Raw genomic sequence first — 54185 nt, forward strand, 5'->3', positions numbered from 1 at the left:
AAGTGGATTTTTTGTATTATAAATTTTATATTTTACTGATGTTGTTGTGCATCAATTACAGCAATGGTAACCATATTCACAATTTCGCGAACAGTACTATCCAATTGTAACAAATGAATTGGTTTTTTCATTCCGATCAAAATTGGTCCAACCGCTTCTATATTTCCTAATTCTTGTAATAATTTATACGAAATATTCGCTGATTCAAGATTTGGAAAAACTAATGTATTCGCATGCGTTCCTGCTAATTTAGAAAATGGAAAATTACTTTGTAATTTCTCTCTGTTTACTGCAAAATTTGCCTGAATATCGCCATCAACTAAAACATCTGGATGATTTTGATGTAGATAATTCACTGCATTCTGAACTTTAGAAACCGTTTCTCCTTTATTTGATCCGAAGTTTGAATAAGATAATAATGCAATCTTTGGTTCAATTTTAAATTTCTTAATTGTTTCGTTAAATTGCAATGTAATGTTAACTAAATCCTCTGAAGTTGGATCTAAATTAACCGTTGTATCACCTAAGAAAACTGGTCCTTTTTCTGTCAACATCATATACATACTCGCAACTTTTTGACCTTGTTCCGCTCCAATTAATTCTAAAGCTGGACGAATCGCTTGCGAATAATTTTTCGTCATTCCCGAAATCATTGCATCTGCATAACCAAACTCAACCATACATGATCCAAAATAATTACGATCTCTCAATAATTTTTTCGCATCAGATTTTGAGATTCCTTTTCGTTGACGTTTCGAATAAATAAAATCAACGAATTGATTGTATCTATCCGAATCTTCTTCAGCATTTGTATCAACAATTTCAACATCTTCCAAATCCAACATATAATCTTTAATCATTTGTTGAATTTTATTTTTCTTTCCTAAAATAATTGGAATAGCGATTTTTTCTTCCTTTACAATTTGCGCTGCACGAAGAATTTCGAAACGATCTCCTTCAGCAAAAACAACACGTTTTGGATTTGATTTTGCCGTTTGTGTCAAATTACGCATAATCGTACTTTCTTTTCCGATTCGCTTAATCAAAGACAATTTATATGCTTCGAAATCTGTAATGATATTTTTAGCAACACCAGTTTCGATCGCCGCTTTTGCAACCGCAGCCGAAACTTCTGGTAACAAACGGGGATCATTAGGTTTTGGAATTATATAATCTTTTCCAAATTTGATCGAATGATTATTGTATGCTTGCGTCACAACTTCAGGAACTGGTTCTTTTGCTAATTCTGCAATTGCTCGAACAGCAGCAATTTTCATTTCCTCATTAATTGTCGTCGAACGAACATCTAACGCTCCTCTAAAAATATACGGAAACCCCAGTACATTATTCACCTGGTTTGGATAATCAGAACGCCCAGTTCCCATAATAATATCTTGACGCGTCGCAACTGCTAAATCGTATGCAATCTCTGGATTTGGATTTGCCATTGCTAACACAATTGGGTTTTCTGCCATTGTATTCAACATATCTGCTGATAAAACATCTGCAGCCGATAAACCGATAAAAACATCTGCATCTTTAACAGCATCTGCCAATGTCGAAATATCACGATCTGTTGCCCATTCAGACTTAGAAGGATCAAGATTATCACGGTCAGAACGGATTACGCCTTTACTGTCTAACATCACGATATTTTCTTTCGTTGCACCAACAGAAATATACATTCCTGTACACGAAATTGCCGCAGCACCAGCTCCGTTTACTACAATTTTAACTTTAGAAATATTTTTTCCTTGTAATTCACATGCATTAATCAACGCTGCACCAGAAATAATAGCTGTTCCGTGTTGATCGTCGTGCATAACTGGGATATTCATTTCAGCTTTCAAACGTTTCTCAATTTCGAAACACTCAGGCGCTTTAATATCCTCTAAATTAATTCCTCCAAAAGTAGGCTCTAAAGCTTTTACCGTATTGATAAATTCATCAACATTTTTTGTATCCAATTCGATATCGAAAACATCAATATCAGCAAAAATTTTGAATAGAAGACCTTTACCTTCCATCACCGGTTTTGAAGCTACCGCACCAATATCTCCCAAGCCTAAAACGGCTGTACCGTTACTAATAACTGCAACCAGATTTCCTTTTGCTGTGTACTTATAAGCATTTTCTGGATCTTTTTCAATCTCTAAACAAGGCTCCGCAACACCTGGTGAATAAGCAAGCGATAAATCACGTTGTGTATTCGTAGGTTTTGTAGGCACTACTGCAATCTTTCCTGGTTGACCCATTGAATGGTAATTCAATGCATCTTTCTTACGATTGTCATTCATTTCTCTGTGGTTTATATTTTTTCAAAATAAATTTAGGTAAAATATATTCAACCCACTTATGACAGATGTTAGATTTTGATATTTTATTAAAATAAATTATCGAGTTATACAATTTTGAAGTTAATAATTATGAGGTTGATAAATTAAAAATTAAATCGAGTGGTAAACATAACTTGAGTTGGTCTCAACTTATAGATAAATCGTTGTTCATAATTGGAAGAAAAACTGTTTTGAGAAAAATATTTTTCATTAAAAAGATTATAAGCAGACAATTCAAAATCTATTTTCTTCTTTTTTAATGAATAACGATACATTAAATCTCCGAAAGTTGAATTTGGATTTAATCTTGAATCATCATTAACATACAAATCAAAATTAAGTTTTATATAATGCTGATCTACAGGAAAAAAATGTAATCCTATTTGGTGGATTTGATTGGTGATTGAACGTGATTCAGATTCCTTTGAAAACTTATTTTTATAATTTGTTAAACCGTATTTATATTCAAAAGTCATCCAACTTAATAATCTGAAAGATGCATCAAAATTAGAAGTTAAAATGGTATTGTGAATTTCGATTAAATCATCATTTAATAATTGATCGTAGGTTGTAAAATTATAACCTCCAGCTAAATTAAATGTTGTCTTAATTTTAGAAAAATATTGACTTATTTTAGCATTAACAGAATGTGTTTTTTGATGATTTTTTAAGTTCAAAGCTTCTAAAACTGTACTTGCATCCGCATTATAGCTGTAATTGTAGATTAAGTTATTTTCTGACCAATTGTACGAATATCCAAAATTGATAAACCTAGATTTTATCGGATTTTTATACTCGAAACGTAAAGAAGAAATCCATTTTTTTACTTCGTTAAAATTTCCGTCATTTTGTTGAATAGAATTGTATCGATACAATATAAATCCTTCGTGCAAACGTGTTAAACTCCCCAAATCATTAGAGAAATTATGCGAGGTTGATACTTTCCAGAATTTTGAAAATTCTAAACCTATATTAAATTTTGGTTCGATGTAAAAACGATTGTATGAAGTTTTATTTCCGAAAGAATTATTCTCTAAATTATACCACTGAAAAGGAATTCCAAAAGAAAAATTAAGTCGATTCTTTCTGTACGAAAAGTTATTTTCTACATACGGATTTAAAGTTGACCAGCGTGTATTGTTAGTAAAAGTAGAATTTATTGGTTGATTATCTGCTAACAAATCACTTTTCATTGTATGATTGGTGTACTTAATTCCAATTTTTGATTGTAGCGTTAAAGCTTTTATTCCTTTTGAAAATTCAGCGAAATTATTTGTCGAAAATTTCTCAAAATTAATTTGTTGAAACACATTTTGATAATCATTTCCGTTGTTTATAAAATCAGTAAAAACTCCAGGAGAAACACTTAAATTCTCGTTATAATTTCTGTATGCAATAACAGAACGCAACGTAATTAATTGTTTACCAACTTTCTTGATTGTATTAAACTGATTGGTAAACTGCCGATTTGGTTGTGTTAATCGTTGTGTAATAAAATTATTATTTTGATTGAGATCTCCTCTCGAACTGTTCCAGTCTCCTTTAAATTCCAAGACATTTTCAAGATAATTTTTAGAACTATTTTGAGATAATGTTGCTTTTAGATTAAGACTTTCTATTTGCAAATAATTTTTTTTGATTTCGTTGAGAAATATATCACCTGTTGGTAAAAAATATTGTGTGTTTGTTTCTCCGAATCGCTTTTGAAAATCGTTGTGATAAGACAAGTTAATTCGTAAATCTAGCTCTTTTTTTAATTTAAAAAGATGATTCCAAGAACCAATATTTATTGCATTATCTAACCAACGTTCGCCATCAAAATTGGGAGTTTGTACACCTGCAATTGATAACCAACTTTCGTTCGAAAATTTTTCAGAGTCATTTAAAAAATCTTCAAGACTTAAGGTTTTTAATTGACGAGAAACATCATTTCCACGATTATTTCCTTGATAAGAACCTATCATTTGTTGCTTTTTTGTGAACAACATTGGTGTAATATTCGCCTGATACAACAATGGTGAAGCGCCAAGACCAACTTCTGCTTTACCAGAATAGGTAATTTTGCTTTTTAATTTGATATTTAATGCGGCTTTAGAGCTATAAACCAAACTGTCTAAAATCTTGATCGGTTGATGATTCTCTAAAATTTGTACTTTATCCACAGCGTCTGCAGAAAGATTTTCGTTTGCTAATGCATATTTTCCGCCCAACAAATCCATTCCTTCGATGTAGTATTTATTGATTGGTTTGCCTTGATACAAGATTCTACCAGAATTTTCGATTTCTATTCCAGGCATTTTTTTGATCACATCTGCTATAGAACGGTCTTTTATATCTTTAAAATTACTGACATCATAGGCAATTGTGTCGCCTTTTTTGCGAATTGGAGATTCTTTTAATTTAACTTCTTTTAACTCGATAGCTTTTTCTTGTAAAGTGAAATCAAAGTTTGTAGACGATTCATTTACCAAATCTGAAGTAAAAGCATAATTCATCGCACGAACCTTAATTTCATAGGTTTCGTGCGATGGATTATCTATTTTGATAGAATATTTACCATCAGATTTTGTAATAAAGTATGCCAACGTTTCGTCCGAAGTACTTGGTGAAATGGTAACATTAGCACCAGAAATAGGTTTTCCTTCTTCATTTTTAACAACACCAGAAATAGTAAGTTGTGCAAAAATAAAGTGTGAGATTAGAGTAAATAATAGTGTTAATTGATATCTCAAATTGATAATGATATTTTATAGGTATAGCATTAAATCTTTAATTATAAATCTATATTTTTGATTTTTTAAAAACTCTCTTATTTTTGTTTTTTTATCTTCGGAAACTTGTATTCCAGCGCTTTCAATTGAAATAGTTGGGTCCATGAAGTCCTGATTTATGATATTATTAAATTCTTTATTTGAAAGTTTAATTGCTTTTTTAATTCTTTTAGCTAAAATTTCTTTGTTTTGATTATTAACATCGTATTTATATTGGGATAAAGTCCAGTTGTAATTATTTTCTACATCATATAATTCTACAATTAGTCCTGGTAAATTTTTGAAAATAAATGGACCATCGTTAATGGGAATATTATCATTATACCAAGCAATCCACTGACGCCCTAAGTAAGTAGTAGTAGCTTTTTTTAATTCAATATTATTTTTATGCTTTTCATCTTTTAAATTCCATATGATATCAGGAAAACTTAATTCTGTTTCATAATTGATTGTTCCTAATTTAGAATTAAGAATCATTGTATTTGAAGCTTTCTCGTAGATGATAGTGGTTAGTTTAGAATTAGGAATTTGACCTAATTTACTCCAAGTTGTTTGAGGATTCTCGTTATTGAGATTAGCTAAATACTCAATTTCATTAATGTTGTAAGTATTTTTAGAAACATAATATCTATCGATATCGTTTCTTAAAACAAATATATCTTCTTCAATTATATTATTAGGATGTAAACTGTCATATTTATATGTGTAATTATATACAAATTCATATGATTGACATAAAGAGATAATTGGTATTAATAATAATATATATAATAGCTTTTTCATGGTATCGATAAATGTAGATAACTAAATAATATTTATTTAATTATCTACATAATTTATTAGATTATTTTTGCAGGTGGAATAGATTCTATTAATTTTTCCATTTCACATAGCTTTTTATCTGCTTCATTTATTGCTGCTAAATCCCAAGTTGCGTCTTTATCTTTGCAAGCCATTATATAACCTCCACATTCTGTACTTGATTTAAATAAATCACATTCTTTTTCTACAACTGTAGTAGTGTTAGTTTCATTTGCCATTGCAAAAGTTCCGATAAGTGCAAAAGCACTTGTTAATAACATTTTTTTCATTTTTTAAGTAATTTAGTTTTTTAATAATCAATCATAGTTTGCAACCTACAATTGCCTCATTAACGTTAATTACATCAATAATAATAATAATAAATGAATAAAACAAATCGTTTTGTAAGTTAAGTAATTAAAAACAAATAGAATATGTTAAATTCTTACTCCAATTCAATAGGGTTATAAGGCATTCCACCCAAATTGGTTATAGGTTTCTTATTTTCGTCAAGAGCATATCCTTTTAACCTTTCAGCTGCATTTTCATGATAATCTTTTTCGGCTTTATAGAATTCTGTTTTTTTAACCTCTATAGGTGTTTTTTCACCTTGTGCTAAATAGATTTGTTTAGGTTTTTGGTTGATAGCGTTTGCTGTAAAATGATAATGTTCTTTATCATCATAAATTTCTAAAATAAGACCAGGCAAACCATAAAATTTATACGGACCAGCATTCATTGGGATTTCGTCTGTGTACCAAGCCGTCCATTTTCTACCACCGTAGTTTACAGTCGCTTTTTTTGCAGTATAATTCAATATTTGTTTGATGTCATTCAGTAGTTTCCAATCCAATTTTGGTAACGTTTCTTTATAAAAAAATGAATCGTGATAAATTTTATCTGCAAAAGTCAATTGATCTTTTTCTTTATCGATAATAATTTGATATCTAAAGGCAGATTTGAAACGTTGAGCCATACTAATATTAATATCATTTGCATTAACTGTTCCCAAATGACTATGTTTTTCGTCTATAGAATCTGATCCAATTCTATTGTAATCGACGAATTTATTGTAACGTTTACCAATTTGTAGAAGTGCTAAACCAGCTTTCGCTTTTTCCGGGTTTTTTATATTACGAACAACTTTGTAATCGTAAGTTATATTGTAATCAGATAACTCGAAATTTGTTTGGGAGTAATTAGAAGAATTGAATGTCGCGTCAGTTTTTATTTGTGGCTGTGCATATACAATGCAACCAATAAAAATGATAAAATAGTATAGTAATTTCATTATAAGGTTGTTAATTATGATGAAATTACTATAAATATTTTTATTCTACAAATATAGTATTAATTTATTTTTAAATTATTTACCACGTCAACCAACTTTTTAGTTAAGTTTTTACGGTTGAATTGTTGAACTTCGTCTTCGTTTGTTTCAAATTTTTGAAGAGGATTTCTTAACCATTGGTTATAAATAGAAAGGATGAAAGATTTTATTTCAGTAACATCTTGATGGCTAAAATAATCGCCAGCTTTCGTTTTATGCAGTATTTTTTGAACATCAGCCTCAGCTGGTCCAATTGCTAAAATAGGATTTCCAGTCGCCATATATTCAAATAACTTTCCAGGAATAATTCCTTTAGATGCAACATTATCAAAGTTGGTCAAAATCAAAACATTTGCTGTATTAATAGCGTTCAATGACTCTTGATGTGAAACGTAACCATGTGCAACCAAGTTTTTCTCTAAACCTGCATCAATCACTGTTTGTTTGACGTCATCAGCTAAAGAACCATAAAAATTAAGTTTTAAATCTTCTTTGAATGATTGATTTTCGGAAGTTAATTCAGCTAAAGCTTTCCACAATGCAACAGGATTTCGAAGCATTTCCAAACCTCCAGAATACGTCAAATGAAAGTGATTTTGATCTTTTTCTGTTTGTTGTTTTACTTCTTCAAAACCATTTGTAATTACTTCTACATGTTTTGCACCAATCTTCTTGAAATTTTCTCCATCAGCATAACTTGTTGCTAAAACAACATCTGCTTTTTGCATTACTTCACGCTCTAAATCTTCGTGTTTTTTTGCAGCCCAAAAAGTTAATTTCAATTCTTTGTGATAACTAATTTGAGTCCATGGATCACGAAAATCTGCCAACCATTTGAGATTTGGTAATTGTTTTTTCAATTTCAAACCGATTAAATGTAAGCTATGAGGCGGACCAGAAGTTACAATCGTATCTATATTTTCTTTCTGTAAAAAGTCTTTTAAATATTCTGCAGAAGGATTTACCCAAAACTTGCGCGCATCTGGAATAAAGAAATTTCCACGCACAAAAACTGACAATCTCGACATGAAAGATTGATTTTCTTTCTTTTCGAAATGTCCACCTTTATAAGCTTTATTCTTTGGATTCAGTTTTTCTGCTAACTGATAAGGTTCCCAAATTTTATTCTTGATGATTTTAACTTTTGGATTAATGTCCTTGGCTAAAGTTTCATCGAGAATTGGATAAGAAGGATTTTCTGGAATATAAACATAGGTTTCATATCCAAATTCAGGAAGATATTTTGTGAATTTCAACCATCTTTGAACACCAGGACCTCCCGCAGGAGGCCAGTAATAGGTGATGATTAATATTTTTTTCATTCCAAAATTAAGCCTTTTCAGCGACTAAGTTTAAATTCTCTTTTATAGAACATTTTTTATATCCCAAATAAATACCTCCAGCCACAACGATTAAAAGTAAAATATTCGAAACTATCACAATCATATTTCCAGTAGAAATAACTTGTGGTTTAAATTCCATCACGATTGTATGATTTCCTTTTTGTACAGGAACTGCACGCAAAACATAATTCGCTTTTTCGATCGGAACTTCTTTTCCATCAACCGTTGCAATCCAACCGTGCGGATAATAAACTTCTGAGAAAACAGCAATTTGATCTGTATTAGAAGAAGATTTATACGTCATCTTCATTAGTGAATAATCAACCAATTCAATTTTCGCATTAGTATCTGCCGAAACATTCATGTTTTTATTCTCAACCAAATCTTTACGTAAAATTACCGTGTTATTAATTGGAGTAGAATTTATCGCTAAAATTTCATCATTTGCATTTTCTGTCCATTTGATATTTGAGGCTAACCAAACACTTCCCAAAGCTGTAGGATTTTGCTGTACTTGCGGCTCCGTTGGACTTCCATGAATAATGTATTTCGTATTCATCATATTCAATACATTAATCAAACCTGTTTCATCTTTGATTCCATATTTTTTCAATTGCGGATCTTGAGAAAAATAGATATCCACAACATCTTGGTATTTTCCTAATTTCGCCGCATGATAACCACCAATTGAAGGAACAAAATATGAAGTTCCAGCTTCATTAAATGTACTCAAAACCGTATTGTACACACGGAAATGTGATTTATCTTGTTTTGAAATATTTAATAATAAATTATTCAATGGAACTTTGTAAGCAATTTGCGCTACATTATTGTTGTTCTCTGCTTCAGTTTGTAAACGAGGCGACATTTCAGTTGGGAAAGGATTATCAACAATGTATTTAGATACAAAATTATCTTCGTTCAAATATCTTTTATTCACCGTAAATCCGTCAATAAAAGCCAATGCACCAATCGCTAAAATGACGATAATTGGTTTTTTGATAAACTTGAATAAATAAGCCAACAACAAAGCCATTGTGAACAAAACAAAAATCAATGTGCGAACTGTATCCGCTTTAAACATAGAAATTCTATCTTGAATTAATGCTTCATCTAATCGTTTTATTAATCCATCCCAAAGTCCGATTGCATTTGGATTTGCTTGCTGAATTTGTCCGATTAATTGTTCAGTCATTAATTTTTCATTCTCTGATGTAAATGGAAAAATCATTCCACCGAATAAGAAGAAAATAATTAGAATTCCGACTGTAGAACCACCAGCTATATAAAGTACTTTCTTTTTGAATTCATCTGATTCGTCAGAATTAAAGAAATAATATAAAGTCAAAATTGCTAAGAAAGGCATTGTAAATTCGGCAATTACCAAGATTGATGATACAGCGCGGAACTTATCATACATCGGGAAATAATCAATGAATAAGTTGGTAACGAATGGTAAATTTTTACCCCAAGCCAAAATGAAACTTAGAATCGTTGCTCCAACTAACCATTTTTTATAGGTCGCGTATTTTCCACGTACCATAAACATTCCGATAATAAACAAGAAAACGACTACAGCTCCCTGATATGCAGGTCCGGAAGTTCCTGGCTGATCTCCCCAATATGCACTTCTCGGTTGACTTGCCACAGCTTGAAAAACTTGCTGATTGAACTCGTCTTCACCAAGGCTATATTGAGTATTTTGTAATTCTGATGTATAATTCTTTAAATCTTCTGGATTCGTTTGCGAACCACCACCCATCAAATTTGGAATAAAAAGATTTAATGTTTCTAATTTTCCATAACTCCATTGTGTGATATAATCGTGATCTAATCCGTTCGAATTCTTTTTCAACAAGGTCATCTCAGATTTTCCACGAGTTGTTTCTTTACTGTATTCGTAAGTTGACAATAATCGATTTGCATTCAATCCTGCTGCAATAATTAAAGCGACAACTACTAATGCAGATGATTTTAAGAAATCTGGTAATTCTTTTTTCTTTAAACTATCAATAAATTGAACAATTGCAAAAACCAACATCGCTAAAAACAAATAGAACGTCATTTGAATGTGATTGGCTTGTAATTGCAATCCCATAAACAAGGTTGTAAGTACAAAACCTGCAATGTATTTTTTACGATACAATAAAAGAATTCCGGCAACAAAAGGCGCGAAATAACCAATTGTATGGAGCTTTCCGTTATGCCCTGCTGCAATCAGCTCAAAATAATACGAACTAAAAGCAAAGAAAATTGCACCAACTAAAGCATATTGCCATTTTTTGAAAAGCGTTAAGCCAAGAATAAAAAATCCTGTAAATAACAAGAAAATATAATCTGCTGGACGTGGTAAAAATCTGAAAACACCATCTATCGTTTTGATAATATCAAAATCATATTTTGCTCCAGTTTGATAGGTTGGCATTCCACCAAACATCGCATCAGACCAATAGACATTTTCTCCTGTTTTGTCTTGATACGTCAACATTTCTTGCGCACTACCCCTGTAGTTGATAATATCAGGTTGAATAACAGATTTTCCCGATAAAACTGGTGAACAATACACCAATGCAATCACTGCAAAAAGCAGCAATGAGATAAGAACGTAGAGTAAATTCTTTTTATTTTTCATCCTTTTTTTCTTCGATTATTTCGTAATCCACCGTTTCGGCGTCTATATTATATTTCGGTTTGTCGAAAGATGTGTTTGGTTTCGATTCGTTGTACGAATCATTTGAGTTTTGGTTCTGATTATAAGCATTTCTTTGCTGATTAATTGCTTCTTGAAAAACTTTTTTCACTGCAAATACTTTTCTTAAAAATCTAAAAATAGTTAAGAAAATAATACTTAAAATTATAATCCAAATAATTGTTTTCATTTTAGTTAACTGTTGTGACAGTTGTAACCGACTCAGTCATCGTTTGTTTTTGACCTTGCGCTTCTACTGTACGTTTTAATGTTTCCTTTTTCGTTAAATTAACTTTGTTGATCCAACCAGATTTAGTGTCCAACAAAATTTTTCCATCTACATTCGCACTACTATTCGCAGACATTGTAACACCTTGTTGCGACTCATTACCTTTCAAACTTTGCGTTCCATTTACAGTAATTGTCGTATTTGCAGGCTCAACACTTGCTAAAGTTCTTTTCATCGAAATATTTCCTTTCATTGGACCTTGATCAATTTTTTGACTATCGCTCCAAGATTCTTTAAGCGCTAAAGTTTTGTTAGGGAAAATATTCATCGTTTCTTCAAATTGAGAAGAAATTGCTTGTTTGTTTAATGAATTGTCGATAATCTGTGTAAAGAATTTAAACTCTTCTGCTGAAACTTGTTTCTTCACAGAGTTAAGAATTGAAGTTTTGATTCCTTCTAATCCATCAACGCTTACAACTTTTCCTTTCTGATCAACTTTCATTGTATACGTTTTTCCTGTCATAGCTTTGTAAATCGACCAAGAAACCGCAATATCTTTGTTCGCTGGTTTTGCAGCATTTGTGTCATACGAAATTGATTTTCCCGAAGGATCTGTCATTTTCTCGCTATATTGTTTAGATTTCACTTCTAATGTATACACACCATCTTTGAAATCTTTTACCGTATAATCAATTTGTTTTTTACTTTCACTTGACATTTTTTGAGATTGTTTCCCGTCCGAAGCCGTGTGAGTTGTTTTAATTCCCAACGTCATTGGATAAGTCTTTCCTATCTCCAAATTGTATTTGTATGCATATTTGTCATCTGCACCTTTTGTTATTGCAACAACTTCTGTTTCAGCAGGCGTTTCAGCGATTTTCAAAGAATCTGTTGTTTCTATTTTGGCAACTGTATCACCTTTTTCGTTCACAATTAATTCTTTTCCATCTTTATCTTTTCCTACGACTTTATCATCTTTTTTACATGAAACAACTGCCATTGCGACAGCCATCATGAATAGTAATTTTTTCATATCAATTTTATGTTTGATAATTGGTTTATTGCCAAAATCAATCCAAAAATAAGGATTTTAGTTGATTTTTTAACATTAAGATTTTAAAACAATCATATCTAGAAAATTAGATGATTGAAAAGAATTTATTGTCAATCTAGAAAATTATAAAGTATTACAAATTGTCATAATTAATAAATACAAAAAAAGCCTCCCAATTTGGGAGGCTTTTTACTATATAATCGAATAGATTATGCTTCTTCTGTACTTTCAGTTTCAGCAGCTGGTGCAGCTTCTTCTGTTTTAGTACTTTTTTTACTACGACGTGTAGTTGCTTTTTTCTCTACTTTCGCGTTAGTGTAGATATCATTGAAATCTACTAACTCGATCATTGCAGTATCAGCACCGTCACCTAAACGGAATCCAGTTTTGATGATACGAGTGTATCCTCCTGGGCGATTTGCAATTTTAGGAGCTACAGTTCTGAATAATTCAGTTACAGCTTCTTTATCTTGTAAGTATGAAAATACAACGCGACGGTTGTTAGTATCGTCTGTTTTAGACTTTGTCAATAAAGGCTCAACATATGTTTGTAATGCTTTAGCCTTTGCTACTGTTGTGTTAATTCTCTTGTGAGTAATCAACGCTATAGCTAAATTAGATAATAAAGCTCTTCTATGAGAGGCAGTTCTACCTAAATGGTTAAATTTTTTTCCGTGTCTCATTTTTTAATAAAATTATTCTACGTCTAACTTATATTTTACGATGTCCATTCCAAAGTTAAGACCTTTGCTGTCCACCAATTCTTCTAACTCTGTAAGAGATTTCTTACCAAAGTTTCTGAATTTCATTAAGTCAGACTTAGCGAAAGAAACTAATTCGCCTAATGTTTCAACTTCAGCTGCTTTTAAACAATTTAATGCTCTTACTGATAAATCCATATCTACCAATTTTGTTTTCAATAATTGGCGCATATGTAATGCTTCTTCATCATAAGTTTCACCAGATGCAACTTCTTCCGCTTCTAATGTTATTCTCTCATCTGAGAATAACATAAAGTGGTGAATTAAGATTTTAGCTGCTTCAGTTAAAGCATCTTGAGGTGTTATAGAACCATCTGTTGTAATTTCAAAAACTAATTTTTCGTAGTCAGTTTTTTGTTCTACACGATAGTTTTCAATTGCGTATTTTACATTCTTAATTGGAGTGTAAATTGAGTCAATTGCTATAGTACCGATTGGCGCAGAAGCCTTTTTATTCTCATCAGCTGGTACGTATCCTCTACCTTTTTCGATTGTAAATGTAATTGTTACGTTTACTTTAGCGTCTAAGTTAGCGATAACTAATTCAGGGTTTAAAACTTGGAATCCAGAAATAAATTTCCCTAAATCACCTGCTGTTAATTGATCTTGCCCTGAGATAGTAGCAGTTACAGTTTCAGCATCTGATTCATCAATTTGTTTCTTAAAACGAACCTTTTTCAGATTTAAAATGATCTCTGTAACATCTTCCACTACTCCTGGAATAGTTGAAAATTCGTGCTCAACTCCTTCAATTTTGATTGAAGTGATCGCATATCCTTCTAATGAAGAAAGTAACACTCTACGTAGAGCATTTCCAACTGTAATCCCGTATCCTGGCTCTAATGGACGGAACTCAAATTGTCCGAATTTAGAGTCAGACTCTACTAAGATTACTTTGTCAGGTTTGATGAAATTTAAAATAGTCATTTTATTAGTCTGATTTTAAGGTTTATTTAGAATATAACTCGACGATTAATTGCTCTTTAATATCTTCTGGAATTTGAACTCTTTCTGGAGCTTTTGTGAAAGTTCCTGATTTTTGTTCGTCGTTCCAAATTAACCAATCGTACTCGCTACGTGCGTGTAAAGAGTTTGTGATTGCAGCTAAAGATTTAGATTTTTCTCTAACAGCGATTACATCACCAGCTTTTAATTGGTAAGAAGGGATGTTCACGATTTCTCCGTTTACAGTTACGTGTTTGTGAGATACTAATTGACGTGCAGCACTACGTGAGTTTGCGATACCTAAACGGTAAACTACGTTATCTAAACGAGATTCACATAATTGTAATAATACTTCACCTGTAATTCCTTTAGAAGCATTTGCTTTTTTGTATAAGTTAGCAAATTGACGCTCTAAAATACCGTAAGTATATTTTGCTTTTTGTTTTTCAGTTAACTGAATAGCGTATTCTGATTTTTTAGCTCTTCTTTTGTTAGGTCCGTGTTGCCCTGGAGGATATTTCTTTTTCTCAAAAGATTTATCGTCACCGAAAATTGGTTGTCCAAATTTTCTTGCAATTTTAGTTTTTGGTCCTGTATATCTTGCCATGATTTGTTACTATTAAATATATTAAATAATTAAATTGAGAAAAATGATTATACTCTTCTCTTTTTAGGTGGACGACATCCATTGTGTGGTAATGGAGTAACATCAACGATTTCAGAAACCTCGATACCACCGTTATGAATTGTTCTAATAGCAGATTCACGACCTTGACCTGGTCCTTTCACGAATACTTTTACTCTTCTTAATCCTGCTTCGTATGCAACTGTTGTTGCATCTTGAGCAGCTACTTGAGCAGCGTAAGGAGTGTTCTTTTTAGATCCACGGAATCCCATTTTACCTGCTGAAGACCAAGAGATAACTTCACCGTTTTTGTTTGTTAAAGTAACGATAACATTGTTAAACGATGCTTGAATATGAGCTTGTCCAGTAGCTTCAATAACTACTTTTCTTTTCTTTACTACTTTCTGATTTTTTGCCATGATCCTATTTATTATTTAGTGGCTTTTTTCTTGTTAGCAACTGTTTTCTTTTTACCTTTTCTTGTACGTGAGTTATTTTTTGTTCTTTGACCACGTAATGGTAAACCTAATCTGTGACGAATACCTCTTTGACATCCGATATCCATTAAACGTTTAATGTTTAATTGGATTTCTGATCTTAATTCACCTTCTACTTTGAAAGTTTCATTGATCGATGCACGGATTGCGTTGATTTCTTCATCAGTCCATTCGCTAACTTTTGTATCTTCTGAAATATTATTTTCAGCTAAGATTTTAGAAGCACTGCTTCTTCCGATCCCGTAAATGTATGTAAGTCCGATTACCCCTCTTTTGTTTTTAGGTAAATCTACACCTGAAATTCTTGCCATAATTCTAAATAATTAACCTTGTCTTTGTTTAAACTTAGGATTCTTTTTGTTGATCACATACAAACGTCCTTTACGACGCACAATTTTACAGTCAGCACTTCTCTTTTTAATGGATGCTCTAATTTTCATCTTTGTAAATTTATTTATAATCCGATAGAGTTAACGTATCTACATTAACTCTATCACCAGTCGTTATTATTTCTTTTAGTATCTGTAAGATATTCTACCTTTCGTTAAATCGTAAGGAGACATCTCTATTTTAACTCTATCACCTGGTAATAATTTGATATAGTGCATACGCATTTTACCAGATATGTTACATGTTACAACATGTCCATTTTCTAATTCGACACGGAACATTGCATTTGATAATGCTTCTGTAATCGTACCGTCTTGTTCAATATGTTTTTGTTTAGCCATAAATCTTTTTAATAAAATCTTATTAGATATCTCTTGAAGTTCTACCTGAAGACATTAAACCATCGTAACGGTGATTTAATAAATATGTATTAATTTGTTGTACAGTATCTAAGATAACTCCCACCATAATTAACATTGATGTACCTCCAAAGAACATTGCTAAGCTCTGTTCTACACCTAATAATTTTACAATCGCTGGCAAAACAGCAAGCAAAGTTAGTAAAATTGCTCCAGGTAACGTAATTTTTGATAAAATTTCGTCTAAAAAATTTGCAGTTTCTTTTCCAGGACGGATTCCAGGGATGATTCCTCCGTTACGTTTAAGATCTTCTGCCATTTGGTTTACTGGGATTGTGATTGCAGTATAGAAATATGTGAAGATAATAATTAGTAATCCGAAGATCAAATTGTATTCCCACGTAAATGGATCTGCCATTTTCGCGAAGAATGCTTTTACTGGACTTCCTTCGTCTAAGAAATAGTTTGCCAATGTTCCTGGTAAAAACATAATTGCTTGTGCGAAGATAATAGGCATTACACCTGCTGCATTTACTTTAAGTGGAATATATGAACGTACAGAGTCTGTAACTGATCTCATATATGAACTACTTGAAGTTTGCGCTCTTCTTACATATTGTACTGGTACTTTACGCACCGCTGCAACAATCATAATACACATTGCAATAACTAGGATTAACCCTAACATTTCTATCAAGAAGAAAATACCGTTTGAAGGGTCAACTTCAAATGCATTAAATATTGCTTTTGGTAAGTCGGCTAGGATACCAACCATAATTAAGATTGAAATACCGTTACCTATACCTTTGTCAGTAATTTTTTCTCCCATCCACATGGCAAAGATTGTCCCTGTAATCAAAATGATTGTTGAAGGGAACCAGAACCAAAAGTTGGTTGGAGGAATTACATAGATAGCATATGATGAAGTTGGATCGTAAGGTAAAATTTGAGAAGTTACTAATGTAAGGTATGCTGGTGCTTGCACCAAACAAATCCCGATTGTTAACCATCTCGTAATTTGGTTTACTTTGTTACGTCCGCTTTCTCCTTCTTTTTGTAGTTTTTGGATGTAAGGTACTGCTAATCCCATCAATTGTATAACAATCGAAGCAGAGATATAAGGCATAATTCCTAACGCAAATACGGAAGCTCTCTTAAAAGAACCTCCGGTAAAAGAGTTTAATAATCCTAAAATTCCTGAATTTGCATTTTCTTGGTCTGCAACAAAACGATTAACCTCGTTAATATCGACACCTGGAAGTGGAATATGAGAACCGAATCTATAAACCAACAATAGAAGGATAGTTACAAGTAACTTATCCTTCAATTCTTTTATGCTCCAGATATTTTTTATGGTCTGTATAAACCCTTTCATCTATAAAATATATTCTTAAGCGTTAACTAATTCTACTTTACCTCCTGCATTCACAATAGCTTCTTGAGCTGTTTGAGTGAATTTATCAGCAGTAACATTAACAGTTGCTTTTAACTCTCCACGACCTAAAATTTTCACTAAGTCATTTTTGTGAGCTAATCCTAACTGAACTAATGTTTCTTTATTTAAAGTATCTGTAATTTTGTTGTTATCAACTAATTGTTGAATTGTATCTAAATTGATTCCTGTGTACTCAACTCTGTTGATGTTTTTGAAACCAAATTTAGGTAAACGTCTTTGTAAAGGCATTTGTCCACCTTCGAAACCGATTTTTCTTGAATAACCAGAACGAGATTTAGCACCTTTGTGTCCACGACCTGCTGTCAAACCGTTTCCACTACCTTCACCTCTACCTTTACGGAATTTATTTTGTACTGAACCAGCAGCTGGTTTTAAATTACTTAAATTCATTTTTAATAATTTTTAAAAGGTTAAAAGCGATTAAGCTCTTTCTACTACTACTAAGTGTGAGATTTTACGGATCATTCCTTCAATTTGAGGAGTTGATTCGTGCTCAACAACTTGATTCAACTTTTTTAAACCTAAAGCAACTAATGTAGCTTTTTGAGATTTATCACGGTTGATTGCACTACGTGTTTGTTTTACTCTTACTTTGCTCATTTTACTTTTTTTTAACCGTTGAATACTTTAGTTACAGAAATACCTCTTTGACGAGCAATAGTCTCTACAGAACGTAAGCTTAATAAAGCGCGGAATGTAGCTTTTACTGCGTTATGAGGGTTAGAAGAACCTTTTGATTTTGATAATACATCATGTACACCAACTGATTCTAATACCGCACGTACTGTACCACCTGCAATTACCCCTGTACCTTTAGATGCTGGACGGATGAATACTTGCGCACCACCGAAACGAGCTTCTTGTTCGTGAGGAATTGTGTTGTTAAATAACGGGATACGTACTAAGTTTTTCTTAGCGTCTTCGATAGCTTTAGCGATTGCAGAAGCTACGTCTTTAGATTTCCCTAATCCGTAACCTACTACTCCGTTTCCGTCACCTACTACTACGATTGCAGAGAAACCAAATGCTCTACCTCCTTTTGTTACTTTAGTAACACGTTGTACTCCAACTAAACGATCTTTTAAATCTAAACCTGTTGGTTTTACTCTTTCTACGTTTTTAAATCCTAACATAATTTCTTTCTCTTTTTTAGAATTTTAATCCACCTTCTCTAGCACCATCTGCTAAAGCTTTGATTCTACCATGATATACGAAACCGTTACGATCAAAAACTACAGTTTCAATTCCTTTTGCAATAGCTTTAGCAGCTAATGCTTTACCAACTGATACAGAAACTTCAGATTTTGTACCTTCTACAGCAACACCTTTTTCACGAGATGATGCAGAAGCTAAAGTTACTCCATTGTTATCGTCAATAATTTGAGCGTAAATTTCTTTGTTAGAACGGTAAACTGATAAACGAGGTTTAGTTTCTGTTCCAAAAATATTTCGACGCACGCGTCTTTTTATTTTTTGTCTTTTTTCTACTTTAGATAATGCCATTTTTCAATGATTTTTATGCAGATTTACCTGCTTTTCTTCTAATAATTTCTCCTACGAATTTAATTCCTTTTCCTTTGTAAGGCTCTGGCTTACGGTAAGAACGAATTTTCGCTACAATCATTCCTAATAATTGATTATCATGAGATGATAATGTAATAATAGGATTTTTACCTTTTTCTGTTAAAGTTTCAACTTTAATTTCAACAGGTAATTCAATAACGATATTGTGAGAGAAACCTAATGACAAATCTAATTTTTGTCCGTTGTTAGATGCTCTATAACCAACACCAACTAATTCTAATTGTTTTTTAAAACCTTCTGTTACACCAGTAATCATGTTATTGATTAATGAACGGTATAAACCATGTAAAGCTTTGTTATCTTTAGAATCGTTTGGACGAACTACAGTTAAAACTCCGTCTTCGATTGTTAAATCAAATCCTTCTTTTAACTCTCTTGTCATTGTAATGTTGTTACCTTTTACAGTAACTACGTTATCTTTAAATTCAACAGTTGCTGCTGCAGGGATGTTGATATGTGCGTGTCCTATTCTTGACATAATTTCTTAATTTTTTAAAAGATTAATAAACAAAACATAAAACTTCACCACCTACATTCTCTTGACGAGCTTGTTTATCTGTCATCACACCTTTAGAAGTTGAGATGATAGCAACACCTAAACCGTTTAATACACGAGGTAATTCTTTAGATCCTGCGTATTGACGTAAACCTGGAGTTGAAGCTCTTTTGATTTTACGGATAGCTGGCTCTTTAGTAACTTTGTCGTACTTTAAAGCGATTTTAATTGTTCCTTGAGGTTGATCTTGTCCTTCGAATTTGTAGTTCAAGATGTAACCTTGTTCAAATAAGATCTTAGTGATCTCTTTTTTAATTTTAGATGCAGGAATTTCCACTACTTTGTGTCCTGCCATCATTGCATTTCTAACGCGAGTTAGAAAATCTGAAATTGGATCTGTATACATAAATAATTCTATAGTATAGCGCGTAAGCACTACTTTTAAAATTAAACTTTTACCAAAATGCACTATGCATTTGGGTTGCAAATATATTGCATATTTTTTAATTACAAACTATTAATCTAAATAATTTATTTTTAATCGTTTTATAACTAGGGATTAAGACAAAACATGAAACTCAATCTTTATATTTATTTATCTTTTTAATCGATCTCAACAATTAATTCTTGATGTAATCTTCTATTTTTATTCTTAAAAAATAGCTGAAAGTCAAAACAATTTATATAAATTTGATTTGGCTTTAGGGGTATTCTGAAAAGAATTGAGAGAGTCCCTTTGAACCTGATACGGTTAACACCGACGTAGGGAAAAGCAATATCTATGCAATTATTTAATATTTGCAACGCTTTATTTTCAAAGAAAATCCTCTTTAGCCATTAATTGTTTCATCTAAAAAATTATCAATTAATGGAAAATCTAATTATTCAAAATTTACATGCTGTCCGGACAAAAAATCCGCTTGTTCACAACATCACCAATTTTGTGGTGATGAACAATACTGCAAATGCTCTTTTGGCAATTGGAGCATCGCCTGTTATGATACATGCACACAAAGAAGTGGAAAATATCGTCAAAATCTCAAATGCATTAGTCATCAATATCGGAACTCTTGATGATTATTGGGCAGAAAGCATGCTAATTGCAGCAAAAAAAGCAGATCAACTGAATAAACCTTGGGTATTAGACCCTGTTGGAGCTGGAATTTCAACTTTCAGAAATGAACTTATAAAAGAACTGCTTCGCTATCATCCTACTGTCATAAGAGGAAATGCTTCAGAAATTTTAGCTTTAGATACCTTCAAAGCTGTTCAGGGAAAAGGAGTCGACAGTACACATCAAAGTAATCAAGCGATAAAAGCAGCACACAATTTAAACCAGAAAATTGGATCTGTTGTTTGCATTTCAGGTGCTTCAGATTTTATTGTATCCAACAATCCGATAATTGAAATTAAAAATGGTCATGAATTGATGACTAAAGTTACTGGTTTAGGTTGTTCAGCAACAGCTAGCATCGGTGCTTTTATTGGCCTTAATAAAAATCCTTTCCTCGAAACGGTTAGCGGCATGGCCATATTTAGTTTAGCAGGTGAATTGGCACAGAAAAAAAGTAATGGCCCAGGAACCTTACAAATGAATTTGTATGACACGTTATACCATATATCTGCAGAAGAAATTCAAACAAATTTGAAAATCTCAGTTTATGAAGATTAATCCAACTTTTCCTTATCCTTTGTATTTAGTCATTTCTGAAAAAGATTGTACGCATCTTCATTGGTTAGATGTTGCAGAGCAAGCAATTATAGGTGGGGTTGATATCATTCAGCTTCGGGAAAAAAATTGCACTGTCAGCGAGTATATTTCAAAAGCTACAATATTAAAAAAAATTACGGACCACTACAATATCCCTTTGATTATTAACGATTCATTAGAAGTCGCAACCGCTGTTAATCCTTGGGGAATACATGTCGGGCAGTCAGATATATTACCTTCTGAAATTCACAAAAATGCACAAGCTCTAAAAAATATTGGTTGGTCTTTAGAAATTATCAAACAGTTGAATGATGATGAAATGAAATATGTACATCATTTAGGGGTAAGTCCAATATTTTCGACTCCAACAAAAACCAATACGATTACTGAATGGGGTTTTGAAGGATTAAAATTTTTGAAAACTAAAACATCAAAACCATTGATTGCAATTGGCGGAATTAATGAAAGTAATATTGCTAAAATCATACAAGCCGGTGCAGATAGTGTTGCAATTGTTTCTGCAATTTGCGGAAGCAAAAATCCAAAAAAATCTGCCCAAATTTTAAAACAAATTATTAACGAAAATGAATACCATCCAAAAAGCATATAGTGTCTTAACAATTGCCGGATTTGACGGAAGCGGTGGCGCTGGCATACAAGCTGATACCAAAACAATTTCCGCTCATGGCTGTTATGCAACAAATGTATTGACAGCCTTGCCTGTTCAAAATACACAAGGCGTACAAAATATTTACGAAATTCCTGCACAAGCAATTCGTGAACAAATTCAATCCATATTAGAGGATATTTATCCTGATGCAATAAAAATTGGAATGGTTCATAGTGTTGAATTGGTTCATATCATTTCAGAGGAATTAAAAAATTACAATAGACCGATTGTTTATGACCCTGTCATGGTTGCGACAAGTGGACATCGGTTAATCAAAGAAGAAACACTTGAAGCTTGCATAGAAAAGCTTTTTCCTTTGGCCACGCTTATCACGCCAAATCTTGATGAAGCAAGTATTTTGGTAAATCATAAAATTGATTCTGCTGAATTGATGCTTTCTTATGGAGAAACGATTTTAAATTTAGGTTGTCAGAATCTTTTATTAAAAGGCGGACATCTTCAGCAAGAAAAAATTATCAGTTATTTATTTCAAAAAGAACAACCTGTACAAAGTTATACCTCTCAAAAAATAGAGACAAAAAATACGCATGGTTCAGGCTGCACACTATCTTCTGCAATTGCGTGTAATTTAGCTTTGGGGGTTTCACTCACACAAAGTGTACAACTAGCACAAGAATATGTTGAACAAGCAATATTAGGAAGTAAAGACCTAACAATTGGAAAAGGAAATGGACCTCTTAATCATTTATTTAATCCACAAAAATTAAAAACCTATGACATTCACAACTAAAGCTTGGGAAACCATCGCGCCTATTTACAATGATATTCTAAATATGCCTTTTATAATTGAATTGCAAAATGGGTCATTACCAATAGAGAAATTTCAGTTTTACATGTTACAAGATGCAAAATATTTGGAACATTTTGGGCGAGTATTAGCTGCCATTGGATCAAAATCTGAAGACAATCAACAAGCCATTGACTTTTTCGAATTCGGAAAAAATGCATTAATTGTTGAACGTGCTTTACACGAATCCTATTTTGAGGATTTTGGATTATCGCAAAACATCATCATCGAAACACAACCTGTTTGTCACCATTATTCACATTTCTTAAAAAGTACAGCTGCATTCGAACCTATTGAAATTGCATTAGCTGCTGTTTTGCCTTGCTTTTGGATTTATAAAGAAGTTGGTGATGAAATCATCAAAAATCAAACAAAAGAAAATAATCCATATCAAAAATGGATTGAGACCTATAGTGGAGATGAATTTGGTGAAGGTGTAAAAAAAGCGAAAAGTTATGTTGATAAGATTGCAGAAGGAGCAACTGAAAAAATAAAAGAACAAATGCTAGAAGCTTTTGTCAAAGCAAGCGAATTAGAATTTCAGTTTTGGAATGCATCTTATGAAAATATCACATGGGAAAGAAAATAAATGCCATCTTTTTTGATTTTGATGGGGTAATCGTAAATAGTCAACAATTATGGGAGCTGATGTTTGATGAAGTCATTAAAATATATCGGTTGGATACGATATGTTTGGTAGAAAATGACGGAATGAATTTCACAACAAATGAAGCAATCCAATTGATGTTAGAAAATCAGCAACGCTTTACAAATCATTTGTACGAGGAAATAATCGATTGGACAGAAAAATTTTATGTCGAAAACTTTCATCAGTTTGTACAATTAAATGACCACGTTGCTGAGATGTTGGAACATTTAAAAGCCAATCAAATTCAAATTGTTCTTGTTTCCAATTCCTCTAGAAGACAAATTAAGTATGCTTTTCAACAATTAAAACTTCATTCCTATTTTGATCACACTATTTCAGCAGATGATGTTTCAAAAGGCAAACCAAATGCAGAACCTTATTTAAAAGCTTTATCATTATGCGAAAAGCAAAAGGAAGAAGTTTTAGTTATCGAAGATTCACTCACCGGAATTAATTCAGCAAAAGATGCTGGTTTAAATTATAAAATTTACAACAATTCAGATTTTTGTCTTCAGCCAAATTACATAGCTGATTTTAGGGAATTGATCAAAGAAATATAAACCTTACAAAAACAAAAAAATCCTTACTCAATAAAGAGTAAGGATTTAATATTTCTAAAGCTATTGGTAAATTACCAAGACGCTTTTTTAACACCTGGGATTAACCCTTCGTTCGCCATTTCGCGGAAAGTTACACGAGAGATCCCGAAAGTTCTCATGTATCCTCTTGGACGACCTGTTAATTTACAACGGTTGTGTAAACGTACAGGAGAAGCGTTTTTAGGTAATTTTTGTAATGCTTCGTAGTCACCAGCTTCTAATAAAGCTTGACGTTTCGCAGCATATTTAGCAACTAATGCTTCTCTTTTGCGCTCACGCGCTTTCATTGATTCTTTAGCCATGACTTCTTATTTTTCTTTAGTAAATGGTAATCCGAATTTAGATAATAAAGCTTTAGCTTCTTTATCTGTGTTCGCTGAAGTTACAAAGGTAATATCTAAACCTTGAATTTTCTTGATTTTATCAATATTAATTTCTGGGAAGATAATTTGTTCTTTGATACCTAAGTTATAGTTACCTCTACCGTCGAAACCTGTAGAAGAAATACCGCTAAAATCACGTACACGTGGTAAAGCTGCAGATACTAAACGGTCTAAGAATTCATACATTTTCTCACCACGTAAAGTTACTTTAGCCCCAATTGGCATTCCTTTACGTAATTTGAAAGCTGCTTCATCTTTCTTAGAAATTGTTCCTACTGCTTTTTGACCAGTGATTAATTCTAACTCTTCGATAGCGTAATCAACGATTTTTTTGTCAGCTGTAGCAGCACCTAAACCTTGAGATAAAACAATTTTCTCTAATTTAGGAACTTGCATAATAGATTTATATCCGAACTCTTCTTTAAGAGCAGCTACAATCTCTTCTTTATATTTAACCTGCGGACGAGGTGTGTATGTTGTTGTACTCATCTTAGATAGCTTTTCCTGATTTTTTAGCAATTCTTACTTTTTTCCCTCCTTCTTCTTTGATCGCTACTTTCGTTGCTTTCCCAGTTTCTGGATCTACTAAAGCCAATTTACATAAATAGATTTGAGCTTCTTTTTCAACAACTCCACCTTGTGGATTTTGTGCGCTTGGCTTTACACGTTTTTTTGCAATATTAACCCCTTCAACGATAGCTTTAGCTTTGTCAGGGAATACGCGTAACACAGTACCAGTTTGACCTTTGTTAGATCCTGATAATACGACTACTTTGTCTCCTTTTTTAATTTTTAACTTTGCCATGTTGTTCTATTATAATACCTCTGGGGCTAATGATACAATTTTCATATATTCTTTATCACGTAACTCACGAGCAACTGGACCGAATACACGAGTACCACGCATTTCTCCTTGAGTATTCAATAATACACATGCATTATCGTCGAAACGGATATATGAACCGTCTTTTCTACGAACTTCTTTTTTAGTTCTAACTACAACAGCTTTTGATACAGCACCTTTTTTAACGTTTCCTGAAGGTGTAGCTTCTTTGATCGCAACTACGATTTTGTCACCTACTGATGCGTATCTTCTTTTAGTACCACCTAAAACGCGGATTACTAATGCTTCACGAGCTCCTGTGTTATCTGCAACTTTTAATCTAGATTCTTGTTGTAACATAACTTATCTTATTTAGCTCTTTCAATGATTTCTACTAATCTCCATCTTTTGTTTTTAGACAAAGGACGAGTCTCCATGATACGCACTGTGTCACCTTCGTTACACTCGTTATTTTCGTCGTGCGCTGTATATTTCTTCGTTTTTAAAACGAATTTCCCATAGAATGGGTGCTTTTGCTTCTTAGTTTCAGCTACAACAATGGTTTTTTCCATTTTGTTTGATGTAACTAAACCTACTCTTTCTTTTCTTAATTTTCTTTCCATCAGTTACAGATTACTGTTATGATTGTTTTTCGTTTAACACGGTATTCAAACGAGCAATTGTTCTGCGTAAGTCTCTAATACCGATTGGATTTGCTACAGGAGAAACAGCGTTTGTCAATTTTAATTGATCGTAGTTCGCTTGTTCTTCAGCTATTTTAGCTTGTAACTCCTCAACACTTAGATTTCTAATATCTGCTGCTTTCATTTTTTCTTAATTTTTGAAATTATTAATTTTGGAAATCACGTGCAACGATAAACTTAGTCTTAACAGGTAACTTCTGAGCTGCTAAACGCAATGCTTCAGTTGCAACCTCTACTGGCACACCTCCTACTTCGAATAAGATACGACCTGGTTGTACAGGAGCTACCCAATATTCTGGTGCACCTTTACCTTTACCCATACGTACCTCTGCTGGTTTCTTAGTAATTGGTTTATCTGGAAATATTTTAATCCATAATTGACCCTCTCTCTTCATGAAACGAGTTGCAGCAATACGAGCTGCCTCGATTTGACGTGCTGTAATAAACGCTTCGTCTAAAGATTTGATCCCGAAAGTCCCGTAAGCTAATTGAGTTCCTCTGTGAGAAACACCTTTCATCTTACCTTTTTGGGTTTTTCTAAACTTTACTCTTCTCGGTGATAACATATCTACTTAATTCTTTATGTTAGTTGTTAAACTAAATTATCGCTTTCTATTATTAGATCTTTCACCTCCCTTTCTGTTGTTGTCAGATTTTTTTTGTTTTTTCTGTAATCCAACTAAAGGAGATAATTCTCTCTTACCATATACCTCACCTTTCATGATCCATACTTTGATCCCTAAACGACCATAAGTTGTATGAGCTTCTGAAATGTGGTAATCAATGTCTGCACGGAATGTAGACAAAGGAATACGTCCATCTTTATAAGTTTCAGAACGTGCCATCTCTGCACCGTTTAAACGACCAGAGATTTGAACTTTGATTCCTTCTGCGTTCATTCTCATTGCTGATTGAATTGCCATTTTAATAGCACGACGGTAAGAAATACGATTCTCAATTTGACGAGCGATACTATCCCCTACTAAGATTGCATCTAATTCTGGTCTCTTAATTTCGAAGATGTTAATTTGAACCTCTTTACCAGTGATTTTCTTTAACTCTTCTTTTAATTTGTCAACTTCTTGTCCACCTTTACCAATAATGATACCTGGACGAGCAGTAGTTACAGTTACTGTAACCAATTTTAAAGTACGATCGATGTAAATACGAGAAACTCCGGCTTTAGACAAACGTGCTCTTAAATAAGTACGAATTTTTGCATCTTCTGCAATTTTATCACCGTAATCATTTCCACCGTACCAGTTAGAATCCCATCCTCTGATGATTCCTAAACGATTTCCGATTGGATTAGTTTTTTGTCCCATATTCTTAATCTTGTACTTTTTGTTTATCTTCTTTAGTTCCTAAAACCAAAGTTACATGGTTTGAACGTTTTCTGATTCTATGTGCTCTACCTTGAGGTGCAGTACGAATTCTTTTTAATTGACGTGCACTATCAACAGAGATTTCTTTAACATATAATCCAGCTTCTTCAACATCAGCTCCTTCATTTTTGATTTGCCAGTTAGCGATAGCGCTTAATAACAATTTCTCTAAACGGATTGAAGCGTGGTTTTTAGTATATTTTAAAATACCTAAAGCTTTTTGAATTTCAACTCCACGGATAATATCTACTACTAATCTCATCTTACGAGGAGAAGTAGGAACATTATTTAATTTCGCAAAAGCTACCTGCTTGTTAGCTTCTTTGATTCTTTCGTTACTTAATCTTTTTCTAGATCCCATGGCCCTTTACTATTTTTTTCCTTTGTTTTTAGCTCCGGCATGACCTCTAAAAGTACGTGTAGGAGCGAACTCACCTAATTTATGACCTACCATATTCTCAGTAACATAAACAGGAATAAATTGCTTTCCGTTGTGTACTGCGATTGTTTGACCAACAAAATCAGGAGAAATCATTGATGCTCTTGACCATGTTTTGATCACGTTTTTGCTACCGCTTTCTACGTTAGCAAGAACTTTCTTTTCTAATTTATAGTGGATGAATGGTCCTTTTTTTAATGAACGTGCCATAAATTATTTTTTTCTTCTTTCAACAATATATTTGTTAGACGCTTTCTTCTTGTCACGAGTTTTGTAACCTTTCGCTGGAATACCGTTACGAGAACGAGGAATACCTCCTGTCGCACGACCTTCACCACCACCCATTGGGTGATCTACAGGGTTCATAACCATTGGACGAGTTCTTGGACGACGACCTTGCCATCTAGAACGACCAGCTTTACCAGAAACTTCTAACTGATGGTCTGTGTTAGAAACAACACCTACTGTTGCTTTACACTCCACTAAAATCATTCTTGATTCACCACTTGGTAACTTAACGATAGCATATTTACCATCACGCGCAACTAATTGAGCATAAGTACCTGCACTTCTTGCCATAACTGCTCCTTGCCCTGGACGTAACTCAATACAAGAGATTACTGTACCTAATGGCATGTTTTTAAGCTTCATAGCATTACCTACTTCTGGTTCTACGTTTTCACCTGAAACAATTACTTGTCCAGCTTTCAAACCATTTTGAGCAATAATGTAACGTTTTTCACCATCTTCGTAAGATAATAAAGCGATGAATGCAGTTCTGTTTGGATCGTATTGTACAGATTCTACAGTTGCAGCACCTTCTTTATCACGTTTGAAGTCGATGATACGATATTTTTGTTTGTGTCCACCACCGATATAACGCATTGTCATTTTACCAGTGTTGTTACGTCCACCCGATTTAGATTTTCCTTCAACTAATGTCTTTTCTGGCTTAGCATTTTTATCTACTGCCGCAAATTCATTAACCACTCTAAAACGTTGTCCCGGGGTGATAGGTTTTAATTTTCTTACTGACATTTTTTAATTCTTAAATTATCCGAACAACTCTATTTCTTGACCTTCAGCTAAGCTAACGATCGCTTTTTTCAACTTATTTGTTTTTCCAGTTTGAAAACCTGTTTTTGTGTAACGAGTTTTTACTTTTGGAGCAGATACTAAAGTACTAACAGAAACTACAGATACACCGTAAGTTTTTTCTACAGCTTCTTTAATTTGAATTTTGTTAGCTTTTGTGTCTACATAAAACGAATATTGCCCTAACAACTCACTGTTATTAGTTGCTTTTTCTGAAATTACTGGTTTAATTATGATTCCCATTTTCTTCGTCTTATTTTGTTAAATTTTCTTGAACTGTTGCTAAAGAACCTTCTAAAAATACGATTTGAGAAGCATTGATTAAATCAAATACATTTAATTCCTCAGTTGTAACAACTTTAACTTTTTGTAAGTTACGAGAAGATAAATATACATTGCTATTAGATTCACCTAATACGAATAATGATTTTGTGTTCTCTAATCCTAAATCAGTTAAAACAGTTTTGAACTCTTTAGTTCTTGGAGCTTCGAAAGAAAAGTTTTCAACAACTTTGATTTCATTCTCAGCTAACTTTTGTGATAAAACTGATTTTTTAGCTAATCTCTTTTGTGCTTTGTTTAATTTGAAAGAGTAGTTTCTTGGACGTGGTCCGAAAACTCTACCTCCTCCTCTAAACACTGGAGATTTGATAGAACCAGCACGAGCTGTACCTGTTCCTTTTTGCTTTTTGATTTTACGAGTTGATCCCGCAATCTCAGCTCTTTCTTTTGCTTTGTGCGTTCCTTGGCGTTGAGCTGCTAAATATTGTTTAACTTCTAAGTACACTGTGTGTGTAGAAGGCTCAATTCCGAAAACTGCCTCGTCTAAAGATACTGTTCTTCCAGTTTCTTGACCTTTGATGTTTAATACTACTACTTCCATCTTCTAACGATTACGTATGAATTTTTAGGACCTGGGATAGCACCTTTAACAATTAAAAGATTTTTCTCAGTATCCACTTTAAGTACTTTTAAGTTCTGAACAGTAACTTGTTTACCACCCATTCTTCCAGCCATACGCATTCCTTTGAATACACGAGATGGATCTGAACCAGCACCGATAGAACCTGGAGCTCTTAAACGGTTATGTTGACCGTGTGTAGCTTGACCTACCCCACCGAAACCATGACGTTTAACAACACCTTGGAAACCTTTTCCTTTTGAAGTACCTGTAATACTTACAAATTCTCCTTCGTTGAATAATTCAACGTTAACTTCTCCTCCTAGAGTTAAAGAGTTCACGAATTCTTCACCGTAAAACTCAACTAACTTTCTCTTTGGAGTCGTTCCTGCTTTTTTAAAGTGACCTTTTAAAGCATTAGTCGTGTTTTTTTCTTTTGCGTCATCGAAACCAAGTTGAGCAGCAACGTACCCATCTTTCTCTACGGTTCTGACTTGAGTAACCACACATGGCCCAGCCTCTACGATTGTCACAGGAATATTTTTCCCGTTCTCATCAAATAAGCTAGTCATCGCGATTTTTTTACCAATGATACCTGACATTTGATTAAAATATGTTAATAATTTGTTTAATATTTCAGAGAATGTGGACTTTCGACCACTAGAGATCTTCTCTAAAATTAGCATGCAAATGTATGAATTAATTTGTAAACAACAAACTTTCAATTGATTATTTTTCAAAAGTTTACAAACAGCGAAAAATATCAATCAAAGCATTCTTAATAGCAATTCATAAAAAAACCCTGAGATGTGCACGTCTCAGGGTTTATATTTATTTAAAATACAGCTAACTATACTTTAATTTCTACTTCAACACCACTAGGTAATTCTAACTTCATTAAAGCATCAACTGTTTTAGATGAAGAAGAATAAATGTCTAATAATCTTTTGTGAGCTGATAATTGAAATTGCTCGCGAGATTTTTTGTTAACGTGTGGAGATCTTAAAACTGTAAAGATTCTTTTGTGAGTTGGTAATGGAATTGGTCCATTAACAACAGCTCCTGTAGCTTTTACAGTTTTTACGATTTTTTCAGCTGATTTATCAACTAAAGAATAATCGTAAGATTTTAATTTTATTCTAATTTTTTGACTCATTTTTCTTGAATTAAGCGTTACCTTTTGCTTTAGCGATTACAGCTTCAGACACGTTTGTTGGTGCTGGAGCGTAGTGATCGAATTCCATTGTAGATGTAGCACGACCAGAAGATAATGTACGTAATGAAGTTACATATCCGAACATTTCTGCTAATGGAACCATAGCTTTAATAACTTTAGCGTTATTTCTATCATCCATTCCTGATACTTGACCACGACGACGGTTTAAGTCACCTACAATATCACCCATGTTTTCTTCTGGAGTTAAAACCTCTAACTTCATGATAGGCTCTAAGATTTGAGCACCAGCGGCTTTTGCAGCAGCTTTGTAACCCATTTGAGCAGCTAACTCGAAAGATAATTGGTCAGAATCCACAGGGTGGAAAGATCCATCTTTTAAAGTAACTTTTAACGAATCCATTTCGAATCCTGCTAAAGGTCCATTCTTCATTGCAGCTTTAAAACCTTTCTCAATAGAAGGGATAAATTCTTTAGGAACGTTACCACCTTTAATTTCTGAAACGAATTCTAAACCTACTTTTCCTTCATCTGCTGGTCCCATTTCGAAAACGATATCAGCAAATTTACCACGACCACCTGATTGTTTTTTGTAAACCTCACGGTGATTAGCTGGACGAGAGAATGATTCTTTGTACTCTACTTGAGGCTCACCTTGGTTAACCTCTACTTTAAATTCACGTTTTAAACGGTCAACGATGATATCTAAGTGTAACTCACCCATACCAGAAATAACTGTTTGACCAGAAGCCTCATCAGTTTTTACTTGGAATGTTGGATCTTCTTCAGCTAATTTAGCTAAAGCCATACCTAATTTATCAACGTCAGCTTTCGTTTTAGGCTCAACTGCGATACCAATTACTGGATCTGGGAAGTCCATAGACTCTAATACGATAGGGGCTTTTTCATCACATAAAGTATCTCCTGTTTTGATATCTTTGAAACCTACTGCAGCTCCAATATCACCTGCTTCGATTCTCTCGATAGGCTCTTGTTTGTTAGCGTGCATTTGGAAGATACGAGAAATACGTTCTTTGTTACCAGAACGAGTATTTAATACGTAAGATCCAGCGTCTAATCCACCTGAATAAGCACGGAAGAATGCTAAACGACCTACGAATGGGTCAGTAGCAATTTTGAATGCTAATGCTGCGAATGGCTCATCAACTGAAGGTTTTCTTGAGATAGGCTCGTCAGTTTTTGGGTCAGTTCCTGGGATCGCTTCTTTATCACTTGGTGATGGTAAGTAACGACATACAGCATCTAACATGAATTGTACACCTTTGTTTTTGAACGAAGATCCACAAGTCATTGGGATGATAGACATATCTAATGTTGCAGCACGTAATGCAGCGTGAACTTCTTCTTCAGTAATAGAGTTTTCGTCCTCCATGTACTTCTCTAATAAGTTCTCGTCATACGCAGCTACTTCTTCAATTAATTGACCACGGAATTGTCTTACATCGTCAACCATATCAGCTGGGATTTCAACAACATCAAATGTAGAACCATGATTCTCATCATGCCATACAATTGCACGGTTTTTAATTAAATCTACAACTCCTTTAAAGTCTGCTTCGTCACCGATTGGTAATACAATAGGAACAGCATTTGACCCTAACATTTCACGTACTTGACGACATACATTTAAGAAGTCAGCTCCTTGACGGTCCATTTTGTTAACGAAACCTAAACGAGGAACTTTATAGTTATCTGCTAAACGCCAGTTTGTTTCAGATTGAGGTTCAACTCCATCTACTGCTGAGAATAAGAAAACTAAACCATCTAAAACACGTAAAGAACGGTTTACCTCTACTGTAAAGTCAACGTGACCAGGAGTGTCGATAATATTAAAGTGGTACCCTTTAGCGTCTGGTAATGGTTTACCTTGTTCTGTTGGGAATGTCCAATCTACTGTTACAGCTGCAGAAGTAATTGTAATACCTCTTTCAGCTTCTTGCTCCATCCAGTCAGTTGTAGCTGATCCTTCATGAGTTTCTCCAATTTTGTGATTCTTACCTGAATAGAATAAGATACGCTCTGTCGTTGTAGTTTTTCCTGCATCGATGTGAGCAGCAATACCAATGTTTCTTGTGTATTTTAAATCTCTTGCCATCTTGTATTAGAATCTAAAGTGAGAGAATGCTTTGTTAGCTTCTGCCATTTTGTGAGTATCTTGACGTTTTTTAACGGCAGATCCTTCCTCTTTAGCAGCTGCAATAATTTCTCCAGCTAATTTTTGAGCCATCGATTTCTCGTTTCTGTTACGAGAATATTTGATTAACCATTTCATTGCTGTTGAAATTTTACGGTCTGGACGAATTTCCATTGGAATTTGGAATGTAGCTCCACCAACACGGCGAGAACGTACTTCTACGTGAGGCATTACATTAGATAATGCTTCTTTCCAAATGTCTAATGAAGTTTTTTCTGCATCTTCTTTACGAGAATCTACGATTTCTAACGCATCATAGAAAATTTTGAATGCTACAGATTTTTTTCCGTCGTACATTAAGTTGTTTACGAAACGAGTTACTAACTGATCATTAAATTTAGGATCTGGAAGTAAAGGTCTTTTTTTAGCTCTTGTCTTTCTCATCTTACCTTAAATTTATTTTTTAGCATCTTTAGGACGTTTCGCTCCATACTTACTTCTACGTTGAGTACGTCCGTTTACTCCCGCAGTATCTAACGCTCCACGTACAATGTGGTAACGCACACCTGGTAAATCTTTAACTCTACCTCCTCTAACCAATACTATCGAGTGCTCTTGAAGATTATGACCTTCACCACCGATGTACGCGTTAACTTCTTTCCCGTTTGTTAATCTAACACGAGCAACTTTACGCATTGCTGAGTTAGGTTTCTTAGGAGTTGTAGTGTAAACACGTGTACAAACACCGCGGCGTTGTGGACATGATTCCAATGCAGCCGATTTACTCTTCTTGGTTAGTTTTTTTCTACCTTTTCTAACTAATTGTTGAATTGTTGGCATACTAATTAAATTTCCTTTTAAATTTGGATTAAACCCATTTTTTGGGCATGCAAAACTACAAATAATTTATACAAAAACAAATAATAATGGATTTATTTTACATTGATTTATAATTTTTTAAAGAATTATAAACTATATTTTACAGAATTTTAATTCAAGAATAACAAAACAAGTAAATTATCAATAAACCTAATTTTTGATAAGTGATAGTATCTTATCTACATCTATTGACAACAAAATTTATTAAAACTTTATCCTATATTATTTTTCTCTAAGCTAATAACTTTTCGTATTTTTAATTAATCTGAATATCATATAATTATCGATATATTTTAATAAAAACGTTCGCATAATATTTATTTAATGTTAATTTTACATTAGAAAAATTAATTTTGCACTTCAAAACATTATTAAATGTCGGTAAACTCATTTTTTAAATTATTTACTCCAAAGGATAAAGTATTCTATCCTTTGTTCGAGGAGGCTTCAAAAAGTTTAATCAAATTAGCTGAATTGTTACACGAATGTGTAAACGCTCCAGTTGAGGAACGCGAAGATTACATCGCACAAATTTCTAAAATCGAAAGTAAAATTGAATATCTTACTCAAAAAACAAATTTAGAGTTAAGTAAAAACTTTATCACACCTTTTGACAGAGAAGATATTTATCAATTAGTAAAATCTATCGATTATGTTGCAGATAATTTAAATGGTGCAGCGAATCGTATCAATATTTATCAAGTAGATAAAATTACAAAATCTATCCGCAAAATTACAGCTGTTAACTTAGAGGCTTGTCAATTAATCGGAGAGGGAATTGAGCAATTGAAAGATTTGAGAAACGTAAATCGTATTTACGAAATATGTGAACGAATCAATAAATTAGAAAATAAATCGGATCGTATTTTTGATAAAGCAGTTCAGGAAATTTTCGAAAACGAAACTGATGTTAAAAATATCATCAAGTATAAGGAGGTTTTATCTTCATTAGAATCTGCAACAGACAAGTGTAAAAGTGTTGCTAACGTATTGGAAGCTGTAGCGGTAAAACATTCATAACCAAAACTTAATCTAAAAGATTATGACAGATTTTTTTTCAGCGTTTTCGAGCATGTTATCGTCTACGCCAGGAATGTTATTGATTACTATTATCGTCTTAGCTTTTGTTTTTGATTATATTAATGGTTTTCACGACGCCGCAAACTCAATTGCTACAATTGTTGCAACTAAGGTTTTAACGCCTTTTCAAGCTGTACTTTGGGCTGCCGCATTCAACTTTGCTGCTTACTTTATTTCAGTTTATTGGATTGGAGAATTTAAGATTGGTAACACTATTGCAAAGTCGGTTAACGAGCATTTTATTACACTAGAAGTTATTTTAGCTGGAATTATCGCTGCAATTTCTTGGAACTTATTAACATGGAAGTTTGGTATTCCTTCTTCTTCTTCTCATACATTAATTGGTGGTTTCATTGGAGCTGCATTAGCTCACGCCGGTGGTTTTTCTGCTGGTGGAGAAGATGTAATTGTTTACAAAAAAGTAATTCCAATTATTTGCTTTATCGTATTAGCACCATTAATTGGTATGATTATCGCCTCGATATTAACCATAATCACGCTTCATATTTGCAAAAGAGCCAAACCTGCAAAAGCAGAATGGTGGTTCAAGAAATTACAATTAGTTTCTTCTGCTCTTTTCTCTTTAGGACATGGTATGAATGATGCGCAAAAAGTAATGGGTATTATTGGAGCAGCGGTTATCTTTTATCACATTAATGTCGATTTTGATCCGGCTTATGTACAAGCAGAAGATAAATTCCAGTATTTCGTAGCGCATTGGATGTGGGTTCCTATTACATCGTTTGTTGTTATCGCATTAGGTACAATGGGTGGTGGATGGAAAATCATCAAAACGATGGGTTCTAAAATTACAAAAGTAACGCCATTGGAAGGTGTAGTTGCTGAAACTTCTGGAGCAATGACGCTTTATATTTCTGAGCATTTCGGAATTCCAGTTTCTACAACGCATACAATTACAGGTTCTATTATTGGTGTAGGTTTAACGAAACGTGTATCTGCAGTTCGTTGGGGAGTTACAATCAGTTTACTTTGGGCGTGGGTTCTTACTATCCCAGTCTCTGCATTATTAGCTGCATTAATCTACTACATCGTAACATTATTTGTTTAAAAATAACAATCAATATCATTAATATTTAGGAGCTTTTATTAGCTCCTTTTTTATTTTTGAAATAATTTTCGAAATTGATAAATGATAAGTTTAATAAAGTTTTAAATTTGCGCCATGCAATTAACTGTATTATTTATCATTATCGGCTTAGCCATTTTATTTGATTTCTTAAATGGTTTTCACGATGCCGCAAACTCTATTGCAACGGTTGTTACTACAAAGGTTTTAACTCCTATTCAAGCCGTTATATGGGCTGCATTCTTCAATTTTGTTGCTTTCTTCATTGCCAAATTTATCATTGGAGAATTTGGAGTTGCAGACACAATCGCAAAAATTATTAAAGAAGATGTTGTCGTCGCATTTGGATCCAATCCATCTATCGTTGTTATGGCGGCGCTTTCTGCAGCAATCACTTGGAATATTTTAACTTGGAAATTAGGAATCCCTTCCTCTTCATCTCACACCTTGATTGGTGGTTTAGCTGGAGGTGCATTAGCTGCAACAGGTTATGATTTTTCTGCTATTAACAGTACGATTATCTTAACGATTATCGCTTTTATTTTGGTTGCACCAATTATTGGTTTAGTCGCTGGTAATGTTATTTACATCATCACGCTGAATCTTTGTCGAAATGCAAAACCACATAAAGCAGATGCTTGGTTCAAGAAATTGCAATTAGTTTCTTCTGCGATGTTGAGTATTGGTCATGGTTTGAATGATTCTCAAAAAGTAATGGGAGTGATCACGTTTGCTTTACTTGCTAATCAAACTGCAATTGTTAATACGGATATGAATGATTGGATTTTGAATGATGTTTTCAATTGGAAGCATTGGTTCATCACAACAAGTAGTACTGATATTCACGATTGGGTTCCGATTATGTGTTTCTCTGCAATTGCTTTAGGAACTTTAGGTGGCGGAATGAAAATCCTAAAAACGATGGGAAATAAAATTACAAAAATTACTCCTATCGAAGGTTTCACTGCTCAAACAGCTTCAGCTATTACATTATTTTTTACTGAACATATCAAAATGCCAGTTTCTACAACTCACGTGATCACAGGATCTATTATTGGTGTTGGAATGGTAAAAAGAGTTTCTGCCGTTCGTTGGGGAGTTACAATTAGTTTATTATGGGCTTGGATTTTGACAATTCCAGTTTCTGCACTTATTGCAACAGGATTTTATTATCTATTTTCGATGTTTTTCTAACATTAAAAATTTAATCATATAAAAAATGGCTGTCAAAATTGACGGCCATTTTCTATTTATTTTAATATTTATTCTTGAATGATTATTTGCTAAAATCTTCTTTCAATAAATCGATTTTCGCTAACAACGTTTGTTGAACAGCTGGATAATCTTCTTTGTTAGAAAGTGAAGCATTTACAGAGAAATAATATTTAATCTTTGGTTCTGTTCCAGAAGGACGACAAGCTACTTTACTTCCATCCTCTGTATAGAAAATCAATACATTTGACTTTGGTATCTCAATCGCTTTTTCTTCACCAGAAATTAAATCTTTGTCGATAGAAGATTGAAAATCTTTTACACGAACAACTTTAGATCCTGCTAATTCTTTTGGAGGATTTGATCTAAATTCAACCATCATTTTAGCAATTAACTCTGCACCTTCTTTTCCAGGTTTTACAATACTAATTAAATCTTCTTGATATGCTTTTCCGATTTCAAGATAGATTTCCATTAATTTATTGTACAGAGAACTTCCTTTTGCTTTTTGTACAGCAGCAATTTCAGAAACCAATAAAGCTGTTGTAACAGAATCTTTATCACGGATAAAGTCTCCAACCATAAATCCGAATGATTCTTCTCCTCCTCCAACAAAACTTTCTTTGCCTTCGAATTTGCGAATCATATCAGCAATCCATTTGAAACCTGTTAATCCTACTTTACAATCAACATTGAATTTCGCAGCAATATCATAGAAAATATCAGACGTTACGATTGTCGATCCGATAAATTCATTTCCAACTAATTTCCCCGATTTTTGCCATTTTTCTAATAAATAATAAGCCAAAACAGTATTCATTTGGTTACCATTTAATAAAACAATTTCACCTTCATTGTTACGCGTTGCAACACCTACACGATCCGCATCAGGATCTGTTCCAATCACAACATCAGCACCAATTTCATTCGCTAAAGTAACTGCCATAGTCAAAGCCTCTGGTTCTTCTGGATTTGGCGATTTTACTGTTGGGAAATCTCCACTTGGAATTGCTTGTTCAGCAACTTGATGAACTTGAGTAAAACCAGCTTTATCAAAAGCTTTTGGCGTAATTGCAACGGCAGTTCCGTGAATAGAAGTAAAAACAATTTTTATATCTTCCTTACCATCTTGTGTAAAACTTCCGTTCGCTACACATGCATCAATAAAAGCTTCATCAATTTCTTTACCTATATACGTTAACAATGCATCGTTACCTTGAAATTTGATTTCTTCTACTTTTACATTATTTACTTCATTAATAATTTCTCCATCTTGTGGCGGAACAATTTGCGCTCCATCATTCCAATAAACTTTGTAACCATTGTAAATCGGAGGATTGTGGGAAGCTGTCAACACAATTCCAGCATCACAACCTAAATGACGAACTGTAAAAGACAATTCTGGCGTTGGGCGAAAAGATTCAAACAAATAAACGTTGATTCCATTCGCAGTCAAAACATCGGTAACCATTTTTGCAAACGTATCCGAATTGTGACGAACATCGTATGCAATCGCAACTTTTTTCTCTTTATTCGGAAATTGTTGATTAATATAATTTGCTAAACCTTGCGTTGCTGCACCAAGTGTATATTTGTTTAAACGATTTGTTCCAACACCCATTATACCACGCATTCCTCCTGTTCCAAACTCAAGGTTTTTATAAAAAGAATCGTCTAATTCGGTTGGATTATTATCAATTAAATCTTGAACAGCTTTTCTTGTTTCCGCATCATAAGCGTCAGAAAGCCATAATTTAGCATTATCTAAACTTGAAGTCATTCTTATCTTTTATTTTTTTAATACTTGGGCGCGGTCGGCAATTTTTGTATCCTTATTAGGATCGCCCATAAAATTTACAATTGAGTTTCCTTTTGCAGAACCATATAAGGTTTGGCGTGCATTGATGTCTAATAAAGCGTTATCATCTGTTGTGAAATTAGCTTCATTGACCTCGTATTTGAATAAATTCAATTGTGCTTCGCCATAAGCTTTCACTTTCATAGTTCCAGCAGTTCCTTCTAACATAATATTAGATTGATCATCTGCTTTCAAATCAAAGTTGTTTGTAATCAAAAAAGTTTGATTAATTCTCGCTTGATCTTTCGCAGAGATAGTCAATTCATCAACATTCAATGTTCCAGAAGTAGTCAAAGAAGTTTGTTTATTTGCATCAATCTTTTCTAAATCTCGTGTCACATAAACGTACAAATCATAGGCACTATAATGGTCTACATTTGATTTTTCTTTGATTGTAACCGCATTATTTTTTGCTTCAACTTCTAAATTATCAATAATATTTTGATGCGATTCTACTTTAACTCCAGATTTATTTCCTGGAACTAAAATAACATTACAATTACACGAAACGCTCAAATCTTTGATATTATCAGCTGTATATTCTTTTTGAGCCGTTGCAGCACCTTCTCCATCAATTGATGATGAACACGAAGTTGCAACTAAACCTAAAAATCCTAATAAAAATATTTTCTTCATAGTAGTTGGTTATTTAATTAGTTTAAATTCAATTCTTTTTGAACTAAATACAATTGTTTTTCGCGATTATTGCGAACAATTAACTCGCCCAAAAATCCCGCCAAAAATAATTGCGTTCCTAAAATCATAAAAACTAACGAAATATAAAAATAAGGACTATCTGTGATTAATCTGGCTGGTGTATGGGAAATATAAACTTTATATAATTTCTCGATTCCTAAATAAAATGAAGCGAAAAACCCTAAAATAAACATCAATGTACCCAATAAACCGAAAATATGCATTGGTTTATTCCCAAACCTTGACGCAAAGAAAAGTGTAATCAAATCCAAGAAACCATTTACAAAACGATTTGCTCCAAATTTTGAAACACCATATTTACGCGCTTGATGTTTTACTTTTTTCTCAATAATTTTCGAATATCCCGCATTTTTCGCTAAAACAGGAATATAACGGTGCATATCACCATACAATTCGATATTTTGCGTTACTTCCCAACGATAAGCTTTCAAACCACAGTTAAAATCGTGCAATTTTACACCAGAGGTTTTACGTGCTACACCATTGAATAATTTCGAAGGAAGATTTTTTGTCAATTTATTATCTTGACGATTTTCTTTCCAACCCGAAACAATATCTGCTTTTTGGTTTTTCAGCATTTTGTATAACGACGGTATTTCCTCAGGAAAATCTTGTAAATCTGCATCCATAGTAATCACAACATCACCTTTCACTTCTTTAAAAGCCGCGCTAAGTGCTGGAGACTTACCATAATTTTTACGGAATTTAATTCCTTTCACTTCTGTATTGAAGTTGGCAATATACTCTATAATTTGCCACGAATCATCTGTACTCCCGTCATCAACGAAAATAACTTCGAATGTAAAATCATTCTGTTCACAGACTTTTTTGATTCTGTAGAATAATTCCTCTAAGGAATCTTGTTCGTTCAGTAAAGGAACAACAACTGAAATATCCATATGTTAAAAAACACGTTTTTTTAAGAATTGTGAAAACATCGCTGCAATTGCGATGTAGAAAGATAAGAAAATTGAGGATAATCCGAAGAAGTTTTTCACAGTAAATAAATTAAGTGTTTTATAATCATCCGAATTTCTAAATGTTTCGATATCTTTTGCGACTTTTGGATCAGACATATTAGACGTAAAAGTATCTAATAACCCTTGTTTCAAACTATCTTGTGCCCATTCTCCATAAGTATTGAAGAATACAAAAATAACAATCAAACTCATGATTCCTGCAAAGAAAATCGTGTAGAAACCAACTTTAAAACCTTCTTTGAAAGTCATTAATTCTTCTGAAGTTTGATGATTTTTTGCTTTATTTTTCGATAAATTGAAAATTATTAAAAAACAATATAATGCATACAAAGGTAATACAATAAAACAGCAAATCATGAAGCTGTAAGTGTAATAATCTTTTACAGAAACTGTTCCGTTTAAAGAAAAATAAAAGTAAAGCGCGAAAAACAATGCTAATGTAATTGCTGTAAGCACCAAAGAGTTTTTGAAAATTTTATTAAAACTAATCATTCTGCAAAGATAATTATATCTCGTAATTCTTTCTCTATTAAATTGTATGATTTAAAAAGGAATTTATCTTCATAAATTCTTTTCTTCAATTATTTTTTACAATATCAATTACTTTTTTAGTTCTAATTTTTATTTGTAAATCAATCTATTAATTCAATCAGACCTAAGCAACAAGAAAGTTTTTTCAATAAACACTTTTATTTTTACAAAACTTTCTTACCTTTGCATCAGGCAAGTCCTACACAACCAGCTCCTGTTGAATCCTCCAGGACGGGAACGTAGCAAAGGTATACGGTCGTAGCGGTGTGATGTAGATCGCTTGCCTATTTTTATTTTTCTAAATTTCACTCCCACTTTTTTTTACCCCATTATTTATTCGTAAATTTGCAACCATTGATTTAAAGATTCAATGGAAACAAACAAAGCACCAAAGTACATTTTCGTTACCGGAGGAGTAACATCGTCGTTAGGAAAAGGAATCGTAGCATCATCATTAGGAATGCTACTAGAAGCAAGAGGATATAGAGTAACAATTCAGAAATTGGATCCCTATATAAATGTAGACCCAGGAACACTTAATCCTTACGAGCATGGAGAATGTTACGTTACGGAAGACGGTGCAGAGACCGATTTAGATTTAGGACATTATGAGCGTTTCTTGAACCGTGCAACGTCTCGTGCTAACTCAGTTACTACAGGTCGTATTTATCAAACAGTTATAGAAAAAGAACGTCGTGGAGATTATTTAGGAAAAACAGTTCAAGTTGTTCCTCATATCACAAACGAAATAAAACGTCGTATCAAATTATTAGGTAATACAGGTGATTATGATATCATCATTACTGAAATTGGAGGTACGGTTGGAGATATTGAGTCTTTACCTTATATCGAATCTATCCGTCAGTTAACTTGGGAATTAGGAGAACATAATTCTTCTGTTATTCACTTAACATTAGTCCCTTATTTAGCTGCTGCGGGTGAATTAAAAACAAAACCTACTCAACATTCTGTTCGTACATTAATGGAAAATGGTATTCATGCCAATGTTTTAGTTACACGTACGGAGCGTCATTTACCAAAAGATGTAAAAGCTAAATTGGCTTTATTCTGTAATGTTCGCAAAGAAAATGTAATCGAAAGTATGGATGCAGACACAATTTATGAGGTTCCATTCTTATTACATAAACAAAATTTTGACGAAGTTGTTTTAAAAGGCTTAGATTTGCCAACTGATCAAGAACCAGATTTTACAGTTTGGAACAAATTCTTATCAAATCATAAAAATCCTAAAAACGAAATAGAAATTGCTTTAGTTGGTAAATACGTTTCGTTACACGATTCTTATAAATCAATTACAGAAGCATTTACACATGCTGCTGCAACTTGCGAAACGAATGTAAAAGTTCGTTGGGTATATTCTGGTGATATTACAGAAGACAATGTTGGAGAGCAGTTGAAAGGCGTTTCGGGAATTTTGATTGCACCAGGTTTTGGAGATCGTGGTATTTTAGGTAAAATAATTGCTGCAAATTATGCACGAAGAAATAATATTCCAACATTAGGAATTTGTTTGGGAATGCAAATTATGGCAATTGAATTTGCGCGTAACGTTTTAGGTTACGAAAAAGCAGATTCAGCAGAAATGGATTTAACAACGCCTTATCCAGTTATCAGTTTGATGGAAGATCAAAAAGATGTATCGGACAAAGGAGGAACAATGCGTTTAGGAAATTGGAAATGTGAATTAACTCCAAATTCAAAAATTGAGAAAATTTACAACACAACCGAAATCTTAGAACGTCATCGTCATAGATATGAATTCAACAATGATTTTTACGATGAATTTGTTGAAAACAATTTTATTCCAGTTGGTAAAAACCCTGAAACAGAATTAGTAGAAATTTTAGAACATAATCAACACCCATATTATATAGGTGTACAATTCCATCCGGAATATAAAAGTACAGTTGCTTCGCCACATCCTTTATTTATAAGTTTTATCGAAGCTTCTTTATTGAATAAACAAAATGATTTATTAAATGCAACAAGAGAAAAAATTTGATTTTAACCAAACGATTGGTTTTATTTTAATTGCAATTCTTTTTGGCGTATTCTATTTTCTAAACAAACCTTCGGAAGCGGAGGTCGAAGCTCAGAAAAAAGAATTAGTTCAAAAGCAAGAGCAAGCAAAAAAACAGGAACAATTAAATAAAACAGCTACAACACAAGCTTTTCAAACTGTAGATTCTACATTAGCAAAAGATGTTGAAATTAGTAATGATAAACTAAAAGTTACTTTTTCGCCAAAAGGAGCTCAAATTTCTGACGTACAAATCGTTGGATATACAGCTTACAATGACAAAAAAGATGGACACAAAGATCCTTTACATTTGATAAAAGATGGATCAAGTAAGTTCAATTTATCATTCAAAACAAAACAAGGAGCTGTTCTTAATGTTTCGGATTTAGTTTTTGTACCTCAAGTACAGAAAAATGCGAACAATACAATTGTGACGTTTACAGCAAATGCGCAAAATAGTCAAATTCAATACATCTATACATTAGGCGATTCTTATGGTATCGATTTCGAAGTTAAAACGCAAGGTTTATCTAACATCACTTCTGATAAAAATGTAGATTTAGCGTGGACAATGGATGGTTTCAGTACTGAAAAAGGGAAAGATCAAGAAAAATATTGGTCACATACTTATTTTCAGTTCAAAGGAAACAAAGACATCGAATACGAATTATTTGGTTCTGACGAATGGGAAGAAGAGGAAGCTATTTCTTGGGTAGCCAACAAACAACAATTCTTCGCAACAGTTTTATCAAATGATGAAGGGTTTAAAACAACAAAAGGTGGTTCTAAAAACTCTGATAAAGAGGATTTAACTTATAGTAAACACTATCACTTAAACTCAAAATTAGAGTTAAAAAATAATGAAATCAATACAAAATTCACATGGGATTTTATTCCATTGGATTATAAAATGTTGAAAGATTATAACGACAAAGGATTCCAAAACTTAATTGACTTTGGTTGGGGATTATTTGGTTGGTTGAATAAATATTTCTTCTTGAATGTATTTAAATGGTTGGCAGCAATGAGTATTCCTTTAGGATGGGTAATCTTCTTGATGACAATCGTTGTAAAATTGATTTTATCTCCAATTATGTACAAACAATACCGTCAATCTGCATTGATGAAAGTTGTTCGTCCAGAGTTGAATGAAATCAACGAAAAATACAAGGATCCAAAAGATGCGATGAAGAAGCAACAAGAAACAATGGCAATTTATCGTAATGCAGGAATCAATCCATTAGCAGGATGTTTACCAGCATTATTACAAATTCCTATTTTCTATGCGTTATTCCGTTTCTTCCCGAACTTAATCGACTTGAGAGGTGTTCCTTTCTGGTTCGTAGATGATTTAACAGCATTCGATGATTTAATCAAATTACCAGAATGGGTTCCATTCCTTAATGGTCACTTAAGTGTATTCGCTTTATTATACATTGTTGCAATGATGATTTATTTTAAAGTTTCTGGATCTATGGATAACTTCCAAATGCCACAACAAGAAGGAATGCCAAACATGCAATTCATGAAATACATGATGTATGTAATGCCAGTTTTCTTCTTTGTATTCCTTAACAATTACGCTTCAGGTTTATCTTGGTATTATTTAGTATCCAATGCGATTAATATTTTCATCGTGTTATATATTAAGAAATATATGATTCACGAAGCGAAGATTCATCAAATCATCGAAACAAATAAAACGAAACCTAAAAAAACAGGTAAGTTTGCTTCGAAAATGCAAGAAATGATGAAACAAGCTCAAGAAATGCAAGAGCAACAACAAAAGAACAAAAAGAAATAATCACATTATATTTCAAATTCAAAAATCCGTTAATAATAATTAACGGATTTTTTTATTTATTTAAGACAATAAAAATTTTAGTAACCAATTTATTAAATATCAATAATTTATTCATTTAAAATACTTTTGTAGTGTACGTTACACACTTTTTATGAATAAATTCTTTTTTATTTATTATTTTCAGATTATTATTGTCTAAAAATAATAAATAACATGAATAATATTTACTCGATTAAAGACCAAACAGCAAACCCTGGACCTTTAGGATTATTTGGTTTTGCAATGACAACTGTTTTATTAAACATACACAATGCAGGCTTTTTTCCTGTTAATAGTATGATTATGGGAATGGGTGTTTTCTTTGGAGGTGGAGCACAATTTGTGGCTGGCGTTATGGAATGGAAAAAAGGAAACAACTTTGGTAGTATTGCATTCATGTCTTATGGTGCTTTTTGGTTAACACTTGTATTTATATGGTTAGCACCGATGTTTGGCGTAGAAAAACCGGACGGAAATGCAATGGGATGTTATTTAGGAATGTGGGGATTATTTACATTAATCAACTTTTTACAAACATTAAAAGGTAATTTGGTCGGAAAATTATTATTTGGTTCGTTAACCTTATTATTCTTGTTATTAGCAGCAGGTAACTTTACAGGAAGTCAAAGTATTTTACATTTTGCTGGTTGGACAGGAATCATCTGCGGATTTATTGCTTTTTACGAAGCTTCTGCAATTATGATTAATCAGAAATACGAAAAAGCAATTCTTCCTTTATAAATAATATGAATAAAAAAAATCCTTTATCAGAGACTGATAAAGGATTTTTTTTATAATTGTAATGAATTATTTATTAAACATTGGTGCTAATAATTTTTTCCAGATAAATAATAAAATTAATGATCCTAAAATTGAAAAAATCCAATCCAACGGACTGAAAAAACTCACTTCTCCATCATGAGAAATTCCTAAAATTGTACGCATATAAGCTCCTAAATATGCACCAACAATACCTATAAGTGCAGTTACCCAAAATCCTCCCGGATCTTTACCTGGCATTATTGCTTTAGCAATTCCAGCACAAATTAAACCGAACACTAAGTATACCAAAAAGCTCCAAACTCCGGTAATACCTAACATAATAAATGAAGTTGTCATCATAATTAATAGTATTTTTTATGGTTTTAAAAATTGTTAAGTAAATCTTAACTAAAATCGTTCCAAAAAGATAAGAAAAGTTTTTGTAATTTGTAAATTTGTAACACTATAAAATAAAATTTATGTCTCTAATCAAATCTATTTCAGGTTTTCGTGGAACAATCGGAGGAAAACCAGGAGATAATTTAACTCCAATAGACGCTGTAAAATTTGCAGCAGCTTACGGAACTTGGCTTAAGAATCAATCAAATCAATCAGAATATAAAGTAATTGTAGGGCGTGATGCTCGTATTTCTGGACAAATGGTTTCTCAATTAGTTTGTTCAACTTTACAAGGATTAGGAATTAATGTTGTCGATTTAGGTTTATCTACAACGCCAACTGTAGAAGTTATGGTGACACATTTGCATGCAGATGGAGGAATTATTTTAACTGCTTCTCACAATCCAAAAGAATGGAATGCGTTGAAATTATTGAATGCAAAAGGAGAATTTGTTTCTGCTGCAGACGGCGCACAAATTTTAGCTTTCGCAGATAAAGATGATTATACATTTGCAGAAGTTGATGATTTAGGTTCTTATGAAACTTTTGATGATGCAATTGATTTACATATCGAGAAAATTTTGGCTTTGCCATTAGTGAATACAAAAGCGATTCAAGAGAAAAATTTCAAAGTTGCGATTGATGCGGTAAATTCAACTGGAGGAATTGCAATTCCTAAGTTATTACAACGTTTAGGTGTGATTCATTACGATATGTATTGCGAGCCAAACGGACATTTTCCTCATAATCCAGAGCCTTTAAAAGAACATTTAGGTGATATCTGCAAAAAAGTAATCGACGAAGAAGCTGATTTCGGGATTGTAGTTGATCCAGATGTTGACCGTTTAGCAATTATCGACGAAAAAGGTGAAATGTTTGGAGAAGAATACTCATTAGTTGCAGTCGCAGATTATGTATTATCAAAAACGCCTTCAGCAACAGTTTCTAACTTATCATCTTCTCGTGCTTTACGCGATATTTCTGAAAAATATGGTCAAAAATATTCGCCATCAGCAGTTGGAGAAGTGAATGTTGTAGTTGAAATGAAAAAAGTTGACGCTAAAATTGGTGGAGAAGGAAACGGTGGTATTATTTATCCAGAATTGCACTACGGACGCGATTCTTTAGTAGGAATTGCTTTATTCTTGACATATTTGGCTGAACAAAATAAATCAGTTTCTGAAATTAGAGCTTCTTATCCTGCTTATTTTATGGCGAAAAAGAAAATAGAATTAACACCAGAAATCAATGTTGACGAATTGTTAGTGAAAATTCAAGAAGTTTACAAAAACGAAGAAATCAATACGGTTGATGGAGTTAAAATTGATTTCCCTACAGAATGGGTTCATTTAAGAAAATCAAACACAGAGCCAATTATTCGTATTTATACTGAAAGTACCTCAGAAGAAAATGCAAATAAATTAGCTGATAAAATGATCGAAAGCATAAAAAATATCATCTAAAACAATCTATTTTAATTGTTTAACAAATGTGCAAAACTCTAACAATTCGTTATGATTTTTGCACATTTTATTTTGTAAATTAGTCTATCACTATGGACGAAGATTTTTTTAATAACGAGCTAATTGAAGGTTTTGAGCAAATGCTTGATAATCGTGAATATAAGTATTACGATTCGGAGGATTTGGTCGAAATTATTGAGTTCTATCTTGAAGTAAATGATAGCGAATATGCAAAACGTTCGTTGGATTTTGCAGAAAAAATGCATCCCGAGAATATAGATATCAAAATCAAGAGAATCGAATATTTTCTTACAACTGAGGATTTAAAAAAAGCTGCAAAACTCATCAAAGATTTAAAAGATTTAGCTGCAAACGAATTAGATTACCTTCTTGTACAAGCACGTTTTTGGGGATTGAAAAATATGCCTCGAAAAGCGATAAATTTTTATGAAGAAGCTTTGCAAATAGACGAAGAAGAAACTGATTTTATTTGCAATTGTATCGGAAATGAATATTTGAATTTAGATGAAGTTCATTCTGCGTTAATTGCTTTCAAAAAAGCATTGAAATTCAATCCAGAAAACGATTATACTTTCTACTCTATTATTCAATGCTACGAAGAAATTCATAATCCTGATGAATGCATCGAGTTTCTAAAAGATTTTATTGACGATAATCCATATTCGGAAGTTTCTTGGTTGCAACTTGGTCTGTTGTACAATCACAAAAAAATGTATGACGAAGCTATAAATGCGTTAGATTACGTGCTTGCGATTAATCCTAACTCTATTGTTGGTCATGCTAACAAAGCAGTTTCTTTAGAAGAATTAGGAGAATACAACAAGGCAATAGAAACATTAGAAGAAACATTAGAATTTGATGATTCGCCTGCTGTTACGCATATGAAAATTGGTGAATTGTATGAAAAGTTAGAGAAACCACAAAAAGCGTTGAAAGCTTATCATATTGCGATAAAAGAAGATCCGCAATTGGATAAAGTTTGGGCAAAAGCAGCTTCGCTTTACAACAAATTAGAAAATATTGAAGAAGCCGAATATTACATTCAGCGAGCGATAGAATTGAATGGCGATAATTACGAATATTATACAGATTCAACTTACTATTTTCTGAAACAAATGAAGTTTGAGGAAGCTATAAAAAACCTTTCGAAATTGGTTCAATTAAAGCCTTTAGTTTTCCATACTTGGTTTGCTTACGTCGAAACTTTAATTGCTGTTGGCGAATACGAGGAAGCGATTGCAGTCTTATTAACAGGCGCTTTAAAGAATTTTAATCGTGCCGAATTTTTCTATCAATTGAGTAATGTCTATTATATTACAGAGCAAGATCAATTAGGAAATGAAGCGTTGCAAAATGCATTAAGTTTGGATCGAAATTTAAAAGATTCTATGATCGAATATTATCCGATTTTAGAAGAAAAAATCAATCAAATTTCTGGAAATAACGAATAAAAATATAATTCTTAAGCCATCTTTTTTAGATGGCTTTTTTCTTCACAGTAAAATAACACAGGTTTATTCAAAAAAACTTAACTTTATGATACTAAACAAGCCTTATGAACTTTGTCGCACATCAATATTTATCTTTCGGAAATCAATCGCTTCAAATTGGAAATTTGCTTGGTGAAACTGTAAAGGGAAAACAATATTTAGATTTTCCAGAAGATATTCAGAAAGGCATTTTATTGCATCGTTCAATTGATACATTTACAGATTCTCACGAAACTGTCAAACAAAGTTCAAGTTATTTTCACGAAACACAACACAAATTTGCACCAATTATTATTGATGTGATTTATGATTATTTTTTGATTAAATATTGGAATAATTATTCTGAAACTCCTTTCGAAAAATTCAAATCAGATTGTTATCAATTATTTAAGGATGAATACAATTCGCTTCCAAAAAAACTACAAGAAATCATTTTTTATTTGTTGAAATATGATTGGTTCGAAAATTATTCGACCATAGAAGGCGTTCAAAAAACATTAAAAGGAATCGGAAGTCGAGCAAAATTTGAGAATAATTTACATCAAATCATTCCCGAATTTGAAAAAAATTATTCTAATCTCGAAACTGATTTTCTATCATTTTTTCCTCAAATCCAAACGCATTGCAAGAACTTTGTATTCATTGATTCTCAAGTCTAAATTTCATTTTAAGAATTCGATAAAATTCATTAGTTTAGGGCTGTAAACAAACAGAAAACCACAATGGATTTAACTTTTAATAAAAGAGAGGATCATAACAAATTATTACTTTCTAAACTACGCCAAAAACTGAAACAAGTTTACCTTGGCGGAGGTCAAAAAAGAATTGATGCGTTGCATAGCAAAGGAAAAATGTCTGCAAGGGAACGTATTGATTATCTTTTGGACGAAAAAAAACCGAACATAGAGATTGGTGCTTTAACAGGAGATGAAATGTACAAAGAACACGGCGGATGTCCTTCGGGAGGTGTTGTTGTGAAAATTGGTTACATTTCTGGTAAACAGTGTATTGTTGTTGCAAATGATGCGACAGTAAAAGCTGGTGCTTGGTTCCCAATTACAGGTAAAAAGAATTTGCGTGCTCAAGAAATTGCGATGGAAAATAAATTGCCAATTATTTATTTGGTGGACAGCGCAGGTGTTTATTTACCAATGCAAGATGAGATTTTTCCTGATAAAGAAATGTTTGGTCGAATTTTCCGCAATAATGCAATCATGTCATCAATGGGAATTACTCAAATTTCTGCTGTGATGGGAAGTTGTGTTGCTGGTGGAGCATATTTACCAATTATGAGCGACGAAGCAATGATTGTAGACAAAACAGGTTCTATTTTCTTGGCAGGAAGTTATTTGGTAAAAGCAGCTATTGGAGAAGATATTGACAACGAAACTTTAGGTGGAGCAACAACACATTGCGAAATCTCTGGCGTGACTGATTATAAAGCAAAAGATGATAAAGATGCGTTGGATAGAATAAAATCTATTGTTGGTAAAATTGGTGATTATGAAAAAGCTGGATTTAATCGAATTGAAGCAGCAAAGCCTGCTTTAGATGAGCAAGAAATCTATGGTATTTTACCTGAATCTCGTGCTGAGCAGTACGATATGTATGACATTATTAACAGAATTGTTGATAACTCAGAATTGGACGAATATAAGCCTGATTATGGAAAATCAATTATTTGTACTTATGCTCGAATTGATGGTTGGGCGGTTGGAATTGTAGCTAATCAACGTAAAATCGTGAAGTCTAAAAAAGACGGAATGCAGTTCGGTGGTGTGATTTATTCAGATTCTGCGGATAAAGCGACTCGTTTTATTGCGAATTGTAACCAAAAGAAAATTCCGTTAGTTTTCTTACAAGATGTGACTGGTTTTATGGTTGGATCTAAATCTGAACATGGTGGTATTATCAAAGATGGTGCGAAAATGGTAAATGCAGTTTCGAATTCTGTTGTTCCAAAATTCACGATTATAGTTGGTAATTCTTATGGTGCAGGAAACTATGCTATGTGTGGAAAAGCTTATGATCCTAGATTAATTGCGGCTTGGCCTTCGGCTCAATTGGCAGTTATGGGAGGTGAGCAAGCGGCGAAAGTTTTGCTACAAATAAAAGAAGCGACTTTGAAAGCGCAAGGTGTAGAAGTTGATGAAGTGAAAAAGCAAGAACTTTTGAACGAAATTACAGCAAAATACAATGATGAAACAAGTCCTTATTATGCTGCGGCACGTTTGTGGACAGATGGAATTATTGATCCTTTGGATACGCGTAAATGGATTTCGATGGGAATTGAAGCTGCGAATCATGCTCCGATTGAAAAACAATTTAATTTAGGTGTTATCCAAGTTTAGAAAAACGAAAATATTTTTAAAAATAGAAGAGAATCCAATTTAGGATTCTCTTTTTATTTTTTGAATATTGTTTGAAACATGTAAATCAAATCTTGTCGAAAACTCCAATTCTTTACATATTCTACATTGATCTTAACTTTATCTGGCCAAAGAATTTCATCATTATATTTGATTGGATCATTTACATTGGATAAAATTTCTTCTTCTTTACAATATTTCAATTGAGCAGGACCAGTAATTCCAGGTTTAACTTTCAACACCAATCTATCCTCTCCAACCAATTTATCTGCATAACCAGCGACATCAGGACGAGGTCCAACAAAACTCATTTCCCCTATTAGAATATTGAATAATTGAGGTAATTCATCTAATTTATAATCTCGAAGAATCTTTCCAATTTTGGAAATTTGATGTTGATCGGTTGTTATTGTCGATTTAGAAACCCCTTTAATCGTTCTGATTTTATAAATATTGAAAAATCTTCCGTCTTTCCCAACTCTTTTTTGTGTAAAAACGCCAAATTGATTGGTATCTATAGAACTTATGATAATTAACAAAACAATTAACCCAACTAAAAATATTAGTAGGATTAATGCAAGTATATAATCAAATATGTTCTTTAAGATCATTTCAATTAAAAGAATTTACTTTTATTTCGAGAAGCTAAACATTTTATTTTTCCGAATGATGAATTATCAAAATTCTCATCTCCAGCAAAATATCCGTAGCCGTAGCCGTAACCATATCCGTAACCGTAGCCAGTTTTAATTTGGAAATCGTTGAATATAATTCCGACATTCGAAACCTCACCTTCATCATATTTATTCGAAATTGCATGGATAAAGTTTTTCTCCGAATAGTTGTAACGTGTTACATACAATGTGCAATCTGCGTTAAGCATCAAATCGTACGAATCTGTTACTAATCCTATTGGCGGTGAATCTATAATTACGAATTCATATTTCTCTTTCAATTCAGCAAATAATTGATCCATTCGATTACTCAAAATCAATTCTGAAGGATTTGGAGGAATTGGACCTGCTGAAATAATATCTAAATTTGGTAAAATTGTACGTTGTGTAATTTGATTTAACTCTAAATCATCCGCAACATAGTCTGTTACACCTGTTTTATTATTAATGTTAAAATCATCAAAGATTTTTGGTTGACGTAAATCTAATCCAATCAGAACCGTTTTCTTATCCATAGAACCAAGTGAACTCGCAATATTCATCGCATTGAAAATTTTACCTTCACCTCCAATAAATGATGTCATTAAAATCGTTTTGTTATCATCTTCAAGTCCTGGATTCTTGTATAAATATTTCAGATTAGAACGAATTGATCTAAACGATTCAGAAATTCCTGATTTTGGATTGTTGATTACAACTAAAGGTTATAGGAATTTCTTTAATCAATTCGCCTTGATACAAGTTAAGCATCAAAGTAAAGTCGAATTTATCTTTTGGTAAGTTTCGCAACAAATCTAAAACTACTATTGGAACTCCACCCATTTCTAATGAACGAAGCCTAAAAAGTACTTTTATTTTTCTATGTTGATTTGACATTTGGTTAGTTTAATAAACAAAAATACAACATTGAGTTTGAATTGAATAATACAACAACTTAAAAACTCATAAAATAATTCTTAATTTTGCAGAAAAAGTAGTCGAATGTTCAAAATTGGTACAAAAGTTAAAGTGATAGATGATAATATTTCGGGAACAATTTCCAAATTGAAAGGTGATTTTGTTTACTTTAATGATGAGTTTGGTTTTGAATATGAGTATCGCCAAGATGAAATCATCAAAGATATTGAAATTGACTATGAAGAATATCGAGATGAGAAAATCAAAGAATTTTCGAAACCAAAGTTTAAGACTTTTCGCAAATCTCATCGACATCCTTATTTAACGCGAGAAATTGATTTGCATATCGAAAATTTAGTTGATAATTGGCGTGATTTGGATAATGCGCAAATTATACAAACACAATTAGATGTTGCACGAAATGAGGTGGAGCGCGCTATGTTCGAAAGTCAAATTCGATTGATTTTAATTCACGGTTATGGAAAAGGAATTCTGAAAAAAGAAATTACCGAATTGTTATATCGTTACACGAATATCGAATTCTATGACGCCTCGTTCAAGGAATATCACGGCGACGCCATAGAAGTTAAATTTATTTAAATTGAGATATTTCGATACAATTTTCTTATTCTATCGAAACGAAAATCACTCAATATGACAATTTTCATTATTATTAGTCATTGGCTATAAACAAAGAAAGTCATTCTGATTTCTATGACA

64 protein-coding genes, 1 other RNA gene, 1 pseudogene and 1 riboswitch are annotated in these 54185 nt (G+C 32.8%); of the genes and pseudogenes, 17 read left to right on the top strand and 49 right to left on the bottom strand.

Annotation, left to right across the window (positions count from 1 at the left end):
- Positions 1 to 32: 32 nt before the first annotated feature.
- The 23 genes from B3578_RS13120 to rpsH form a co-directional block, all read right to left on the bottom strand.
- A complete protein-coding gene (locus B3578_RS13120; RefSeq protein WP_291049321.1) occupies positions 33 to 2297 on the bottom strand; it encodes an NADP-dependent malic enzyme in 2265 nt (754 codons plus the stop codon).
- A gap of 143 nt (positions 2298 to 2440) precedes the next feature.
- Positions 2441 to 5068 carry a carboxypeptidase regulatory-like domain-containing protein gene (locus B3578_RS13125; protein ID WP_291049323.1) on the bottom strand — a complete coding sequence of 876 codons (2628 nt, stop codon included), beginning with the start codon at positions 5066 to 5068 and terminating at the stop codon, positions 2441 to 2443.
- 15 nt (positions 5069 to 5083) lie between these two features.
- Positions 5084 to 5890, bottom strand: a complete 807-nt coding sequence (locus tag B3578_RS13130) for a GLPGLI family protein (protein ID WP_291049324.1) — start codon at positions 5888 to 5890, stop codon at positions 5084 to 5086.
- A gap of 56 nt (positions 5891 to 5946) precedes the next feature.
- On the bottom strand, positions 5947 to 6198 hold the full coding sequence (locus B3578_RS13135; protein WP_291049326.1) for a hypothetical protein: 252 nt from the start codon (positions 6196 to 6198) through the stop codon (positions 5947 to 5949).
- Positions 6199 to 6353: 155 nt separating this feature from the next.
- Positions 6354 to 7199, bottom strand: coding sequence for a GLPGLI family protein (locus B3578_RS13140; RefSeq protein ID WP_280051335.1), 846 nt, complete (start codon positions 7197 to 7199; stop codon positions 6354 to 6356).
- A gap of 59 nt (positions 7200 to 7258) precedes the next feature.
- Positions 7259 to 8560, bottom strand: a complete 1302-nt coding sequence (locus B3578_RS13145; protein ID WP_286495360.1) for a glycosyl transferase family 1 — start codon at positions 8558 to 8560, stop codon at positions 7259 to 7261.
- Between the two features lie 7 nt (positions 8561 to 8567).
- A complete protein-coding gene (locus B3578_RS13150; protein WP_286495359.1) occupies positions 8568 to 11213 on the bottom strand; it encodes a YfhO family protein in 2646 nt (881 codons plus the stop codon).
- Positions 11203 to 11460: a hypothetical protein gene (locus B3578_RS13155; RefSeq protein WP_286495358.1), complete on the bottom strand. Its 258-nt coding sequence runs from the start codon at positions 11458 to 11460 to the stop codon at positions 11203 to 11205. The genes B3578_RS13150 and B3578_RS13155 overlap by 11 nt, the downstream gene beginning before the upstream one ends.
- A gap of 1 nt (position 11461) precedes the next feature.
- Positions 11462 to 12532 (bottom strand): DUF6263 family protein, encoded by a 1071-nt coding sequence (locus tag B3578_RS13160; protein WP_286495357.1) that lies wholly within the window; start codon positions 12530 to 12532, stop codon positions 11462 to 11464.
- A 230-nt stretch (positions 12533 to 12762) separates the two neighbouring features.
- Positions 12763 to 13236 carry a 50S ribosomal protein L17 gene (gene rplQ / locus B3578_RS13165; protein WP_038335555.1) on the bottom strand — a complete coding sequence of 158 codons (474 nt, stop codon included), beginning with the start codon at positions 13234 to 13236 and terminating at the stop codon, positions 12763 to 12765.
- Positions 13237 to 13248: 12 nt separating this feature from the next.
- A complete protein-coding gene (locus B3578_RS13170; RefSeq protein ID WP_038335552.1) occupies positions 13249 to 14241 on the bottom strand; it encodes a DNA-directed RNA polymerase subunit alpha in 993 nt (330 codons plus the stop codon).
- A gap of 22 nt (positions 14242 to 14263) precedes the next feature.
- On the bottom strand, positions 14264 to 14866 hold the full coding sequence (rpsD, locus tag B3578_RS13175) for a 30S ribosomal protein S4 (protein ID WP_038335550.1): 603 nt from the start codon (positions 14864 to 14866) through the stop codon (positions 14264 to 14266).
- Between the two features lie 47 nt (positions 14867 to 14913).
- The gene (rpsK, locus tag B3578_RS13180) at positions 14914 to 15303 is read right to left on the bottom strand and encodes a 30S ribosomal protein S11 (protein ID WP_019974178.1); all 390 of its coding nucleotides are present in this window, start codon (positions 15301 to 15303) and stop codon (positions 14914 to 14916) included.
- A gap of 11 nt (positions 15304 to 15314) precedes the next feature.
- On the bottom strand, positions 15315 to 15692 hold the full coding sequence (gene rpsM / locus B3578_RS13185) for a 30S ribosomal protein S13 (protein WP_038335547.1): 378 nt from the start codon (positions 15690 to 15692) through the stop codon (positions 15315 to 15317).
- 12 nt (positions 15693 to 15704) lie between these two features.
- Positions 15705 to 15821 carry a type B 50S ribosomal protein L36 gene (gene ykgO, locus B3578_RS13190; protein WP_013598490.1) on the bottom strand — a complete coding sequence of 39 codons (117 nt, stop codon included), beginning with the start codon at positions 15819 to 15821 and terminating at the stop codon, positions 15705 to 15707.
- Between the two features lie 75 nt (positions 15822 to 15896).
- Positions 15897 to 16112, bottom strand: a complete 216-nt coding sequence (gene infA, locus B3578_RS13195) for a translation initiation factor IF-1 (RefSeq protein ID WP_019974180.1) — start codon at positions 16110 to 16112, stop codon at positions 15897 to 15899.
- Positions 16113 to 16134: 22 nt separating this feature from the next.
- Positions 16135 to 17505 (bottom strand): preprotein translocase subunit SecY, encoded by a 1371-nt coding sequence (gene secY / locus B3578_RS13200; RefSeq protein WP_038335544.1) that lies wholly within the window; start codon positions 17503 to 17505, stop codon positions 16135 to 16137.
- 15 nt (positions 17506 to 17520) lie between these two features.
- Positions 17521 to 17976 (bottom strand): 50S ribosomal protein L15, encoded by a 456-nt coding sequence (gene rplO / locus B3578_RS13205; RefSeq protein ID WP_114999016.1) that lies wholly within the window; start codon positions 17974 to 17976, stop codon positions 17521 to 17523.
- Between the two features lie 30 nt (positions 17977 to 18006).
- Positions 18007 to 18186, bottom strand: a complete 180-nt coding sequence (gene rpmD / locus B3578_RS13210) for a 50S ribosomal protein L30 (protein WP_038335538.1) — start codon at positions 18184 to 18186, stop codon at positions 18007 to 18009.
- A gap of 11 nt (positions 18187 to 18197) precedes the next feature.
- A complete protein-coding gene (gene rpsE / locus B3578_RS13215; RefSeq protein ID WP_114999014.1) occupies positions 18198 to 18719 on the bottom strand; it encodes a 30S ribosomal protein S5 in 522 nt (173 codons plus the stop codon).
- A gap of 16 nt (positions 18720 to 18735) precedes the next feature.
- The gene (gene rplR / locus B3578_RS13220) at positions 18736 to 19089 is read right to left on the bottom strand and encodes a 50S ribosomal protein L18 (RefSeq protein WP_114999013.1); all 354 of its coding nucleotides are present in this window, start codon (positions 19087 to 19089) and stop codon (positions 18736 to 18738) included.
- Between the two features lie 13 nt (positions 19090 to 19102).
- On the bottom strand, positions 19103 to 19648 hold the full coding sequence (rplF, locus tag B3578_RS13225; protein WP_219034155.1) for a 50S ribosomal protein L6: 546 nt from the start codon (positions 19646 to 19648) through the stop codon (positions 19103 to 19105).
- Positions 19649 to 19670: 22 nt separating this feature from the next.
- Entirely contained in the window at positions 19671 to 20072 is a 402-nt protein-coding gene (gene rpsH, locus B3578_RS13230; RefSeq protein WP_019974187.1) for a 30S ribosomal protein S8, read from the bottom strand.
- 287 nt (positions 20073 to 20359) lie between these two features.
- Positions 20360 to 20452: riboswitch (TPP riboswitch) on the top strand.
- Between the two features lie 82 nt (positions 20453 to 20534).
- Between rpsH and thiM the strand changes: the two genes are divergently transcribed.
- Genes thiM through B3578_RS13255 form a run of 5 tightly spaced genes read left to right on the top strand, consistent with a single transcriptional unit; the run spans position 20535 to position 24064 of the window.
- The gene (gene thiM / locus B3578_RS13235) at positions 20535 to 21338 is read left to right on the top strand and encodes a hydroxyethylthiazole kinase (RefSeq protein WP_291049352.1); all 804 of its coding nucleotides are present in this window, start codon (positions 20535 to 20537) and stop codon (positions 21336 to 21338) included.
- Positions 21328 to 21987: a thiamine phosphate synthase gene (gene thiE / locus B3578_RS13240; protein WP_038335526.1), complete on the top strand. Its 660-nt coding sequence runs from the start codon at positions 21328 to 21330 to the stop codon at positions 21985 to 21987. Before thiM ends, thiE begins: the two co-directional genes overlap by 11 nt.
- Entirely contained in the window at positions 21962 to 22798 is an 837-nt protein-coding gene (thiD, locus tag B3578_RS13245; RefSeq protein ID WP_038335524.1) for a bifunctional hydroxymethylpyrimidine kinase/phosphomethylpyrimidine kinase, read from the top strand. The genes thiE and thiD overlap by 26 nt, the downstream gene beginning before the upstream one ends.
- Positions 22782 to 23444 carry a thiaminase II gene (gene tenA / locus B3578_RS13250; protein WP_038335522.1) on the top strand — a complete coding sequence of 221 codons (663 nt, stop codon included), beginning with the start codon at positions 22782 to 22784 and terminating at the stop codon, positions 23442 to 23444. Before thiD ends, tenA begins: the two co-directional genes overlap by 17 nt.
- A complete protein-coding gene (locus tag B3578_RS13255; protein WP_125349695.1) occupies positions 23429 to 24064 on the top strand; it encodes an HAD family hydrolase in 636 nt (211 codons plus the stop codon). Before tenA ends, B3578_RS13255 begins: the two co-directional genes overlap by 16 nt.
- A gap of 71 nt (positions 24065 to 24135) precedes the next feature.
- Here B3578_RS13255 and rpsN read toward each other — a convergent pair whose 3' ends face one another.
- The 18 genes from rpsN to rpsL form a co-directional block, all read right to left on the bottom strand.
- Positions 24136 to 24405 carry a 30S ribosomal protein S14 gene (gene rpsN, locus B3578_RS13260; RefSeq protein WP_019974193.1) on the bottom strand — a complete coding sequence of 90 codons (270 nt, stop codon included), beginning with the start codon at positions 24403 to 24405 and terminating at the stop codon, positions 24136 to 24138.
- A 6-nt stretch (positions 24406 to 24411) separates the two neighbouring features.
- Positions 24412 to 24975 carry a 50S ribosomal protein L5 gene (gene rplE / locus B3578_RS13265; protein WP_038335516.1) on the bottom strand — a complete coding sequence of 188 codons (564 nt, stop codon included), beginning with the start codon at positions 24973 to 24975 and terminating at the stop codon, positions 24412 to 24414.
- 1 nt (position 24976) lies between these two features.
- Complete coding sequence (gene rplX / locus B3578_RS13270) at positions 24977 to 25291, bottom strand: 50S ribosomal protein L24 (RefSeq protein ID WP_038335509.1); 315 nt, start codon at positions 25289 to 25291, stop codon at positions 24977 to 24979.
- A gap of 9 nt (positions 25292 to 25300) precedes the next feature.
- Complete coding sequence (gene rplN / locus B3578_RS13275; protein WP_019974196.1) at positions 25301 to 25669, bottom strand: 50S ribosomal protein L14; 369 nt, start codon at positions 25667 to 25669, stop codon at positions 25301 to 25303.
- Between the two features lie 8 nt (positions 25670 to 25677).
- A complete protein-coding gene (gene rpsQ / locus B3578_RS13280; RefSeq protein ID WP_019974197.1) occupies positions 25678 to 25932 on the bottom strand; it encodes a 30S ribosomal protein S17 in 255 nt (84 codons plus the stop codon).
- Positions 25933 to 25948: 16 nt separating this feature from the next.
- Positions 25949 to 26137, bottom strand: a complete 189-nt coding sequence (rpmC, locus tag B3578_RS13285; RefSeq protein ID WP_038335494.1) for a 50S ribosomal protein L29 — start codon at positions 26135 to 26137, stop codon at positions 25949 to 25951.
- Positions 26138 to 26159: 22 nt separating this feature from the next.
- A complete protein-coding gene (gene rplP / locus B3578_RS13290; protein ID WP_038335490.1) occupies positions 26160 to 26579 on the bottom strand; it encodes a 50S ribosomal protein L16 in 420 nt (139 codons plus the stop codon).
- A gap of 36 nt (positions 26580 to 26615) precedes the next feature.
- On the bottom strand, positions 26616 to 27338 hold the full coding sequence (rpsC, locus tag B3578_RS13295; RefSeq protein ID WP_019974200.1) for a 30S ribosomal protein S3: 723 nt from the start codon (positions 27336 to 27338) through the stop codon (positions 26616 to 26618).
- A gap of 4 nt (positions 27339 to 27342) precedes the next feature.
- Positions 27343 to 27759 carry a 50S ribosomal protein L22 gene (gene rplV / locus B3578_RS13300; RefSeq protein WP_019974201.1) on the bottom strand — a complete coding sequence of 139 codons (417 nt, stop codon included), beginning with the start codon at positions 27757 to 27759 and terminating at the stop codon, positions 27343 to 27345.
- A 9-nt stretch (positions 27760 to 27768) separates the two neighbouring features.
- A complete protein-coding gene (gene rpsS / locus B3578_RS13305) occupies positions 27769 to 28047 on the bottom strand; it encodes a 30S ribosomal protein S19 (protein ID WP_019974202.1) in 279 nt (92 codons plus the stop codon).
- A 3-nt stretch (positions 28048 to 28050) separates the two neighbouring features.
- Entirely contained in the window at positions 28051 to 28875 is an 825-nt protein-coding gene (rplB, locus tag B3578_RS13310; protein WP_038335472.1) for a 50S ribosomal protein L2, read from the bottom strand.
- 15 nt (positions 28876 to 28890) lie between these two features.
- Positions 28891 to 29175 carry a 50S ribosomal protein L23 gene (rplW, locus tag B3578_RS13315; RefSeq protein WP_038335466.1) on the bottom strand — a complete coding sequence of 95 codons (285 nt, stop codon included), beginning with the start codon at positions 29173 to 29175 and terminating at the stop codon, positions 28891 to 28893.
- Positions 29176 to 29185: 10 nt separating this feature from the next.
- Positions 29186 to 29815, bottom strand: coding sequence for a 50S ribosomal protein L4 (gene rplD, locus B3578_RS13320; protein WP_038335460.1), 630 nt, complete (start codon positions 29813 to 29815; stop codon positions 29186 to 29188).
- A complete protein-coding gene (gene rplC, locus B3578_RS13325) occupies positions 29806 to 30435 on the bottom strand; it encodes a 50S ribosomal protein L3 (RefSeq protein ID WP_038335606.1) in 630 nt (209 codons plus the stop codon). Before rplC ends, rplD begins: the two co-directional genes overlap by 10 nt.
- 248 nt (positions 30436 to 30683) lie before the next feature.
- A complete protein-coding gene (rpsJ, locus tag B3578_RS13330; protein WP_019974208.1) occupies positions 30684 to 30989 on the bottom strand; it encodes a 30S ribosomal protein S10 in 306 nt (101 codons plus the stop codon).
- Between the two features lie 10 nt (positions 30990 to 30999).
- Positions 31000 to 33123, bottom strand: a complete 2124-nt coding sequence (gene fusA / locus B3578_RS13335) for an elongation factor G (RefSeq protein ID WP_219034156.1) — start codon at positions 33121 to 33123, stop codon at positions 31000 to 31002.
- Between the two features lie 6 nt (positions 33124 to 33129).
- Positions 33130 to 33606, bottom strand: coding sequence for a 30S ribosomal protein S7 (gene rpsG, locus B3578_RS13340; RefSeq protein ID WP_019974210.1), 477 nt, complete (start codon positions 33604 to 33606; stop codon positions 33130 to 33132).
- A 12-nt stretch (positions 33607 to 33618) separates the two neighbouring features.
- A complete protein-coding gene (rpsL, locus tag B3578_RS13345) occupies positions 33619 to 34002 on the bottom strand; it encodes a 30S ribosomal protein S12 (RefSeq protein WP_019974211.1) in 384 nt (127 codons plus the stop codon).
- A 414-nt stretch (positions 34003 to 34416) separates the two neighbouring features.
- Between rpsL and B3578_RS13350 the strand changes: the two genes are divergently transcribed.
- From B3578_RS13350 to B3578_RS13360, 3 genes are all read left to right on the top strand, one after another.
- Positions 34417 to 35061, top strand: a complete 645-nt coding sequence (locus tag B3578_RS13350) for a DUF47 domain-containing protein (protein ID WP_038335434.1) — start codon at positions 34417 to 34419, stop codon at positions 35059 to 35061.
- A 22-nt stretch (positions 35062 to 35083) separates the two neighbouring features.
- Complete coding sequence (locus B3578_RS13355; protein ID WP_291049390.1) at positions 35084 to 36190, top strand: inorganic phosphate transporter; 1107 nt, start codon at positions 35084 to 35086, stop codon at positions 36188 to 36190.
- Between the two features lie 114 nt (positions 36191 to 36304).
- Entirely contained in the window at positions 36305 to 37402 is a 1098-nt protein-coding gene (locus B3578_RS13360) for an inorganic phosphate transporter (protein ID WP_038335433.1), read from the top strand.
- Positions 37403 to 37484: 82 nt separating this feature from the next.
- On the opposite strand, the gene B3578_RS13365 is transcribed toward B3578_RS13360, so the two are convergent.
- The 4 genes from B3578_RS13365 to B3578_RS13380 are packed head-to-tail and all read right to left on the bottom strand — an operon-like array spanning position 37485 to position 41467.
- On the bottom strand, positions 37485 to 39200 hold the full coding sequence (locus B3578_RS13365) for a phospho-sugar mutase (RefSeq protein WP_286495354.1): 1716 nt from the start codon (positions 39198 to 39200) through the stop codon (positions 37485 to 37487).
- Between the two features lie 9 nt (positions 39201 to 39209).
- Positions 39210 to 39914 (bottom strand): GIN domain-containing protein, encoded by a 705-nt coding sequence (locus tag B3578_RS13370; protein ID WP_125349699.1) that lies wholly within the window; start codon positions 39912 to 39914, stop codon positions 39210 to 39212.
- Positions 39915 to 39931: 17 nt separating this feature from the next.
- Positions 39932 to 40894: a glycosyltransferase family 2 protein gene (locus tag B3578_RS13375; protein ID WP_114998995.1), complete on the bottom strand. Its 963-nt coding sequence runs from the start codon at positions 40892 to 40894 to the stop codon at positions 39932 to 39934.
- Between the two features lie 3 nt (positions 40895 to 40897).
- Entirely contained in the window at positions 40898 to 41467 is a 570-nt protein-coding gene (locus tag B3578_RS13380) for a DUF4199 family protein (RefSeq protein WP_114998993.1), read from the bottom strand.
- 229 nt (positions 41468 to 41696) lie between these two features.
- Between B3578_RS13380 and ffs the strand changes: the two genes are divergently transcribed.
- From ffs to B3578_RS13400, 4 genes are all read left to right on the top strand, one after another.
- Positions 41697 to 41795, top strand: an RNA gene (ffs, locus tag B3578_RS13385) — signal recognition particle sRNA small type.
- Between the two features lie 81 nt (positions 41796 to 41876).
- Complete coding sequence (locus tag B3578_RS13390; RefSeq protein ID WP_125349700.1) at positions 41877 to 43529, top strand: CTP synthase; 1653 nt, start codon at positions 41877 to 41879, stop codon at positions 43527 to 43529.
- Positions 43507 to 45351: a membrane protein insertase YidC gene (gene yidC, locus B3578_RS13395; RefSeq protein WP_291049398.1), complete on the top strand. Its 1845-nt coding sequence runs from the start codon at positions 43507 to 43509 to the stop codon at positions 45349 to 45351. The genes B3578_RS13390 and yidC overlap by 23 nt, the downstream gene beginning before the upstream one ends.
- Positions 45352 to 45564: 213 nt before the next feature.
- Positions 45565 to 46131, top strand: coding sequence for an acetate uptake transporter (locus tag B3578_RS13400; protein ID WP_286495352.1), 567 nt, complete (start codon positions 45565 to 45567; stop codon positions 46129 to 46131).
- A 66-nt stretch (positions 46132 to 46197) separates the two neighbouring features.
- On the opposite strand, the gene B3578_RS13405 is transcribed toward B3578_RS13400, so the two are convergent.
- Entirely contained in the window at positions 46198 to 46509 is a 312-nt protein-coding gene (locus tag B3578_RS13405; protein ID WP_291049401.1) for a GlsB/YeaQ/YmgE family stress response membrane protein, read from the bottom strand.
- Positions 46510 to 46631: 122 nt separating this feature from the next.
- Between B3578_RS13405 and glmM the strand changes: the two genes are divergently transcribed.
- From glmM to B3578_RS13425, 4 genes are all read left to right on the top strand, one after another.
- On the top strand, positions 46632 to 48014 hold the full coding sequence (glmM, locus tag B3578_RS13410) for a phosphoglucosamine mutase (protein ID WP_221853943.1): 1383 nt from the start codon (positions 46632 to 46634) through the stop codon (positions 48012 to 48014).
- 92 nt (positions 48015 to 48106) lie between these two features.
- Positions 48107 to 49486, top strand: a complete 1380-nt coding sequence (locus B3578_RS13415; RefSeq protein WP_291049406.1) for a tetratricopeptide repeat protein — start codon at positions 48107 to 48109, stop codon at positions 49484 to 49486.
- A gap of 104 nt (positions 49487 to 49590) precedes the next feature.
- Positions 49591 to 50184 (top strand): ACP phosphodiesterase, encoded by a 594-nt coding sequence (locus tag B3578_RS13420; protein ID WP_038335367.1) that lies wholly within the window; start codon positions 49591 to 49593, stop codon positions 50182 to 50184.
- 63 nt (positions 50185 to 50247) lie between these two features.
- Positions 50248 to 51876 (top strand): acyl-CoA carboxylase subunit beta, encoded by a 1629-nt coding sequence (locus tag B3578_RS13425; RefSeq protein WP_286495349.1) that lies wholly within the window; start codon positions 50248 to 50250, stop codon positions 51874 to 51876.
- Positions 51877 to 51929: 53 nt separating this feature from the next.
- Here the strand turns inward: B3578_RS13425 and B3578_RS13430 are convergent, their stop codons facing one another.
- The 3 genes and pseudogenes from B3578_RS13430 to B3578_RS13440 form a co-directional block, all read right to left on the bottom strand.
- Positions 51930 to 52505 carry a sugar transferase gene (locus B3578_RS13430; protein ID WP_291049412.1) on the bottom strand — a complete coding sequence of 192 codons (576 nt, stop codon included), beginning with the start codon at positions 52503 to 52505 and terminating at the stop codon, positions 51930 to 51932.
- A 5-nt stretch (positions 52506 to 52510) separates the two neighbouring features.
- Complete coding sequence (locus B3578_RS13435) at positions 52511 to 53260, bottom strand: CpsD/CapB family tyrosine-protein kinase (RefSeq protein ID WP_312081786.1); 750 nt, start codon at positions 53258 to 53260, stop codon at positions 52511 to 52513.
- A 16-nt stretch (positions 53261 to 53276) separates the two neighbouring features.
- Positions 53277 to 53444: pseudogene (locus B3578_RS13440) on the bottom strand (glycosyltransferase); the annotation flags it as partial.
- Between the two features lie 105 nt (positions 53445 to 53549).
- Here B3578_RS13440 and B3578_RS13445 point away from each other — a divergent pair.
- Complete coding sequence (locus tag B3578_RS13445; protein ID WP_221853947.1) at positions 53550 to 54065, top strand: hypothetical protein; 516 nt, start codon at positions 53550 to 53552, stop codon at positions 54063 to 54065.
- Positions 54066 to 54185: the final 120 nt, after the last annotated feature.

The sequence above is a fragment of the Empedobacter sp. UBA1574 genome (assembly GCF_002322895.1).
GTDB lineage: Bacteria > Bacteroidota > Bacteroidia > Flavobacteriales > Weeksellaceae > Empedobacter > Empedobacter falsenii_B.

Bases quoted from the DNA above. Each gene is read 5' to 3' on its own strand.
- rplV (WP_019974201.1), bottom strand. From the start codon at position 27,759: ATGGGATCTAGAAAAAGATTAAGTAACGAAAGAATCAAAGAAGCTAAC.
- B3578_RS13425 (WP_286495349.1), top strand. From the start codon at position 50,248: ATGGATTTAACTTTTAATAAAAGAGAGGATCATAACAAATTATTACTT.
- B3578_RS13430 (WP_291049412.1), bottom strand. From the start codon at position 52,505: ATGATCTTAAAGAACATATTTGATTATATACTTGCATTAATCCTACTA.
- rpsG (WP_019974210.1), bottom strand. From the start codon at position 33,606: ATGAGAAAGACAAGAGCTAAAAAAAGACCTTTACTTCCAGATCCTAAA.
- rpsL (WP_019974211.1), bottom strand. From the start codon at position 34,002: ATGCCAACAATTCAACAATTAGTTAGAAAAGGTAGAAAAAAACTAACC.
- B3578_RS13170 (WP_038335552.1), bottom strand. From the start codon at position 14,241: ATGACTATTTTAAATTTCATCAAACCTGACAAAGTAATCTTAGTAGAG.
- rpsS (WP_019974202.1), bottom strand. From the start codon at position 28,047: ATGGCACGTTCATTAAAAAAAGGACCATTCATCCACTATAAATTAGAA.
- glmM (WP_221853943.1), top strand. From the start codon at position 46,632: ATGTCTCTAATCAAATCTATTTCAGGTTTTCGTGGAACAATCGGAGGA.
- B3578_RS13400 (WP_286495352.1), top strand. From the start codon at position 45,565: ATGAATAATATTTACTCGATTAAAGACCAAACAGCAAACCCTGGACCT.
- rpsN (WP_019974193.1), bottom strand. From the start codon at position 24,405: ATGGCTAAAGAATCAATGAAAGCGCGTGAGCGCAAAAGAGAAGCATTA.
- tenA (WP_038335522.1), top strand. From the start codon at position 22,782: ATGACATTCACAACTAAAGCTTGGGAAACCATCGCGCCTATTTACAAT.
- B3578_RS13375 (WP_114998995.1), bottom strand. From the start codon at position 40,894: ATGGATATTTCAGTTGTTGTTCCTTTACTGAACGAACAAGATTCCTTA.
- B3578_RS13360 (WP_038335433.1), top strand. From the start codon at position 36,305: ATGCAATTAACTGTATTATTTATCATTATCGGCTTAGCCATTTTATTT.
- fusA (WP_219034156.1), bottom strand. From the start codon at position 33,123: ATGGCAAGAGATTTAAAATACACAAGAAACATTGGTATTGCTGCTCAC.
- B3578_RS13160 (WP_286495357.1), bottom strand. From the start codon at position 12,532: ATGAAAAAATTACTATTCATGATGGCTGTCGCAATGGCAGTTGTTTCA.
- B3578_RS13155 (WP_286495358.1), bottom strand. From the start codon at position 11,460: ATGAAAACAATTATTTGGATTATAATTTTAAGTATTATTTTCTTAACT.
- B3578_RS13370 (WP_125349699.1), bottom strand. From the start codon at position 39,914: ATGAAGAAAATATTTTTATTAGGATTTTTAGGTTTAGTTGCAACTTCG.
- rpsD (WP_038335550.1), bottom strand. From the start codon at position 14,866: ATGGCAAGATATACAGGACCAAAAACTAAAATTGCAAGAAAATTTGGA.
- rplQ (WP_038335555.1), bottom strand. From the start codon at position 13,236: ATGAGACACGGAAAAAAATTTAACCATTTAGGTAGAACTGCCTCTCAT.
- rpsC (WP_019974200.1), bottom strand. From the start codon at position 27,338: ATGGGACAAAAAACTAATCCAATCGGAAATCGTTTAGGAATCATCAGA.
- B3578_RS13120 (WP_291049321.1), bottom strand. From the start codon at position 2,297: ATGAATGACAATCGTAAGAAAGATGCATTGAATTACCATTCAATGGGT.
- rplE (WP_038335516.1), bottom strand. From the start codon at position 24,975: ATGAGTACAACAACATACACACCTCGTCCGCAGGTTAAATATAAAGAA.
- B3578_RS13415 (WP_291049406.1), top strand. From the start codon at position 48,107: ATGGACGAAGATTTTTTTAATAACGAGCTAATTGAAGGTTTTGAGCAA.
- B3578_RS13350 (WP_038335434.1), top strand. From the start codon at position 34,417: ATGTCGGTAAACTCATTTTTTAAATTATTTACTCCAAAGGATAAAGTA.
- rplP (WP_038335490.1), bottom strand. From the start codon at position 26,579: ATGTTATCACCGAGAAGAGTAAAGTTTAGAAAAACCCAAAAAGGTAAG.
- yidC (WP_291049398.1), top strand. From the start codon at position 43,507: ATGCAACAAGAGAAAAAATTTGATTTTAACCAAACGATTGGTTTTATT.
- infA (WP_019974180.1), bottom strand. From the start codon at position 16,112: ATGGCTAAACAAAAACATATTGAACAAGACGGTACGATTACAGAAGCA.
- B3578_RS13390 (WP_125349700.1), top strand. From the start codon at position 41,877: ATGGAAACAAACAAAGCACCAAAGTACATTTTCGTTACCGGAGGAGTA.
- B3578_RS13355 (WP_291049390.1), top strand. From the start codon at position 35,084: ATGACAGATTTTTTTTCAGCGTTTTCGAGCATGTTATCGTCTACGCCA.
- rplB (WP_038335472.1), bottom strand. From the start codon at position 28,875: ATGTCAGTAAGAAAATTAAAACCTATCACCCCGGGACAACGTTTTAGA.
- rplC (WP_038335606.1), bottom strand. From the start codon at position 30,435: ATGTCAGGTATCATTGGTAAAAAAATCGCGATGACTAGCTTATTTGAT.
- rplD (WP_038335460.1), bottom strand. From the start codon at position 29,815: ATGGAAGTAGTAGTATTAAACATCAAAGGTCAAGAAACTGGAAGAACA.
- B3578_RS13150 (WP_286495359.1), bottom strand. From the start codon at position 11,213: ATGAAAAATAAAAAGAATTTACTCTACGTTCTTATCTCATTGCTGCTT.
- rplW (WP_038335466.1), bottom strand. From the start codon at position 29,175: ATGGGAATCATAATTAAACCAGTAATTTCAGAAAAAGCAACTAATAAC.
- rpsE (WP_114999014.1), bottom strand. From the start codon at position 18,719: ATGTTAGGATTTAAAAACGTAGAAAGAGTAAAACCAACAGGTTTAGAT.
- rplO (WP_114999016.1), bottom strand. From the start codon at position 17,976: ATGAATTTAAGTAATTTAAAACCAGCTGCTGGTTCAGTACAAAATAAA.
- rpsQ (WP_019974197.1), bottom strand. From the start codon at position 25,932: ATGGAAAGAAAATTAAGAAAAGAAAGAGTAGGTTTAGTTACATCAAAC.
- thiM (WP_291049352.1), top strand. From the start codon at position 20,535: ATGGAAAATCTAATTATTCAAAATTTACATGCTGTCCGGACAAAAAAT.
- thiD (WP_038335524.1), top strand. From the start codon at position 21,962: ATGAATACCATCCAAAAAGCATATAGTGTCTTAACAATTGCCGGATTT.
- B3578_RS13445 (WP_221853947.1), top strand. From the start codon at position 53,550: ATGTTCAAAATTGGTACAAAAGTTAAAGTGATAGATGATAATATTTCG.
- B3578_RS13135 (WP_291049326.1), bottom strand. From the start codon at position 6,198: ATGAAAAAAATGTTATTAACAAGTGCTTTTGCACTTATCGGAACTTTT.
- B3578_RS13420 (WP_038335367.1), top strand. From the start codon at position 49,591: ATGAACTTTGTCGCACATCAATATTTATCTTTCGGAAATCAATCGCTT.
- rpmC (WP_038335494.1), bottom strand. From the start codon at position 26,137: ATGAAAGCAGCAGATATTAGAAATCTAAGTGTTGAGGAGTTACAAGCT.
- B3578_RS13255 (WP_125349695.1), top strand. From the start codon at position 23,429: ATGGGAAAGAAAATAAATGCCATCTTTTTTGATTTTGATGGGGTAATC.
- rplN (WP_019974196.1), bottom strand. From the start codon at position 25,669: ATGTTACAACAAGAATCTAGATTAAAAGTTGCAGATAACACAGGAGCT.
- ykgO (WP_013598490.1), bottom strand. From the start codon at position 15,821: ATGAAAATTAGAGCATCCATTAAAAAGAGAAGTGCTGACTGTAAAATT.
- rpmD (WP_038335538.1), bottom strand. From the start codon at position 18,186: ATGAGCAAAGTAAGAGTAAAACAAACACGTAGTGCAATCAACCGTGAT.
- B3578_RS13145 (WP_286495360.1), bottom strand. From the start codon at position 8,560: ATGAAAAAAATATTAATCATCACCTATTACTGGCCTCCTGCGGGAGGT.
- rpsK (WP_019974178.1), bottom strand. From the start codon at position 15,303: ATGGCAAAAAATCAGAAAGTAGTAAAGAAAAGAAAAGTAGTTATTGAA.
- thiE (WP_038335526.1), top strand. From the start codon at position 21,328: ATGAAGATTAATCCAACTTTTCCTTATCCTTTGTATTTAGTCATTTCT.
- rpsH (WP_019974187.1), bottom strand. From the start codon at position 20,072: ATGTATACAGATCCAATTTCAGATTTTCTAACTCGCGTTAGAAATGCA.
- rplX (WP_038335509.1), bottom strand. From the start codon at position 25,291: ATGGCAAAGTTAAAAATTAAAAAAGGAGACAAAGTAGTCGTATTATCA.
- rplR (WP_114999013.1), bottom strand. From the start codon at position 19,089: ATGGCATTATCTAAAGTAGAAAAAAGACAAAAAATAAAAAGACGCGTG.
- rplF (WP_219034155.1), bottom strand. From the start codon at position 19,648: ATGTCAAGAATAGGACACGCACATATCAACATCCCTGCAGCAGCAACT.
- B3578_RS13130 (WP_291049324.1), bottom strand. From the start codon at position 5,890: ATGAAAAAGCTATTATATATATTATTATTAATACCAATTATCTCTTTA.
- rpsJ (WP_019974208.1), bottom strand. From the start codon at position 30,989: ATGAGTCAAAAAATTAGAATAAAATTAAAATCTTACGATTATTCTTTA.
- B3578_RS13140 (WP_280051335.1), bottom strand. From the start codon at position 7,199: ATGAAATTACTATACTATTTTATCATTTTTATTGGTTGCATTGTATAT.
- secY (WP_038335544.1), bottom strand. From the start codon at position 17,505: ATGAAAGGGTTTATACAGACCATAAAAAATATCTGGAGCATAAAAGAA.
- B3578_RS13405 (WP_291049401.1), bottom strand. From the start codon at position 46,509: ATGACAACTTCATTTATTATGTTAGGTATTACCGGAGTTTGGAGCTTT.
- rpsM (WP_038335547.1), bottom strand. From the start codon at position 15,692: ATGGCAAGAATTTCAGGTGTAGATTTACCTAAAAACAAAAGAGGGGTA.
- B3578_RS13380 (WP_114998993.1), bottom strand. From the start codon at position 41,467: ATGATTAGTTTTAATAAAATTTTCAAAAACTCTTTGGTGCTTACAGCA.
- B3578_RS13365 (WP_286495354.1), bottom strand. From the start codon at position 39,200: ATGACTTCAAGTTTAGATAATGCTAAATTATGGCTTTCTGACGCTTAT.